Source organism: Aquirufa novilacunae (assembly GCF_045310505.1).
GTDB classification, from domain to species: domain Bacteria; phylum Bacteroidota; class Bacteroidia; order Cytophagales; family Spirosomataceae; genus Aquirufa; species Aquirufa novilacunae.
The window spans coordinates 228,408-284,380 of sequence record NZ_JBEWZG010000002.1 but is presented as its reverse complement, the minus strand read 5'-3'; the positions used below and the strand labels follow the sequence as shown (position 1 = coordinate 284,380).

Genomic DNA, 55,973 nt, shown 5'->3' with positions numbered 1-55,973 from the left:
AGCTCGCCACGAACTCATTTAATTCCTTTTGATCGGCTTTCGAAAGCGGTTTAGATCCATACAAAACCTCATACTTCGCTTCGCGAACCGGAGTAGCCGGCGCCTGCGGCGCCGCCGCCGTTTCCTTTTTCGTCTGAGAATACCCCATGAACGAAATCAAACACAATAACAGAACTCTTTTCATAGACACAAAACTAACGTTTCTTTTTATTGGACGCGGCACCCGGACGGAATTTTGCATTCTTACCTGGGCGGTTATTGCGGACAATCGGCTTAGGACCCTGAACGGCTCCGCCTTTCGGACCAGCCTTCGTCACAGCCTTTTTCTGAGGCACTTTTTTACCCGCGGCCTTGGCCTTAATAACCCATTTCTTATCGTGGAACGCCCCTTTAAAGTCTGGATCCTCGCGTTTGCGCTGATCATCGACCGCGCGTAACATATCTTGTTGCTCTAAAAACGGCGTTTCTTCGATCTTGATTCCCTCTGGCAATTGCTCAATTTCAATCTTCTGCTGAATAATATCTTCGATCTTCGCCCAGTGATAACTCTCCGCTAAGGTGATAAAAGTGATAGACTCCCCTATCTCTTCCGCCCGACCCGTACGACCGATTCTATGTACATAATCTTCGTAAATCAACGGGACGTCGAAGTTAACCACGTGGGAAACTTTGGGGATATCGATACCGCGAGCCGCCACATCCGTCGTCACCAAAACGCGCACATTTCCTTCGCGGAATTGCGCCATTGCGTTAATACGGGTGTTCTGGCCTTTGTTCGAGTGAATCACCCGAACCTGGTCTTTAGGTAATGATTTCAACAACCACTTTTCTACGTCGTTTGCCGCATCTTTTGAACGACAAAATACCATAACCCTATGAAAATCAGGATTTTGCATAAAGTAGGCAAGGGCGTGTAATTTCGTTAATAAGTTCGGCGCCTCGTAAACTGATTGCGTCACCTGACTCGCCGGCGTAGCCTGCGGGGTGATTTCAATCTTCATCGGGAACTCCAAAAACTCATGCGACAGGTTCTCTACCTTCTCTGGGAAAGTCGCGGAAAACAAGCCATTCATTCGCTTTTTATAAGGAATCTTCTCCAAAATCTGACGAATCTGCGGCATAAAGCCCATATCCATCATCTTATCTGCTTCATCTAAAATTAAGAATTTCAATTCCTTCACCACGATCACATCCTTACGGTATAATTCGAGGAACCGACCCGGTGTAGAAACGAGGATGTCGACGCCTTCCTCGAGGGCTTGGATTTGCGGCTTTGGCCCTAATCCACCATATAAAGCAAGAATTCGCAAGTCCGTAAACTGCGCTAAACCGATCATCACGGTGTGAATCTGCATGACTAACTCCCGCGTAGGCGCTAAAATCAAGGCCCGCGGATTCTTCCCCTGGGCATACTTGCAACGCATTAAAATAGGAAGCGCATAGGCCGCGGTTTTACCCGTACCCGTCTGCGCGATGCCTAGTAAATCGTGGCCCTGCAATAATAAGGGAATCGCCTTCTCTTGAATGGGCGTCGGTTTCGTGTAACCCACCGCTGTGCAAGCGCGTTGTAGCTGTGGATTTAATCCCAAACTTAAAAATTCATCCATTGGATTCGGCATTGTTAATGATTTACAAAGGTAGGGAAAATATAATTCTTACCTTTGAAACAAAATTATTGTTGTTTTGGCTCGAATTAAGGCATTTCTATTGAATCTAGGCCTATTGGTCGCCCTCTCCTTTGCCACAGGGAGCCTGTCTTCGCTATTTTTAGCCGGCCTCGACTGGATTCAACACCACGGATCCTATTTATACGCCTTACCTATTTTAGGTTTAGTCTTCCAAAGCTTCCCCTTTCCCGCCTACCTCATCATCCCCGCTACTTGGCTCAGTCATTTAGCTGGAGCTTCAGTCGGTCGAGAAGGAGTAGCGGTAGCAATGGGGAGAATACTCGGGGAGAAAATTCCTGAATCTCCGGATTTCTCGAAAGACCTTTTTTCAAAAGCCGGAATGGCAGCTGGCTTCGCTTCGATTTTTGGGACACCACTCGCCGGCGCCTTCTTTGCACTCGAAGTAGGAGTAGTGGGCAAAATTAATTTTCGCCACCTACCTGCCTGCCTTTTAGCTGCATTATTTGCGAATTACGTCAGTCTCCACGTGTACGGCACAAAACATCTTTCTTTCCCTGCCATTTTTTTGCCTTCATTTTCAGGTGAATTTTATGCGAAATTAGCGCTTATGGGCCTATTTTTAGCACTAATTGCCTTCCTATATAAGCGCTCAGAATCGTTTATAATTTCTGCGTTCGACAAATTACCCGTACAAGGTCCGCTAAAAGGGATTCTCGCAGGTTTGATTTTGTTCGGAGTCCTAAGCATCCCAGTGTTTCACGAAAGCACCGGACTCGGATCTGAATTTTTATTGAGACCGTTCGAGGAGGTCGCTCCCGACTTCGCCTTATGGAAATTACTCGCCACGAACCTAAGTTTAGGTTTAGGATTTAAAGGGGGAGAAGCGACACCATTATTTTTGATCGGCTCTCATGCCGCATCCGGATTTGCTTCTTGGTTCGGATTACCTATAGGACTTGCGGCAGCCATCGGCTTCGTGAGTTTGTATGGAGGTCTTGCCAAAACTCCATTAGCTGCTACCTTCCTAGGCATGGAACTTTTCGGTTCCTCTGCCTGGTTTTGCTATTTATTTATCACCCTGATCGTCTTATTCGGCTCAGGAAAAAAAGGAATATTCTCGAATCAAACCTGGGCAGATTATCTGCCAAAACCATTTTACTAATGTTTACAAAAGCCTTCGAACACTACGAATCCTTCCGAGAAAATCGCCTAAACAAGCGCCGCTTTTCAGCCGCTTTATGGCAGGAATTAATGACCGAATGGTCCTCTTTTTTCGACGTTCGTGAACTCGGAAAAACGGAAGAGGGCAGACCCATCCACGAGGTAAAATGGGGAGAAGGTCCTATACAAGTCATCGCTTGGTCCCAAATGCACGGCGACGAGGCCACAGCTACTCTAGCTTTAGCCGATATTTTTCGTTTATTATCTTTATATGAGAGTTTAGCTACTGAATTGAAGCAAAAATTGCATCAGAAAATCACTTTGCGCATCATTCCTCGTTTAAATGCAGATGGTGCGGAAAGATGGCAACGCGAAACGGCTCTAGGCATCGATATGAACCGCGATGCAACGAAACAAAACTCGGTTGAGGCACAGATTTTATCCGCCTGGGCAGACGAAATCAAACCTTCTTTTGCCTTTAATCTACACGACCAAAACCGTTTATATTCTGTAGGAAATAGCCCAGAGCAAACTCACATTGCCTTCCTAGCAACCACAGGAGATGACGAAGGAACCTGGACGCCTTCACGTCTGCGCGCCGGCCAAATCTGCAACCGCATGCTGTCACAAATCCAGCCTATTATACCCGGAAAAATAGCAAAATGGACGGACGAATACGAATCCCGTGCTTTTGGCGATACCTTCTCGTCTTGCGGTTACGGACTTGTTTTATTGGAGTCTGGTGGGGCAGGATGGGACTTAGAAAAACATGCCTTACGTAAATTAAATGCCTGTCTTTTAATCGATGCCTTTTGTGCTATCGCAGACGGAAGCTATGCATCTGAATCCATTGCAAACTACGAGGCGCTTCCTACGAACGAAAGAGCCATTGTTGATATCAAAATAACCGACGCACCATTGAGCTCAAGCGTCCGTGCAGACGTCTTATTCAACCTAGTTGAAACGCCGATGACCGACGGTAATATCCACTACTCCTGGGTAGTAGAAAACATCGGCGACATGTCACCTTTCTATGGATTAACAGAAATCAACGGGAAAGACTTACATTTGTCACCTGATTCGAGCATTGCCTTGGGCGAGAATTACACCGAATTAGTCCTGTTAAAAGACGGAAAACCAAGTTTCAAATTATCCGATTACACGCATAAAATACAATCCTAAATGACATCTTTACCTGTAATAATTATTGGAGTTAATCCTTTTGGCCTAGAAGTAGCCCACATCTTTGAGAAAAATGACGTCGTAGTCTATGGATTTTTAGATGATGATCCAAAGAAAAAGGACACCAGCATCGGTGAAATTCCCGTCTTAGGAACAGCGGACGATGAGTCTTATTTCAAATTAATTGGTAAAAACTGCGGCGTTTTTGTTGCCCTGGAAAACCCTATTGAGCGGAAGAAAATGATCGAATTGATCTTAGAGGAACGCGAAGTGAAACCCATAAATGCGATCCACCCATCCGCTAATATCGCCGATGTGAAGAGCCTTTCTTACGGTGTATTCATCGGTAGCGGTGCACAGATTTTACCTGAAACGAAACTAGGTGATCACGTGATTATTGGCTCGGGATCCATCATCGAAACAGGAGCACAAATCAATGATTTCGCGTCTATCGGCGCAGGTTCAGTAGTAGGTAAAGAAGCGATTATCGAGAACAATGCCTACGTAGGTATTCACTCAACAATCGTAGGAAGTGTGAAGGTAGGTAAGAGCGCAACGGTAGGAGCGGGCAGTGTAGTTATTGAGAATGTCGCAGCTTCAAAACGTGTATTCGGAAACCCAGCAAAGCCGCTATAATTTGACAATATTCTCTGGCGCAACTAGATCTAAAAAGTGAAAACGTAGGTAGAGTTGCGCCACTACAATGACATCTTCTAGGCAATACTCATTGATCCTAGCTAATCCATTTTCTTTATAAAATACGCGGTTCACCTGGTCGCCTGAAAGGTCGGCTTTGGCCCCTGAAATACCCATCAATTCCGCTAACAATTCCAGCGAAGTATAGGATCTTCGATCGCCAAACTTCCACATCTCCATCGTATCCTGGTGGATAATTTCCCATGGTTTCTTCCCCTGCAATTGCAAAGATTTCGGAATCTCTAGCCCATTAATTAACATCCTTCTGCACAAATAAGGGAAGTCAAATTCCTTCCCATTGTGTGCCACGAGGGTCAATTCTCTCGACTTATACGTCTTATTTACAAAAGAAATGAACTCCGTGAGAAGCGTTTTTTCGTCTGCATGCGCGATGGTCTTCACTTTTAAAGCCATCTCACCCTGCTTATTCACGAACAAAAAGCCCATTCCCACCACAATAATCTTCCCAAATTCCGCAAACAAAGGAGCCTTTTCAAAATACATCTCTTCTAGGCTGATATTAGCTGGATTTACCAAATTCTTCGCCTTTTTTAGCCAAAATTCTTTCATCTTATCCGAAAGAAGGGAAAAATCGGATACTCCAGACGAAGTTTCGATGTCTATGAACAGAGTATTCTTGAAGTTCTTTAATGTATCCATCTATATGCGTTCCACGTGGAACTCAAATTATTATGCATTTAATGTTTCGCGTGAAACATCTACTAATTTCATTTTAAATAAGTCAACTAAGTGGCCTTTAACCACGTCTGAAACCGACTGAAAATCCATTTCCTGGCCTAATTCCTGTTGCAATGACGTTACACCTCGTGTCGCAATTCCGCAAGGAACGATGTGCGAGAAATAACTTAGGTCAGTATTTACGTTCAACGCAAACCCGTGCATGCTAATCCAACGTGACGCCTTTACGCCCATTGCACAAATCTTTCGGGTATCCTCTTGTGTAGGATTAATCCACACGCCGGTCAAACCTTCAATGCGCCCAGCGACTAAACCATAACCCTCACAGGTCTTAATAATCGCTTCCTCCAGCATCCGTAGATACAAGTGAATATCGGTGTAGAAATTCTCTAAGTCCAAAATAGGGTAGCCTACTAATTGCCCAGGCCCATGGTAAGTAATGTCTCCGCCGCGATTTGTCTTAAAATAGGTCGCACCTATGGTAGACAAAAACGACTCTTGTAATAACAAATGTGACTCGTCACCGCTCTTACCCAGGGTATACACATGTGGGTGCTGGCAGAATAAAAGGAAGTTTTCTGTGACCTCTTTTCTGTCGTCAGAAAGACCCCGGTTCGCTAACTTAACTGACGCTATGCGATTTAATAAAGTCTCCTGTAGATCCCAAGCTTGCTTGTATTCTACCAGATTTAAATCAACAAATTGGACTTCTTTATTCTGATTCATTCTTTATCAATTACCTGATAGCATCCGCAGAAACACGCCGCTACCTTTAGTAAAAAACAAAGATACAAGAATGGCAAAACATATGACACAAGGAAAACTAGGCGAGCAGTTAAGTGTAGACTATTTACTAAAAAACGCCTACACCATCGAGGCGAGAAACTACCGCTATAAAAGGGCAGAAGTAGACATCGTTGCTAAGAAAGGGGATCTTCTCATCTTTATTGAAGTAAAATCCCTGCGGAGAAATACACACGGACACCCAGAACAAAAAATCACAAAAAATAAAATAAGGCTTTTAAGTAGGGCCGCCTGTGCTTACCAATACCAACATAAATGGCACCAAGAGATTCGTTTTGACAGCATTTCGGTGAATTTTTATCCACAAGCCTTCAAAATAGAGCATTTCGAGGATGCTTTTTCGTAAATTCGCGCTTTAATAGCGCGCACATGATTCATTTTTGTACAGAAGACATAACATTCTCCTTAAAAGAGAAGTTAAAACACAAAGCCTGGTTAAACGAGGTGGCGAAACAGGAAGGGAAAAAGATCCTAGAATTGACTTACGTTTTTTGTTCAGATGAGTACTTATTACAGATTAACCAAGAGTACTTAAATCACGATACGCTGACTGATATTGTTACGTTTGATAACTCCGAAGATCCGAAGAAAATCGAAGGCGACATCTTTATCTCCATCGAAAGAGTTAGAGAAAATGGGAACAAATTAGGGACTTCGGAAACGGAATTAGAACGTGTAATGGTGCACGGATTATTACACCTGCTCGGTTACAAAGACAAGAAGAAAGAGGACAAAGCATTGATGACCCAGAAGGAAGATTTTTACATTAAACAGTACTAAATGTTTCACGTGAAACATGCAATGATATGCTAAATTCATACGATGTAATTGTGGTGGGAGCGGGACACGCCGGATGTGAAGCAGCTTATGCGGCAGCACAAATGGGATCACGTGTTTTGTTAGTGACCATGAATATGCAGACGATTGCCCAGATGTCCTGCAACCCAGCGATGGGTGGCGTGGCTAAAGGTCAAATCGTAAGAGAGATCGATGCATTAGGCGGAATGTCTGGGATCATTTCGGATAAGACCATGATTCAATTCCGGATGCTAAACCGATCAAAAGGTCCGGCGATGTGGTCGCCACGTTGTCAATCGGATCGTATGCGTTTTGCAGAGGAATGGAGAAATGCGCTGGAAGGAAATTTGAATGTAGATTTTTGGCAAGATTCTGTTCAACAATTAATCGTTGAAAAAGGCGAAGTAAAAGGGGTTATCACCCGTATGGGCATGACTTTTACAGCACGAGCTGTGGTACTAACAAATGGTACTTTCTTAAATGGATTGATCCATATAGGGGAGAAGAATTTTGGGGGGGGTCGTATGGCTGAACCGATGGCCATCGGCTTAACAGAACAATTAATTCAACTAGGTTTCGAATCCGGTAGAATGAAGACGGGAACTCCGCCGCGTGTCGACGGAAGAAGCTTAGACTTCGCCGCAATGGAAGAACAAAAGGGGGATGAAAATCCAAGCTCTTTTTCATACTTAACTGAAACGCCACTAACGGAGCAGCGCTCTTGCTGGATTACACACACAAACACAAAGGTGCACGAAGTCTTGCGAAAGGGTTTCGATCGTTCACCTATGTTCGCTGGAAGAATTAAAGGTTTAGGCCCACGTTACTGTCCCTCCGTAGAAGATAAGATCAACCGCTTTGCAGATAAAGATTCACACCAAATTTTCGTAGAACCGGAAGGGTGGAGCACAGTGGAAATTTATGTCAACGGATTTTCAACATCGCTTCCTGAGGACATCCAATTCGAGGCGATTCGCTTAATCCCTGGATTTGAAAAAGCGAAGATGTTCCGCCCGGGTTATGCCATCGAATACGATTATTTCCCGCCTACCCAATTGACTTCGACATTGGAAACAAAGCGGGTAAGCGGACTATTCTTCGCCGGCCAAATCAATGGGACAACTGGCTACGAAGAAGCGGCATGCCAAGGTTTAATCGCCGGCATTAATGCCCACCAAAAAACACACGAATTAGATCCGTTTACTTTGTCTCGATCAGATGCCTATATCGGCGTGTTGATCGACGATTTAATCAACAAGGGAACGGACGAACCGTATCGCATGTTCACGTCGCGTGCTGAGTTCAGAACTTTGCTTAGACAAGACAATGCGGATGAACGCTTAACTGCAAAAGGATATCAATTAGGATTAGCAACTGAAAAACGATGGAATAGATTTCAAGAGAAGAAGGCGCAAGTCGCGGCTTTGACAGAAGAAATCAAAAACACGAAAGTGAAACCGACAGAAGTGAACGACTGGCTAGAGCAGGAGGGAAGCGCTTCGTTGAAAGAGGGTGCGCCTATCGTGAACTTACTGAGAAGATCGGATTTGTCTTTCGATAGAATTGCGACACACCCAAGCATCGAGCCTATCGTGAGAAACTATTCACAGGAAGTGCGCGAGCAGGTAGAGATTTTAGTGAAATACGAAAGCTATATCGAAAAGGAAAGATTGATGGTGGACAAAATGCGCTCGATGGAAGACTTATGCATTCCGGCGAATTTTGACTACGATAAAATCAAAACGTTGTCAACTGAATCACGCATAAAATTGAAATCGATTTTACCTCAGACTATCGGTCAGGCAAGTCGCATTTCGGGCGTCTCAGCTTCTGACATTTCCATCTTACTTTTATTCATGGGACGCTAATGGAAAATATACAAAACTGCCCCGTTTGCGGATCTCCGAATTCGACCTTAAAATTTAAGGCAAAAGATTATACCGTATCTAACGAGCAATTCCATATCGTTAGCTGTGATGCTTGTTCTTTGGTCTACACAAACCCGAGGCCAGTCGCGAACGAAGCTGGACCTTACTACCATGCGAGTGCCTACATTTCCCATAGTGATACGAATGAGGGAATTGTTAATAAGTTATACCATGCGGTTCGCAAGTTCACACTTCAATCAAAATTGAATTGGATTGCGCCGGACAAAAAAGCCAACAAAGAATTACTAGATATCGGTTGCGGTAACGGGCATTTTCTAGCTGCCGCTAAAGAGAAAGGCTGGAACATCAATGGCTTGGAATTAGACCCAGAAACGGCGGCTAGAGCGGCTAAATTAACGGGGCTTAGTATCGCGCCCTCTTTAGCAGAAATCGCCCCAGAAAAACAATTTCAAGTAATCACTTTGTGGCACGTTTTGGAACACGTCTACGAATTAGATGAGTATTTTAACTTCTTCAAAAGTCGACTGAATAAAGACGGGAAACTTTTATTAGCCTTGCCTAACCCGGCGAGTTTTGATGCAGGTTATTTCGAAGAATACTGGGCTGCCTACGATGTTCCACGACACATCTACCACTTCACACCAGCCACTATTACAGCACTAGCTGCAAAGTATGGTTTTAAATTACAGAAAAGCCGCGGGCTTATTTTCGATAGCTTTTACATTTCTTTGTTAAGCAACGAATACAAAACAGGTAATAAACGCCTACTTCATTCGTTTTTAATTGGATTCATTTCTAACCTACGAGCGATGCTGGGCAAACCGAATTATTCAAGTAATCTATATACATTTGAACATGCGTAATTACCTGAAATTCAGTCTTTTATTTATATTCCTAGGCATAGGAATCAGCTTGGTTTTTCTGCAAAGCTGTGCCCAAATGGCTTCACCACCGGGTGGAAAAAAAGATACGTTAGCGCCAGTGGTGATCAACTCGATTCCGCTAAATAAGAGCAAGAATTTCAAAGGCAAAAAGATTGAATTAACCTTCAATGAATACGTGACCGTAAAAGGCCTGAACCAAGAGCTGTTAATCACACCTTCGATTGGAAACTACGAAACGCGCATTCGTCCTACGGGGCTAACGTTGGTATTAGACAGCGCATTAAAAGACAATACGACCTATACTTTTAACTTTAGAAATGCGGTAGAAGATGTCGCAGAGCGAAATAAAGGGAGAAACATTAAACTGGTTTTCAGCACCTCGAATAACATCGATTCCTTGAAGATTCAAGGGAAAGTAAAACACCTGCTGACGAATAAAAAGGCTGATAATATCACGGTAGGCTTATACCCCTACAATGACAGCTTGCGTATCGATAAGGCGAAACCTTATTATTTCGTGAGAACAGATACCTCGGGAACCTATACTTTGGAGAACTTGGCAGCCGGAAAATACTACATGGCGGCCTTTGATGACGCGAATAATAACTTACTGTATAATTCCGCAAAAGAATCAGTAGACTTTATCCCCGAGGCTTTCATCGACCTACAGAAAAACGAAACCCGAGATTTCAAAATCGCTCTGCAGAACCAGGATCCCTTGAAATTAATGAAAACTACGACGACCGCGAAAACGGTTTTATACGAGTTTTCACGGGGTATAAAATCGGCTAATCTGCGCTTTTCATCTGAGGAAAAACCGCTCTATCAAATTGAAAATGACCGCAACCTGCGTATTTACGTAGGTGGTTTAAATAAAGCGGACACCTTGCGAATTGAAGCAGCGCTCGAAGATTCCGTGGGCAGAAGTACTGATTTTAAACTAAAGGCTAAATTCAGAGAATTGGCTAAGAAGGAAAAGGCAACAAACGTTCCTTTGGGCTTCGATATATTCCCAAAAGCGGGTTCTCTCATCGTTTCGACCGATTCCATCCTAATTATTTTCCCTAAACCCGTCTTACAATGGGTGTCTAAAAAGGTCCATATTTTAACGGAAAACGACGACGACTTAACTTTTCCGGACGAAGCGTTTAGTTGGAATAAGTTCCAGAACATTTTAACCATCAAAAGCGCTTTCTTACCGAAGCGGGAGAAATTCACACTAGCGCTAGATAAAATCGCTTTCGTGGGTCCTGAGGCTGATTCTACGAATGAATATAAGCAGGTAATCAAGCGATTAGATCCAGAGGAAACAGGTATAATAGAAGGAGGTATTCGCAAACCTGGGCATTATATCTACCAATTATTGAGAGGAGAAAAGCTAGAAAAGGCCTACGAGCAGAAGTCTACCGGAATTTGCTCTTTCCAAAACGTGGAACCAGGCATCTATACACTGCGGGTAATCGTGGATGAAAATGAGAATGGTCAATGGGATATAGGCGATTTTAAGACCAAGAAAAAGTCAGAGGCTATCTATTACTTTGAAAATAAGATCAAATTAAAGGCAAATTTCCAATTAAGCGACTTGTGGATAAACACCCCCTAGCACTGTGGATAAGTGCCCTTTTTATCCACATTCTATCCACAATTTGTGTGCATAACTGTGTATAACTTTTGAGCTCACCTCACCTATGTGGATAAGTCCGAGGTTATCCACAAGTTGTTAGACACTTATCCACAATGGTATATTGGCTTTTGATTTTCCAAAACGTAGTCATATCAAGTACTTACAAACACGATTTTGACTTATCCACTTATCCACAGAGAACAACAAGAAGAAACAAAAAAGAGATTTAAAAATTCTTTTCTTTTTTTAATTTATGTGTGTGGATAACTTGTGGATAAGTAATTTAGATGCAAAAAGAACTTTATTTAATACTATTTGGCTAAATTGCTTTCTCAAAATCCTTCCTTTTATGGTTCATCAACAATTCACACGCGTATTTGATTTATTACAAGCTTATGCCAGCTTCAAGAAAGAAGACCTATTTAATCTGAAGAGAGATGGCGAATGGAAGAAGTATTCGGTAGACGAAACTTTGGAGACCATTCAAACATTGGCTTTGGGGTTATTAGAGCTTAAAATTAAGCCAGGTGAAAAAGTAGCCATCATTTCAGGGAATCGTCCCGCATGGAACTTTGTTGATTTTGCCGTTCAAATGATTGGTGGTGTGACCGTTCCCATGTATCCTACGATTACAATTGAAGATTACGACTATATTTTTAAAGATGCTGAAGTGAAGTTTGTCTTCTGTGAAAATGAAGAATTGTACTTGAAAGTAAAGGCAGCATCGAAAGACAATAAGAAGATTAAGGGCATTTATACGTTTGATCCGGTGGCGGATGTGGAACGTTGGACGGCGGTGAAGGATTTAGGGGAAGGAAAAGATCCAGCTAAATTGAAGCCTTTGATGGATGCGGTGCAGCCGAGTGATTTATTGACTTTGATTTATACCTCTGGAACGACGGGTCGTCCGAAAGGCGTGATGTTAACGCACCACAATATTGTGAGTAATGTGAAATCCTTAGTGCGCGGAAATTTCTTTGATTTGTTGCCCTCAGATCGTGCGTTAAGTTTCTTGCCGCTGTGCCACATTTATGAGCGCACGGACATTTATATGTACATGTACTATGGCGTTTCGGTCTATTATGCGGAGAGCATGGAGACCATCGCGGATAATATTAGAGAGGTGAAGCCGGCGATGTTTGCGACGGTGCCACGTTTATTGGAGAAAGTATATGATAAGATTTTGGCCAAAGGAAATGAGCTTACCGGCATAAAACGTGCACTTTTCTTTGGCGCATTGGATTTTGGTTTAAAATACGATCCGATGGAGAAGTTGGGATTCATCGATTCATTAAAATTAAGCTTCTACCGCAAAGTGATTTTTAGTAAATGGAAAGAAGCATTGGGTGGAAATGTTCGTTTGATCGCATCAGGTTCCGCTGCTTTACAACCTCGTCTTTCCCGCGTTTTTTGGGCGGCCGGCATTCCGGTTTCGGAAGGCTATGGATTAACCGAAACCTCTCCGGTGATTTCGGTTTCACGTGTGAAGCCAGTTGATTTCAAAGTAGGTTGCGTGGGATCGCTAGTTGATTCGATTGAATTGAAGATTGCGGAGGACGGAGAAATTTGTGTGAAGGGAGATTCAGTGATGGTGGGTTATTATAGAAATCCGGAGGCTACGGCTGAGGCGATTGATAAGGACGGTTGGTTCCACACCGGTGACATCGGGATGATGGTAGACGGGAAGTATTTGAAGATTACGGATCGCAAGAAAGAGATCTTCAAAACCTCAGGCGGTAAATACGTTGCACCACAATTAGTGGAAAATAAGTTAAAAGAATCGGCCTTTATTGAGCAATGCATGGTGGTGGGCGAAGGCCAAAAGTTCCCATCGGCGCTGATTATCCCCGAGTTTAATGCCTTGCAAGTTTGGGCAGATCAACAAGGAATTAAGGCCAAAGGTCCAGAGGCACTAATTACAAACAAGGAGATCATCGCTAAAATAGAAGAAGAAGTTTTAGACACGATGGGTTCTGTCGCGAAATACGAACAGGTGAAAAAATTCGTTCTATTGCCACGCTTATTCACCGTAGCGGACGGAGAAATCACCCCTACGTTGAAATTAAAACGCAAGTCAATTTACGCGAAACACGAGAAGGCCATTTTAGCCTTGTATGAATAAATTGCGTTAGGCCCGTTTTTTGCGTAATTTTGACTTCTTAATGAATCGTATGTCGACAGGAAAAAAGGTAGCTCTCATTACGGGCGTAACAGGACAAGATGGCGCTTATTTAGCGGAATTTCTTTTAAATAAAGGATACATTGTACACGGAATCAAGCGCAGAAGCTCTTTGATTAACACGGATCGCATTGATCATTTGTACCAAGATCCGCACGTGGATTCCGCCTCTTTTATCTTGCACTATGGCGATTTAAGTGATTCGACGAACATCATTCGCATCATTCAAGAAGTACAACCGGACGAAATTTACAACCTTGGGGCGATGTCCCACGTGAAAGTTTCTTTCGACGAACCAGAATATACGGCGCAGGTAGACGGTATTGGAACCTTGCGTATTTTAGAGGCTATCCGCTTGCTTGGTTTGGTGAAAAAGACCAAAGTATACCAAGCGTCCACTTCGGAACTTTACGGCCTCGTACAGGAAGTTCCGCAATCTGAAACAACCCCTTTTTATCCCCGCTCACCTTACGCCGTCGCTAAATTATACGGCTACTGGATCACGGTGAATTACCGCGAAGCCTACGGGATGTTTGCCGTAAACGGTATTTTATTTAACCACGAATCCCCGCTTCGCGGTGAGACTTTCGTGACGCGTAAAATCACGAGAGGTGTGGCACAGATAGCTTTAGGGCAAGAGAAAAAGATCCACCTAGGTAACCTGGACGCAAAACGCGACTGGGGCCACGCGAAAGATTATATTGAGGCGATGTGGCTGATTTTACAACAAGATACGCCAGAAGATTATGTGATCGCGACTGGAATTACGACGACGGTGCGCGAATTTATCCGCATGTCGTTTGCTGAATTAGGTATCGAAGTGGCGTTCTCAGGCGAAGGCGTGAACGAAAAAGGAACCGTGGTTTCTTGCTCGAATCCAGCCTATCAAGTGCCGGAGGGACAAGAAGTCATCGCCATCGACCCGCGCTATTTCCGTCCGACAGAGGTAGAATTACTAATAGGTGATCCTACGAAGGCCAAAGAAAAACTAGGCTGGACCCTTAAATACGATTTAGCCGCGCTAGTAAAAGACATGGTTCAGGCGGACGTAAAATTATTCTCGACGAAATAAGATGAGTACACGGATTGCCATTATAGGCTTAGGATATGTGGGTTTTCCGCTGGCGGTGGAGTTTGGCAAGAAAATTCCTACGCTCGGTTTCGACATCGACACCAGCCGCATTGCGGAATTAAACACCGGTTTTGATCGCACGCAGGAAGTAAAGCCGGAGCAATTAAAAGCATCGGTTTCTTTGAGCTTTTCATCGAACGCGGCTGATTTAGCAGCCTGCAATACTTTTATAGTAACAGTTCCCACTCCCATTGATCACTTCAAAAAACCGGACTTAAGTCCCCTTTTGAAGGCTTCGGAAATGATTGGAAAAGCCTTGAAAAAAGGGGATTTAGTCATTTACGAATCCACGGTTTATCCGGGTTGTACGGAGGAAGATTGTGTTCCTGTTTTGGAGAAATTCTCTGGACTAAAATTCAACGAAGACTTCTTCTGTGGCTACTCGCCAGAACGAATTAATCCAGGCGACAAGGTAAATACGTTGACCAAAATCAAGAAAGTTACCTCCGGCTCCACACCTGAAATCGCCGAAAAAGTCGACCAATTATACCGTTCTATCATCACCGCCGGCACGCACAAAGCGCCTTCGATGAAAGTGGCGGAAGCTAGCAAAGCCATCGAAAACGCCCAACGCGACGTCAATATCTCCTTCGTAAACGAGCTAGCCTTGATCTTCGATCGCATGGGCATCGACACGACGGAAGTGTTAGAAGCGGCCGGAACGAAGTGGAACTTCCTGAATTTCAAACCCGGCTTAGTGGGCGGCCATTGCATCGGAGTGGACCCCTATTATTTATTGCACAAGTCCGAAAGCTTAGGCTATTACCCACAGGTGATCCTTTCTGGTCGCCGTGTGAACGATAACATGGGTATTTTCGTAGCGAATAAATTGGTCAAATTGTTGATTAATAAAGGCCAAAAAATAGGCGGCGCCAAAACCCTCATGCTTGGCATCACCTTCAAAGAAAACTGCCCGGACATCCGCAACTCACGCGTCGTGGATATCTACAAAGAACTCGTTGATTTTGGGATGGACGTAGACGTCTACGACCCATGGGCAAATGCCGCCGAAGTGAAACACGAACACGGCATCGACCTAGTTACAAAACTAGCTGATCAATACCAGGCGATTGTTTTGACCGTAGCCCACAACGAATTCTTAGACCTCCCTTTCGCCTCTTTGCGCGCCGAAAACGGGGTCATCTTCGATATCAAATCCATTCTCTCAAAAGACCTGGCTGACGCCCGATTATAAGCATGGCTTGGTACGCGATTTACACGAAATCCAGAATGGAGAAGAAAGTCTCCTTGCGCCTTCATGAGCTTGGCATCGAAGCCTATTGCCCTACTACGAAGCGCAAAAAACAATGGTCTGACCGCAAAAAATGGGTCGAAGAAGTCCTCTTCCGCTCCTACGTCTTCGTTAACATCGACCTCGAAAAGCAAAGTGGCCTCGTCCGCCGCACCTTCGGAGTCGTTAACTTCGTCTACTGGCTCCACAAACCCGCCGTCATCCAAGACGACGAAATCCTAGCCATCAAACAATTCTTATCTGACCACCTCGAAGTCGAAACCATCGGCACCACCGCAAAGATCGGCGACTACATCACCATCGAATCTGGCCCACTAACCGGCCAAACCGCGAAGATCGTCGGGCTGAAGAATAAGCACGAGGTGAGGCTTAAGATTGAGAGTCTTGGGTTTGAACTTGTTGCGGCATTAGCAGATAAATAGTTTTAAAGAATAAAGCACAGATTTAAAGCATAAAGCACAAAGAATAAAGATGGTTCAAAATTGGCAAAGCCAATTTTGATGGTTTCAGAGGTAAAAAACATTTCAAAAACGTATACCCAAAGGGTATGCCTACTTTATTCTTTGTGCTCTATTCTTTATGCTTTATTAAGAGTTTTCAACGTCGCCGTCAGTATTTTCAACAACTCTTCTAGATCTTTTAAGCCGGCATTTCCGTCTGCTTCATTGATTATTTGCGAGCGCATTAGGAGTCTTATCCAGTAATGTGTTTCCCGCGCTTCTTTATAAGAAAGAGAGATTTTGTATTTGAAATCATTGCGCGAAAAACCTCCCATGGCTTCTTCTAAATTAGCACCAATGGAGGTTGAACATCGTAACAATTGTTTTCCTAATACGAATTCTTTGTTCTCATAAATCAGTTTACGACATAGCGCGACCATTTTTAAGGAGAATTCAAAAGACTTAGTAAGGGCTGGATTTTCTGTCATCATAGTGGTTATTTGATGACAAGGTTAGGTAAATTATTTAAGCGAAACTAACAGCTTATTGATATTATTAAAGCATAAAGAATCGTTTTAAAGCACAAAGCACAAAGAATAAAGCATAAAGAATAATGGTTGTATCAAAATAGGGCTTCGCCCATTTTGATGGTTTCAGCGATAAAAGACATTTCAAATACGTATAACCAAAGGTTATTCCACCTCTATTCTCTATTCTTTATGCTCTATGCTTTAATTTGGGATTACCCGAAGAAAAGATAGCTCACAAAAATGGCTGTCAGGATCCCCACCAAATCAGCCGCCAAGCCCGCCCACAACGTGTAGCGAATATTGCGCACTTGAACGGAGCCGTAGTAAAGGGCGATGACGAAAAGTACGGTTTCTGCGGAGCCCTGGAAGACGCAAGATAGGCGGCCAGCGAAGGAGTCTGGGCCGAAGGTTTTCATCGTGTCGATCATCATGGCGCGGGAACCGCTACCTGAGACTGGGTGTAAAAGGGCGGTAGGCATCGCGTCTGTGAATCGGTTGTCGATGCCGAAGCTGTTAACGGCGAATTTCATACCGTCTACGATGAAATCTAAAACACCGGAATTACGAAGGCAAGAAATGGCTACGAGCATTCCTACGAGGTAGGGAATGATGCGGACGGAGGTTTCGAAGCCACCTTTGGCGCCTTCGACGAAGGTTCCGAAAATATCTACTTTCTTATAAAAGGCCGCGGCGATGAAGGAGAAAATGAGGGCGAAAAGGATGCCGTTGCTGAAGAGTTTGGACTGGATGTCGATTTGCTCTTTTGGGAGGCTGCTGAAGTACCATAATATACCCGCTAAAATGGCGGTGATGCTGAAAAGCCAGCCAAAAAGAACCGGGTCGAAAAGACGAATTTTTTGCTTGATCGAGACGAAGATTAAACCCGTTATGGTAGCTGCATAGGTGGCCATTAGGCAGGGAATAAAGACGTCAGAGGCATCTTGTGCGCCATAAATGGCACGCTGTGCCATAATGGAAAGAGGTATTAAAACGGGTCCGGCGCTGTGGAGCACGAGGAACATGATTTGGGCGTTTGAGGCGGTTTCTTTTTCTGGATTGATGTCCTGCAAACCTTGCATTGCTTTTAGGCCAAAAGGTGTCGCTGCATTGTCTAGACCTAACAGGTTCGCGGAGAAGTTCATGATCATTTGGCCGTGAACGGGGTGGTCTTTTGGTACTTCTGGGAAAAGACGCGAGAAGAAGGGTTGAATTTTGCGGGCTAAAAAGTGGATCGCGCCAGCCTTCTCCCCTACTTGTAAGATGCCCATGAAGAAGGCCATCACCCCGGTTAGCGGAAGTGCGACTTTCATGACCGCGACTTCGGCGGAGTCAAACATGCCGTCTACTAGGACTTTAAAGATGTCGGCGTTGCCGAAGAAAATGAATTGAATGAGGGCGACGACGAATGCGACACCGAAGAACAAAAACCAAATCCAATTTAAAGCCATAGGTTAACAGAGGTAAAAAACGATTAAATTTAGGGAAAATTCCGTCAAAATGAAGAGACATTTCGCTAAAGCAGGAATTATCCTACTACTTAGCCTATCACTAAAAGCACAAAAAACGACTTGCGCTGCCGAGCTTTCCATGCAAAAGCAGGGCCTTCAAGAGGTCACCGCACAGGTTCCGGGCGTGTTAGTGGAATTAAAATATGCGACAACTGATAATTTTATGGGCAAGGACGTGTACGGTTGTTTGACGCACGCGTATTTGCAAAAAGAGACGGTGGCGATGCTGAAGAAGGCGCAGGAGAATTTGGAAAAAGCGCATCCTGGTTATCATTTGTTGATTTATGATGCGGCGAGACCGCTTTCGAAGCAGTGGGAACTTTGGAATACATTAACCCAGTTTACGCCTGAAAAGCGTCGTACGTATGTGGCTGATCCGAAAGAGCATTCGATTCATAATTATGGAAGCGCGATCGATTTAACAGTGGCGGATGAGAAAGGAAAGCCGCTGGAGATGGGGACGAAATATGATTTTTTTGGCGAAATGGCCTATCCGAAAGAGGAAGCGAGGCTGTTAAAAGCAGGGAAATTATCGGCTAAGGCTTTGGCAAATCGCCTCATCCTACGTAAAGCGATGACCCAGGCCGGTTTTATGCCCATCGAATATGAGTGGTGGCATTTTAATGCGTTCTCCCGAAAAGTGGCCAAAGAAAAATTTCAAGTAATACCTTAAACGGCGATTTTATCCTGAACCCTTGCCGTTTATCCTAAAATCAGGAGGGGCTTTCCGGGGAATGTTTACCTTTGCATACATTATTTTATTGTCGACCTATGTACTTAAAAATAGTTAGTCTTACCTCCCTACTTTTCGTTAGCGGAATGCAGGTGAATGCTCAGAGCGCTTCGGCGATTCAGGCAAACGCAAATACGGTGCAGCTATCGCTTACAAAGGCGGTGGAAATCGCGTTGCAACATAACCTAAACGTGAAGTCGTACGAGGTGAGTTTGCGCAATGCACAATTGCAATTTCAGCAGTCTAAGAACAACGCGCTGCCTAATTTAAGTGCGAATATTAATCAGTCGGCGAGTTTTGGCCGGAGTATTAACCCCTTCACGAACGGTTACGATTCGCGAAATATCAATTATAATAACTTAGGTTTAAACGCGGGAATGCTTCTTTTTAATGGGGGCCAAATCCGTAACACGGTTCTGCAGAACGATTATAACTTAAAGGCATCGCAAGAAGATTTAGCATCCATCAAGGAAAATATTTCGCTTCAAGTCGTGCTTTCGTATTTAGCCATTCTGAATTCAGAGGATCAATTAAGCATTGCAAAGACGCAAACAGAGATCACAAAATTACAGATCACACGCACCGAAAAATTAGTGAATGCGGGCTCTTTAGCCCCATCCAACCTATTGGATTTGAAGGCGCAATTAGCGAGTGAAGAGTCGAATGTGGTGAATTTCCAGAGTTCTTTGGACCTAAATAAACTGACTTTACTTCAATTGTTGAATGATTCGAGCATCTCGGCGATCGAATTACAGCGCATTCAGGTTCCTGCGCCTAGTTCAAGTGGCTATGATACGGGAATTGAGGATTTATATGCCAAAGCCCTAGCCATTCAACCCCTCGTTAAAGCGGCTGACTTGCGCGTTCAGAGTGCATTAAAAGGCATTTCGGTTGCGAAAGCAGGGACACTACCTACCCTATCATTTAGCGCGAGCATGTCGGCTAACCAGTCGAATGCGTTAACGATGGGTTATTTTGATCAGCTAAATAACACCCAAAACAAGGTGCTTTCCTTAGGCTTAAACATTCCTATCTTTACGCGTTTTGCAGCTAAAACAAGAATTGCTCAAGCAGGTTTACAACGTGAGAACGCGTCTATAGAAGCAGCAAAAGCACGCCAAAACTTGCGCCAAAACATCGAGCAAGCTTACGTGAACTTAAATAACGCAGCGATGAAATACGAGGCAGGCCTTTCACAGGTATCTGCTTTAGAAGAATCCTTCCGCGCGGCTGAGAGCCGTTTCGGAGCTGGAACCATCGACTTCGTGAGTTATAACTTACAAAAAACGAATTTAGATAAAGCGCGCTTGAGCTTGATTCAATCGAAATATGACTTCGTGTTTAGAACGAAGATTTTAGATTTTTATCAGGGGAAAGCGCTCACATTTTAAAAGCGAAGCTTTTGAAATGTGAAGTCGTCCTACGGACTTAGTCGCGACTATGTCGCCTAGTCAAAGAGTCTAAAAGTGACCCATTGACTAAGTCACGAAGTCGACTAAGTTGCGAAGCAACGACTAAGTCCGCAGGACGACTAAGCGACGCAGTCGCGACAAAAAGAATGAATTTTAAACAATAAATAAAGTCACAGAGACTAAGACGAAGTCTACTAAATTGCGTAGCAATGACTAAGCCGCAGCGCGGCGACTAGTTTGCGAAGCAATGACTAAGTCCGAAGGACGACTTAGCGACGCAGTCGCGACTAAGTCACGAAGTGACGACTAACGAGCGGCGAAGCCGCGACTATAATTATGGCAACAAACAACAACAGTAAGCGGACTTGGATGATCATCGGAGGCGCGGTGGTATTAATTTTTGGTGGATTATTTCTAGCCAAAAAAATGGAGTGGATCGGCAAGGTCGAGCCTACGGAAGTAGAATTCGCGAAGGCATCTCGTTCGACGATCATTGAAAAGGTTTCCGCGTCTGGAAAGATCCAACCAGAGGTAGAGGTGAAATTATCACCGGATGTTTCTGGGGAAATTGTTTCCTTGAACGTGGCGGAAGGCGATTCAGTGGTAGCTGGTCAGGAATTATTAAAGATTCGTCCAGATAACTACGTATCTCTTTTAGCACGAGCGGAAGCGCAAATGAATGCGACGAAAGCAAACATGGAGCAAAGCAAGGCGGTATTAGCCCAAAGCGAAGCACGTCTTTCGAAAGCGAAAATCGACTACGATCGTAACGCGAAATTGCACAAGGACAAGGTGATTTCTGATGCGGATTTTGACCAATTTGTCTCGGCTTATACCGTAGCTAAACAAGATTTAGAAGCAGCAAAAGCAAATGTGAACGCAGCTAACTATAACGTGAAATCGTCTCAGGCGACTTTGAAAGAAGCGAAAACAAACTTAACGAAAACGACGATTTATGCACCTCAAAGCGGTATCATCTCGAAGTTGAACGTTGAATTAGGTGAGCGTGTCGTAGGAACTTCGCAGATGGCGGGTACTGAAATGTTGCGTATCGCGAACCTGAATAAAATGGAAGTACGCGTGAATGTAAACGAAAATGACATCACACGTGTGAGCATCGGTGATACGGTGTTAATTGATGTGGATGCCTTCTCTTCTAGCGAGCGCAAGTTCAAGGGGGTTGTTTATGAGATTGCGAGTTCAGCGAATTCAAGTGGAACGGCTTCTGCAGTTTCAAATGATGCGGTGACGGAATTTGAAGTAAAGATTCGCGTTCTGCGTTCTTCTTATGCAGACTTGATCAAGGGTAAATTATCGTATCCATTAAAGCCGGGAATGACGGCGTCTGTGGAGATTTTGACAAACAGAAAGGACAATACCTTAACGGTTCCCTTATCGTCTGTGACAACGCGCGAAATAGGTGCAGTAGCAGAGGGTGAGAAGAAAGAAGAGGATGGAACGAATTCGACGAATGCGAATGATGCTTTGGAGGCCAAAAAACGCAAAGAAAACACCAAAGAAGTCGTTTTCGTCATGGAAAAAGGCAAAGCGAAGATGATCCAAGTGAAAACAGGCATCTCTGATTTCGAAAACATCGAAATCGTATCTGGCTTGAAAGACGGTCAAGAGATCATCGCAGGTCCATACGCGACAGTAGCTAAGAAGTTGAAAGAAGGAGACTTAGTAAAGAAAAAGGATCCGAAAGCAGCAGAAAAGGCCGCTGACAAGAAATAAATTGAAAAAAAACAGGGGGCTATCTTGCATTTAATGATTTAGCCCCCTATTTTTGCAGTCCCAATAGGAACAAAATTCCTTCTTAGCTCAGTTGGTTAGAGCACATGACTGTTAATCATGGGGTCCCTGGTTCGAGCCCAGGAGAGGGAGCAATAATGATAAAAAGGTTATACTTTTATAGTGTAACCTTTTTTATGTTTTATGGATAAGCTAGTTCAATTCCTTAAAAAGTACCGAAATGAAGTTATTGTGGGCGTACTTGTATTTCTCTTCTTGATTTTCAGAGATGTAATTAAGTCCTTCATTTAAAATTGCGGGAGGTTATGCCCTTGATTTTCTGATATTCTCGAAAATTAATAATCAATGCAAATGACATATAAGGCACTATTTCTAAGTCCAATGATACCTTCAACGAATCTTACAGAAACAGCAAATTTCTTTAGAGATACATTAGATTTTTCAATTGATTTGGACAACGAAGTTTATGTAGTATGTCAGAAAGACAATCTAACTATTCATCTTTTAAGAGCAGGACAAGAAATTGGAGAAATGGAATTGTTCTTGGAAGTTGACAATGTTGATACTTTGTGGTCTACAATCAAAGACAAGTTGATGGGTTTAAAATATAAAGAGCCCTTTAATCAAGAATATGGTATGCGTGAAATTCACATATGCATTCCACATACAAACGCTCTTTTATTCATTGGACAAAAAATACACTAATTTTTGAATCTCGATTCGAAATTAAACCACCTGCAAATTTGCACGAAGTTCAACCCTTTAATTTCTTAATAGTAAAAAACTCAATCATCGCATGATAGTTGCATCTTTCGTCGAAAAGGGGAGCAAGAGTGCACAAGGCGACAGAAATGTCGCCTTTTTTGTTGTCCATCAGTGAGTTAGGCGTGCTGCATCTTTTGATTTTTCTTTAATTAACTTTATGACAAATCTCTCTCTTTTGTGATAAAGACAATAGCGCCATCTTCTCCAATTCTGAAAAAGTATATTGAATGCTTCTATATTTTTGAAGGAAAGTCTAAAACCTCATTCAGTTATGTAGCATTTCCCCATTTCAATACAGGACTTTCATTTTTCAAGGGAGCATCTATTCATAGACAAAATTGGTCTCTTCAAATTTCGGAGAACACCGATGTGGGAATACACATTGAAATACTTGGAAAATACACTACACCCGTATTTGTTGAATACAAAGGACAATTAAAGGAAATTTCTATTGTATTCAAACCACTAGGATTGAATCGATTTTTCAAGGATAATTATCTTTCAATGGCACCTAAATTTTCCCAAGAATTAAAGAATGATGTCTGGCGACATTTGGGAGAAAGTTTATTTTCAAGTGACGATGATATTAGTATAATCGAGTCATTTTTGCTTTCTCAATTTTGGGACAATCAAGAAGTATCCAATATTGAAAATTCGTTGACATTATTAGAAAATAGTAATGAGCAAATTTCTATTTCTGATATTGCAATCAAGGTGGGACTAAATCTAAAAACTTTTCAAAGACATTTCCAAAAACATATGGGTTGTAGTCCTGTGGATTATCGTAGAATTTGTAGATTTAGAAGCTCATTGACCAACAAATTGAATAATACACAATTAAAGAATTTGACAGAAATAACCTATGAAGAAGGTTATTATGACCAGTCTTATTTAATTAAGGAGTTTCGAAAAATTACAAATCACAACCCTAAAGACTTTTTTAAGTCAGCAAGTAAAGTGGATGGAGATAAAATTATTTGGGAAATTAAGTAGTGTCTTAAAAGTACAATTCTTATCAAATATTGACTTTTAATTTTGGGATAAATTAAACGACATCTCAATGAAAACATCATTTAACAAATTCCTCTACATTGGTTTTTTACTTTTAGGATTATTTCAAGCATTTTTTTCTAAAGATTATATGCAAGCAGCGTCGTCTCTTGGTATTGGACTGGCATTTGACCCATTCAATCCAGAACAAAAATGGAATGACAGACCAACTTGGCAAAAGGCTGTTTTGATAATTCACCTTGGGTTGGTTGCTGCTATGTTTGGCTTTGGAATTGGAAAATTTGACAAATAGTTAATTATATCTAATTATGAATTGGTGGATATATTTATGTTTTACATTATGTTTTTTATTTTTTATATAGTTTTCTTCATTCGATAGAATCCATTGTTTGAAAACATAATTTTATGACGTGATATTTCGATAAAGCCTTGTCTTTCATATAATTTTTTAGCTTTAGGGTTATCAAAAGCAACATCTAACCATAATGAATTAATGGATTGCTTAATTGAATATTCCTCAACATAATTCATCAATTTAGTCCCAATACCTTCACCTCGTGAAGATGAATCAACAGAAATGTTTTGTATATAAATTCCATCAATTGCTGATTTATCATTGATTGATTTTAAAAAAAGAGATTTAAACCAAAGTACGATAAGCTCTCTAGTGGAGAACACCTTAGTGAATGCTTGATTTTCTAATTTTTTATCTAAATTCTTGGGAGCATAAAACAGAAGTAATCCTTTGATTTCGTCTTCGCTACTTTTGTAAACCAGGACATTTTGAAATGAAAACACATTATCTGTTCTCTCAACAAGGTCTTTAATTTTTGGAATGGCAACTGTTCTTTCTCCAAAAATAAAAGGGATTATATTGTCTGTTTCAAATATAAGTCGGGCAATCTCGAATGTATTATCTGATGAATTTGCAAAATTTATGACAGTGTTCATAGTTTAATTAGTTAACTAATTTATCGATAGGCTATTCCATATATTTACGGGTACGATTTCCTTATAGGTTAGTAATTTTTCTTTTATCAAGGCAGCTTTCTCTGAGTTTCCTAGTTCTTCATAGTGCTTGAACTCAAAATAATATCCCCAAAACTGGACAATAGGTTCAGTATCAGATTGAATTAAACATAACTTTTCTGTAGAAAGATTTTTATAATGATTATCTATCAATAACTGGCTAGTGGTTTCAATATAAGATTGTTCAATTTCACCAGTTTTACCTTTGTCATATAAACGTTGCATCCTTTTCCTATCAGTGAAAAAATTGCCCGATTTTTCAGGAATAGTGGTAGCAAAAAATAACCCAGTTGAAATAATTCCTATGATGCCAAAACTTGAATTAAATAAGGTATTCGAATATATAAATAGGGTGATAAACAATAGGCCGAACACCAAAGAAAAAATAGGTCCTGCAATTAAAATCAATGCAAACTGCTCTTTTAGTTTATTCGTAATTTGTATAGGAGAAGATGCAGCAACCCCACCAAAATATTGTAATTCTTTATTAAGGTAAAATTTTATCTTATCATCTTGTCTTTTAATACCTAAGAAGGCAACTACAAAAAGCTGAAGTTTAAAACCTTGAATTAAACCTGCAACCAAATGCCCTAGTTCGTGTAAGAAAATGGCAAGAAAGGGGCAAATAATTACGGATATAAAAAAGATAACGGATTCTGAGTTAGTGGTCGGGAATAACTTATAGATAATATCTTTTGGGATCAGATAATATGCACTAAGCATTATCCCTACCCCCATTACCATCCCAATCAAACTTTCCTTAAATATTTTTTTATTCATATACCTTATGAAATTTGTAATCAAAAATAAAAGGCATTTAATTATTGACCATAAACGAATACATAAATGGTTAAATAGAAGGTTTAATGTGTTTTATTGAACCCTCTACCTGCAAATTTTCACGAAGTTCAACCTTTTAATTTTCTAATATTCACATACTCAATCATCGCATTATAGCTGCATCTTTCGTTGAAAAGGGGAGCAAGCTGGAAAGTCACTAGAAATAGTGACTTTTTTGTTTATAATCGATCTCTATTTCGTCTATTCATCGATTTTTGTGGTTCAAGCTCAGTAGAAGATTTAGTATATTTTTCACGATTTTTGTTGAGGGGTTTACTGGTGAATTTCGTTTTGTGCCAAGAATGTACCAAGAGCTCCAATTAGTCAATAAATACTAAATCGCTTTTCTTCAATTCTAGTTAGGCTATTAAATAAAAGCACCATTGATCTGTGTGGGGGAAAGAGAGGTCTTTTAATACTTTTTAACAGAAACAATTATTCGTGGTTGAAATTTTGAATTAATTTGATATTTCAAAAATCAAAAAATGGGAAAAACTTTATTCATCCTTTTATTTTTTATAATAAAAGTCCAGGGGCAAATCGATATGAAGCCAGAAGCTCAGATTTCATTTGCAAAAGAAAAGAAACCGCATAGCTATTATGTCAAACAAGGGGAGCTTTGGTGGGATGAAGTTGTTAAAAGCCCCAAATCTGAAAATAATTGGTTTAATTATTACCGGGCTTGTCGCAATGCTCAAGGAACAAATGATTGGAAGGATGATTTTTTAAAAGAGTCAAATTCGATGCGGCTTGGAAGTGAAATTGTTAAGTTAATGGAGTTACATATTCCAGATACGTTTACTTATAATTATGTAAAAGGATCAACGAGTGGAGTTGATCCTGCAGCGGGCAAATATTTATTAAAGGCGTATAATATTAATCCCGACTTTGAGGGCATTGATTCGGATGTAATAACGTATGCTGTCAGTTCGTTTGATTTTTCACTGAGAGAAAAAGTAAACAACTATTGGTTTAAAAAAAATGACATTTCTATTGCCCAACTGTCATATGCTTATAATGTTTTATCGTCAGTTGGCGAAAATGGGATATTATTAACTGAACATGATAATGATACTTATCCTATTTGGATGCTACAGGATGTTTTCGGTTTTCGTAAAGATGTTCTGGTCATAAATATTGATTTTTTACTGCTGGAGAGTTTCAGAGAAGTTAATTTCAAACAATTGCATATCCCTAAAATCGATCTTGTCTCCACTAATATTAACGAATATGGCCTTAATTGGAAGTCAGTAATGAATCATTTGTTGCTTAATTACAATCATGTTAGACCTTTGCATGTAGCCTTGACTGTAAATCCGAAATTATATGAAAATCATAACGAACAATTATTTTTAATTGGCCTAACCAAGAAATTTTCAAGAAAACAAATTCCAACTAGTGTATTAAATGGACATCTTGTCTCGAATGTATTTTTATTTGATTACTTAAGAATAGATTTGACAGGCAAAATGATGAATCATCAAGTTAATGCACCCAATGAGAATTATCTAAAACTTCTAGAGGATGTTTGCCGGTATTTTCGCAAAAACAAGCGACTACAAGAAATGAATAGAGTAAAGGAATTATTGAATTTAATAGGCTCCAGTACAAGCAAAACAGCTGTAAAGTCAAAAACTAAGAACACTTTTCGATAAAAAAGGTTTATGCTTGAATAATATTTGGAGCTTAGTGGAAGTAGAAAACTGACTGTTTAAAAATCTAGATTATACCGAAATAATTTTACGTAATTAATTTTTATACCCCATTGATAAACCTGTATCACCTTTTACTTTAAGTTTTAAGGACACTTCTTCATTATTGTTATTCTCAATTCTCAATGAGGTATTTTTGTCTACATTCACCTTTACACTTGATGAAGGTTTTAAGTTTATGGGGGAATGTCGCCCCCCGTCAATTGGATACTGCCAAATTTGTAATTCTACATTTGAAGTGTTTGTAACATTGATATAGAATTTACCATGTACGTTATTGCCTAATATAAATACATCATTTGCCTTGATAAATGTGGTGGAGTTAAGCGATTTAAATGGAAGGCAGGACATTAAATTAAATGCCAAAATAAAAAGGAATGGATATAATATTCTCATGGATTACAATTGATTAATCAATGTAGGAAATTATTTACAATTTTAATCCTGAAAATTCAGGATCGTCATATGCTCAAAATTTGAATTTTAATTGCATTTTTTGTTAAAAGGCCATTTGTGGTTCGAGCTCGGTAGAGCCGTAAATTAGTTTAGGTTCAATCCCAATGCCAGCCCTAACCAAGGCTTTTGATTATAAATCCATTGACTTGAATTTTTGTCTAGCAAATTATCAAATCCGTAGGCCACTCCAACGGTAAAATTGTTAATAGCAATAATGCCGGCGATGCCTTTGGAAAAAGTAATACCCTGGTATTCATAAGGGATTAATCCTTGACTAACATCGCTGTTAATCACCGAATTACCCAAACCCACAAAACCCCCAATGGAAAAGCCATAGTGGTCGATTTTCCGCTTGAATCGGTTGGTAGGAGTTTTCTCAAAATTTACCTGAAAGTAATCTTTTCGCTTACCTACATACAAGGCCGCATTAATTTCACTTGTTAATTGTGCGGGTATTCCAGATTGACTTACCCGATACTTAACAGGTATGGCAAGTACATCTAAATCAAAAGTTGATTTTTGGAAGGCAAAATTACTGGGTTGTGAAGTGGTGCTTAGGGGGAGAGAATTTAATTGTTTCCCGCCGTTTTCAGAAAATACGAACAGTGTATCGTTTTGAGTTTCAATAAACACGTTCTCTTGATTTGTTTGGTAGACCCCATCCTGTAAACCAAATTTCGGGGTATTTCGAATGACACCACAACTTCCAAGAAGAAAAATGAAGGAGATATAAACGAGTAAGCGCATATTTGAGTAGATTTCGAAAGCAAGTTAAAAATTTTAAAAATGGCAATTACTCTGTTTGAAAATATAGCACATAATTTAATTTGGGTTGACGTTACCGCCCCTACATCAAATGAATTATCGGAACTAAGCAAAACCTATGATTTAAACCATTTTGCTTTATCTGCGTGTTTACAGCCAGACCATTTGCCTAAGCACGAGGATATAGAAGGGACTCATTTTATTATTACCAGGGTATTAATGCCGATTCGCAGTAGTAAGGCCGTTTCTATACAATCCATTTCCACTAAAATAGCTTTTTTCTACAGACCGGGAGTATTAATTACGATCCATCGAATTCCACATGATTTCATCGAGGATGTTCGAGTGCGTTTTTTCGATAAAGGACAATTTAAATTAGTGGAGTCGATTGTTGCGAAATTGTTGTGGCACATCTTACACTCCTACGAATTGCCCGCGGTAGGGCTTTCATCAGAATTAGATGAATTTGAGAATAGGGTTTTTTCACAAAACCTTACCCCTCAAATGTTGTCAGAATTATATCAGATCAAACGTAAAGCCTTGATGAGTAAGAAACTCTTATTATTCAGTCAAGAGGCAATAAGTTCTGTCAAATTACCATCAACAAAATCAGACGACTTACAAGATTCGCGAGACCTACACGTAAAGCTCCTAAACATTTATGACCAAATTCACGAAGATGTGTCCAATTTGGTGAATTTTTACCTCTCCATTTCGGCACAGAAAACGAATGATGTCATCAAAGTATTAACCATCTTTTCCGTGTTTTTTATGCCCCTTACCTTTGTGGTTGGAATTTACGGTATGAATTTTGAGTATATGCCAGAGTTGAAAATGCGTTATGGTTATCCTATACTTCTAGGCATTATGGTACTTTTAAGTGTCGGAATTTATTTGTGGTTTAGGAAGAAAAGGTGGTTATAAAGTAAACCAATGTATATCTATTTGATTAAACTATTGAAATGGCCTATTCTGAATACCAAGCGGACCGCATTAGAGAACGATTAAAAGGAATCTCCTATTCTGAAAAGAGAATGATGGGAGGACTCATTTTTATGGTTCGAGACGCCATGTGTGTGGGCTTGGATTTTGATAAAAAAGCAAATGAAGATAGATTGATGGTTCGTGTTGGGAAATTGCAATATGAGCATTTGTTGAACTACCAAGGAAGCGTTGCCATGAATTTTACAGGCCGCGAAATGCGTGGATTTTTATTTATCAATGCTTCTTTTTTTGATCAAGAAGATCAATTGGATTTTTGGATACAAAAAGGATTAGAATTCAACCAATTATTAACACAAGAATAATACAAATACGATATGAAAAAAATGACTTGCAAACAGCTCGGCGGAGCTTGTGATGTTGAATTTGTAGGAGAGTCCTTTGATGAAATTGCCACCCAAAGTAAAAAACATGGGATGGAAATGTTTCAAATTGGGCATCAGGCCCATATAGAAGCCATGAATGAGATGCAAAAGATGATGAAAGAGCCATCTGATTTTGCTAAATGGTTTGAAAGTAAAAAGGAGGAATTTAATAAGCTAAACAATATTTAACCCTTCAATTTCCTGATAGTCACATACACAATCATCGCATTATAGTTGCATCTTTCGTCGAAAAGGGGAGCGAGAGTGCAAAAGGCGACAGAAATGTCGCCTTTTTTGTTGTCTATTAGTGAGTTAGGTGTGCTGCATCTTTATATATTTACTCAATGAAAAAACTTTTAATCATCGGCTTTATCCTTATTGCTTTTCAAACATCCGCTCAATCAAATTCTGATAAAGATAAAATGAAACAAGTTGAAAACAACTTAATTCCTTTTGTCCCAGTTAAAGACTTTAAAGGCTGGAATATATTGGATAGAATGAAATACTATGGTGTTCCTGGAGTAAGTATTGCGGTTATCAAAGACTATAAAATCGATTGGGCAAAAGGATACGGATTCGCCGATACCATTCAAAAAATACCTGTTACAACAGAAACCATGTTTTCGGCAGGCTCAATCAGCAAGTTTTTAATGGCAATTACTGCATTAAAAATGGTTGAGAATGGTCAAATGGAATTAGATAGGCCGATTAACAACTACCTAACTTCTTGGAAAATTGCGGAAAATGAGTTCACGCAAAAGACACCTGTTACCTTAAGAATGTTACTTAGCCATTCTAGTGGTACATCACAATCATCCTATTTTGGATTTACTCCAAATGAACCCTTACCAAGCATTGTTGAAATTTTAAGTGGTGCAAAAATAGCCGGGACGCGTGGTGTGGTTGTAAATAGTGAACCGAATAAAGAGTTTCGTTATTCTGGAGGAGGGAGTATGATTGCCCAAATGGCGTTAATGGATGTTTCAAAACTAAGTTTTGCCAATCTGACTAAAGAGGCTCTTTTTGATAAACTAGGAATGGCTAATTCTACTTTTGAGCAACCTGTGCCCTTGAAATATAAGAAACAAAGCGCTTGGGCCTATTCCAATGCGTCTTGGTTTAAAGGGATGCCTTATGTGTATCCACAACAAGCAGCTGCAGGACTTTATACTACTCCAACAGACCTCGCAAAAATCTTTATAGATGTTCAGAAATCTTATTTGGGCAAAGGTAAAATTTTGGGACAATCAATGACAAAGCAAATGCTTACTCCTCAAAAGATTGTTTCTGATGGAGCATATAAAGAAAATATCGGTATAGGTCCTTTTTTAATTCAAAGAACGGATAACAAAAACCCAAATGGCGTTTATTTTGAGTTTACAGGAGTGAATGCAGGATTTTTAGCTTATGGTATTGCAAGTGTAACAGGAGGAAATGGGGTAGTTATTATGCTTAATTCTGGAGACGATGTGAATGGCTTAGGTAAAGAAATTAGACGGGCTATTGCTAAGGTTTATAATTGGAATAACTTTTTACCGGAGGAAATCGAACCTATGAAATTAGGAGACCAAGCACTAAATAAATTGTCAGGTAGGTATAGAATGGGAACTGATGAAGTTCTTTATCTACGGAAAGAGAATGATTATTTAGTTGAAAATATCAATGAAGGAAACAATATTTATTGCTTTCCAATTTCTAAAGACACTATCGTTTTTACAGACTATAATATTAAAGCGGGCTTTAAATTTAACCAAAATGGGGAAGTCGTCTCGTTACAAAACGTATATCAAGAAAAGCCCATGCTTAAAATGAGAGATGACGAATTCTCTCCGAGTGAATATTTGAAAATGAAGAACTATGTAGAGGCTAAAAAGGCTTATTCTGCAATGAAAATGAATGAATACCAAATTACCTATTTGGCCTATGACCTCATGAATAAAAAGGCGTTGGATTTAGAAGCTGTTAAAACGATTTTAGATATTGCCCTTGACCAACACCCCAATTCATCTATTGTTTATAGTCGTTTGGGTGATTATTATTTAAAATTAAAAGACAAACAGAATGCGATTAAAAATTACACGAGGGCTATTGGAATTGACCCGAGTGATGAAAACAGCAAAGAAATTTTGAAGAAACTAATCCTTTAATTTCATTATAGTCACATACTCATACATCGCATTATAGCCGCATCTTTCGTCGAAAAGGGGAGCAAAAGTGCACAAGGCGACAGAAATGTCGCCTTTTTTGTTGTCCGTCAGTGAGTTAGGTGTACTGCATCTTTTGATTTTTGATGGAATTTATTTTTCTTACGCTACAAAAAATTAAATTTAATTGTAATGAAGAAATTATTAGTCATTGGGGTATTATTCCTATCTCAAACTCTTTTTGCACAGCACCCTTTAACAAAGGATATGACGGCAAAGTTTGAATTGAATTCAAAATCAAATAATACAAAATATACTTTAGAGGTTTCTCTTCCAGAAACCTACACTCCGAGTAAGAAGTATCCCGTTTATTACATCTTAGATGGGTATTATGCAGCTGGGATTGCACACGGAGCACATCGAACGCTGATGTTTGAAAAGCTTATTGAGGATGTAATTGTGGTAACGATTACTGGTCCTGAAAAAACGACAAGTGAGTGGTTAATAAATAGATGGTCGGATTATACATTTTCAGCTGATACATTGAATGATGTTGGTGCGGCAAAAATTTTCAATTTACCTGCAGGTAGCCTTCATTCAGGTAAGGGATACCAGTTTTTAGAATCATTAACCAAAGAAATCTTCCCTTTGATTGAAACAAAATACAGTTTTAATGGGCAACGTGGAATTTCAGGTCATTCTTTAGGCGGACAATATGTTGCCTATCTTATGTTTAACTCGGCGATTTTATTTAATCGTTTTGGAATAAACAGCTCTTCCCAACGCCTTTGGTTAAATAATGAAATTATAAGAGTTGAGAGCAAGTATGCAGAAACACATAAAGAGTTTAACGGAAGGGTATTTCTGTCCTTTGGAGGTTTAGAACCTAAAAATGCCATAGAAGATTTAAGATATTTTGACAATCAATTGATAAGTCATTATAAAAATATCGAAACAAAATTTGTGGAATTTCCTGAAGAAACACACGCATCTGTAATGTCCGCAATGTTAAGTCGATGTATGCTTTATTTGTATAAAAAGTAACTACTTGTAAATTTTCAAAAAGCTAATATTTCAATTTCCTAATAGTCACATACTCAATCATCGCATTATAGCTGCATCTTTCGTCGAAAAGGGGAGCAAATAAAAAAGAAAAAGGGTTATACTTTGATAGTATGACCCTTTTTTATTATTTGCTCGACAAAAAAGGAATAAATTTTCTATTTACTAAGATTTTAAATTATAAAATGCAGACAATTTTAGGAGCTAATGGGCAAATTGCTGAAGAATTAGCAAAAGAACTAAATCAGAATTACACAACTGATATTCGATTAGTAAGTAGAAGTCCAAAAAAGGTAAACGAAACGGATAATTTATTTCCTGCTAATTTGATGAATGAGATTGAAACAAGTGATGCATTAAAAGGTAGCACAATTGCCTATTTGACTGTTGGACTTCCTATGAATTCTTTAATGTGGGAGGAACAGTTTCCTGTAATGATGAAAAATGTAATTGCGGCATGTAAAAAACATCACTGCAAGCTAGTGTTTTTTGATAATACATATATGTATCCTAAAACAAGTGAATCTCAGACAGAAGAAACAAATTTTGAACCAACAGGAGTAAAATCAACCGTAAGAGCTGAAATTGCCAATATGTTATTATCTGAAATGCGAAAAGGTCAAATAGAAGCAGTTATCTGTAGGGCTCCAGAGTTTTATGGTCCAGGGAAAACGCAGAGCATTACGAATACTTTAATATTTGATAGAATTATTAAGAATAAAAAAATTAACGTGCCAATAAGTGATAATACCTTAAGAACATTGATTTGGACACCAGATGCAAGTCGCGCAATGGCACTGATTGGAAATACACCAAATTGCTATGGACAAACTTGGCATCTCCCTTGCGATGACAATCGAATTACTTATAAAGATTTAATATCATTTGCTTCAGTTGAGCTTCGTAGAAAGCTAAATTATGCTGTAACAAGTTTGTGGATTTTCAAGGTGCTTAGTTTATTTAATAAACAAATAGAGGAATTACTTGAATTATTACCTCGTTATCAAGTAGATAATATTTTTAAATCTGATAAGTTTAAAAAACGATTTCCGGATTTTACATATACTTCATATCAAGAAGGCATTCGTAAAATTTTAAAAACAAGCAATGAAAAATAATATTCTAATAGTTGTAACCAGTGTCTCTTGTTATAAAAATACGCAATTAAAAACGGGTTTATGGTTGAGCGAAATAACACATTTTTACAGCCAATTTAAGGAACAAGGTTGTGACATTACAATTGCAAGTCCTCAAGGGGGAGATACACCCGTAGATCCTGAAAGCCTGAATACATTGTTTATGGACAGCGTTTCAAAAAAATGTTGGCAGGATGAAACTTTTAGAAAGTTGTTACAAAATACAAAATGTTTAAAAGATGTTTCTGGCAATCATTTTGATGTTGTTTACTTGACTGGCGGTCACGGTACAATGTACGATTTCCCATATAATGAAAATTTACAAAACATTATAAAAGTGCATTATGAAAAGGGTAAAATCATTGCTGCAATTTGTCACGGAGTATGCGGCTTGTTAAATGTAAAACTCTCTAACAGTAAAAACTTAATTAGTGGTAAAAAAATAACCGGGTTCAATTGGTTTGAAGAAAGTCTAGCAAGAAGAAAAAAGGTTGTGCCCTTTAACCTTGAAAATGAAATAAAGAAAAGAACAAATTATTATAAGAAAGCGGTTCTCCCAATGACTTCATTAGTAGTTGTTGATGAAAATTTAATTACTGGCCAAAATCCTTTCAGTTCTAAGGAGATTGCAAATATTATTTTTAAAGAAGTGAAGAATTTAAATTCCAAATAGTTGCAAAAGTTATAATAGTATTATAGCTGCATCTTTCGTCGAAAAGGGGAGCAAGAGTGCACAAGACGACAGAAATGTCGCCTTTTTTGTTTAGAAATATGCTGAGTCAGTCGCTTATAATTTTGACTCTATTTCCTTAGCTAAGTGGGAATTACCCCACTTGGCAACTTCAATTAAAACAGGCATCAAACTCAATCCCGCCTTTGTTAACTTGTATTCTACTCTCGGAGGTTTTTCGTCAAACTCAATTCGATCGATTAATCCTAAAGTTTCTAGGTCATTAAGTTCCTTTGAAAGAACCTTATTCGATATCGCGGGTATTAACTGATTTAGTTTACCAAAGCGGATAGTTTTATCCCCGATACAATTCAAGACAATGGGTTTCCATTTACCACCAATGATTGACATGGTACGAGTTACTGGACACTGAAAGGGATTGTCTATAAAACGCATTTTCTAGTTACTTAGAGGTTACTACTAATTGAATAATGGTTACAAATATATACCACAATTAGGTAGCTTTGATGAAAAATAGATAAATATGAGAAAAGTATTGATAGTAGGGCTAACGATTATGTTAGTTACGTTTTCTTCTTTTGCACAACGCAAGGAAGTTATTTATGTGAATGCTAATTCGGGTGAAGATGGTGCGGCTGGCTCACAAGCTGCTCCTTTGAAGACATTGACGGAGGCAGCTAAACGTGTCAATAAATTAGTGGGTAAAGGAAGTATAAAAGTGCTTTTATCCGAGGGTACCTATGGGCTTGCAGAAACCGCAGCATTTAACCCCGTTCAGTGGAAGTTTTCAAATCAAGATCGCTTAGAAATTCGAGCTGAAATATTACCAGATAGTTCCGTATGGGAACCTAATAAAATGCCAATTATAGTCTCAACGATGCCATTTAAAATAGAACGCGATGACAAAAAAATAATTACTGGCGGTTCAAACTATGGTATATTAATTGAAAACAGTCATACCACAATTCAAGGACTTCGTATTTTAGGTGAACCTGTTCATGAGAAACCAAGAGCCGGTGTACTTGTTAGAAATTATCCAATTGTTTGGGAAGGGAAGAACTTAAGTGATTTGCGTGTTACGCAATGTTTGTTTTTGGGAAATCAATTCGCTTTACCTAATCACTTAGGAATTCTTGCAAATGGTAAACAACTGGAAGTAGACCATTGTGTATTTTACGGTGTGAAAGACGCAGTCGTAATGTGGAATTCGCCTGCAGAGCAATCAAGTATGCACCATAATTTAGTTTTGAATAGTTACGGGGCAGCTGTTTGGACATGGTCTACAACACCGGACTTCAAATTTTATAATAATGTTTTAAGTGGAATAAATGTCTTTTGGGTGCTTGAGAAAGAAGCAAAAAATTCCTATCAGATTCAGAATTCTTTGCTTGTTGGATATAATGAATTGGTTAATCAAGGCGGTGGCCCACAAGATTTTGGCACACCTTCTGACCCGAAAAAATTGGTCTATAAGTCTGACTTTGTGGTTCAAAAATCAGGCGGTTTAGCCATTGAGGAAGATCAAACTAGTCGTTTTTATTTACAATTAAAACCAGGAACTTTGGGTACCAGCTACGGCGCAGGGTTATTTTATAAATCATCTCATGAAAAATAAGGTTTTTAGTGCATTCATGATATTGTTGGCTTTACCAAACTATGCCCAACAATTCACCTGGGAAAATCAAGAATACAAAGCCATTAATTCAGTAGCTAAAGTTGTTGAAATGGATGGAGCAAAGGTATTAGAAGTCACTAGAGACTTGGTGAAATCTCCGTTTGATATCAATAACATAGAGAATTCGGTAGATGGGCCCACATTTGTTAAGTTAGCGAATACCGACATCGAAAATGGAACTATCGAAGTGAAGATGTTGAGTAAGATTCAGTCTGATTCACCGTTTCCTCAAGCTCGTGGATTTATCGGCTTGGCCTACCGAATTGACGAAGCAAATACGATGTTTGAAAATATATATTTGCGTCCAAGTAACGGTCGTGCAGATGATCAACTTCGCAGAAACCATACCATACAGTATTTTGCGTACCCTGGTTATACCTTTAGTCGTTTACGCAAAGAGTCAAATGGCTTATATGAAACGTATGCAGATATTGGTTTAAATGAATGGATAGATGTCCGGATTGAATTTTATAAGGAGAAAGTAGCTTTGTATATCAATAACCAAAAGTCACCTAATTTCATCGTTAACAAAATGTTAGGGAAATCTACCCACGGAAGTATTGGTTTGTGGGTAGAAGTGGGAACAATCGGTTACTTCAAAGATTTGAAAGTGACAAAGAATTAAATAAAAAAGGGGCTATTTAACAGCCCCTTTTTTTATTTACTCGAAAAGTAATTCAATACAATCTCGTTGAATTCTTTAGGGTTTGTAGTGTAATAACCGTGACCCGCGTTTGGAATAACTTTTAGTTCTGAATGCGGAATGGTCTTTAAGAAATAATCGAAAAGATGTTGGTTATTGAATGTCCCTTTTTCTGCCATTAAGGCCAAAGTAGGCACCTGAATCGTAGGTAATATATCGCGCCAATCATTTCCCAAATGTTCCGTTAATAATTTTCCCATCATTAACTCACGCGTGTTTTTAGGAGCCTGTTGTTGGCTTTTAGGCTGGCGCCAAGCCGTCCACAATTCTTTGTCCGTCGCACTTCCGGTATACATTTCCTTCTCTTGTGTTGTCCATGATGGATCGGTAATTAGGCAAGGGGCTTCGTCGCCGAGGATGTATTTGATGACCTGTTTTTGGCCAAATAAAGAAAAATAATTCCACGCCACCGTGTTTCCCATCGAATGTGCTAGTAGATAGAAAGGGCCAATTTTTGCATCAGTAATCATCTCCTGGGCATCCTTTGCAAAGCGATCGATGTGTACGCCATAGTTTGGATCCTCTGAAAGTCCGTGCCAACGGTAGTCCAAGCAATACACTTGAAATTGCTTGCCTATCACTTCTAAATTAGGTTCAAAATTAGCGGAGCTCTGAGTATAGCCAGGAAAAATAACCAACGGTTTTCCCGTTCCCGTGACCGTGTAATGTAATTTCACGCCATCTGAAGTGGTGAAATAGTGATCCGTTTTTTGAGCAAAAAGGCTGCTTGCCAACAAGCTGAAGAATAATAGATAATTTTTCATGTGTTAGATTTTTTCGATAATGACCGCATAGCCCATTCCCACGCCTACACACATGGCAGCTAATGCATATTTTTTGTTCTGTTTTTCTAAACCGTGTAGGGCGGTTTGAATGATACGTGTACCCGACATACCTAGGGGGTGACCTAGTGCGATGGCACCACCTTGTGGGTTGATGCGTGCATCGTCATCTGACAAGCCCAGGCCTCGCGTAACCGCTAAACATTGTGCCGCAAAGGCTTCGTTAAATTCAAAAATATCGATGTCTGCCAGCGTCAATCCCGCCTTTTCCAAAGCCTTCTTACTCGCATTTACCGGCCCGATCCCCATGATGCGAGGTTCTACTCCTACCACGGCGGAAGAAACGATTCGTCCTTTGGGTACAAATCCGTATTTTTTGACAGCTGCTTCAGAAGCAAGTAACATAGCTGCCGCGCCATCATTGATTCCAGAGGCATTTCCTGCAGTAACCGTGCCGCCTGTTTTGCGGAAGGCAGGTTTTAGGCTTGCTAATTTCTCCAGGTTAGAGTTTCCTTTGATGAACTCATCCTGGTCGAAAATACTGACGTTTCCTTTTTTATCTGTCGAGGTAACGGGAACAATTTCGGCTGCGAAATATCCCGCTTGCTGTGCAGCGAAAGCTTTTTGTTGAGAGCGAAAAGCAAATAAATCTTGGTCTTCGCGGGAGATTGAGAAGAGGTCTACTAAGTTTTCGGCGGTTTCACCCATCGCGTCGATGCCGTAAAGCTCCTTCATTTTGGGATTAACAAAACGCCAGCCGAACGAGGAATCGAACATTTGAGCATCATTGCCAAAAGGCTTTGTTGTTTTTGCAATTACCCAAGGGCTACGCGTCATGTGTTCAACACCGCCCGCGATAAAAACATCGCCGTCTCCGGCTTTAATCGCACGGTTCGCATGAATCACCGCCGACATGCCAGAGGAACATAATCGGTTCACCGTTTCACCCGGAACTGTGTGTGGAATACCTGCTAATAACAAGGCCATTCGGGCCACGTTGCGGTTATCTTCGCCGGCTTGGTTATGGCAGCCTAAGATAACATCGTCGATGCTAGCGGGATCGAGTTGTGGGTTTCGTTCTAAAATAGCACGTAACGGTATGGCTGCTAAATCATCCGCTCGTGTGGCTGATAAACCGCCTCCTAAACTGCCTATGGCTGTTCGGACGGAATCAATGATGTAGGTGTGTTGTGACATCGTTTTTTCAATTAATGTATGTGACCTCCCCCGTTTACATCCAAGGTAAGCCCAGTAATGTAAGCGGATAAATCGCTCGCTAGGAATAGACAAGCATTCGCAATATCAAGTGGTTTTCCAGCTCTTCGCAACGGAATTCCCGCTACGACTTGCTGAAATTGTTCATCATTTACATTGCCATCTAACATCCCCGTTTCGGTCATAGATGGACAAATGGCATTTGCTCGGATTCCTTGTGGGCCAAATTCCCGTGCAATCGCTTTCGTTAAACTTAATACGCCACCTTTCGAAGCAGCATAATGCGCTCCACCTACTAATCCACCACCCCGTTGTGCCGCAACGGAGGCTAGGTTGACGATGCGTCCTGATTTTTGTTTTGCAAAATGTGTTAGGGCGCTTTGGCAGGTATGAAACGTACCTTTTAAATTCACATCAATCATAAAAGCCAAATCCTGGCTCGGAATATCGAGCATTCCCTCTGAACGAACGACACCTGCACAGTTGATCAGACTATCGATACTCCCAAAATGAGCCACCACCTGTTCCATTGCCTGATCACAAGCCGCTGGATCTACGATGTTGCATGGAATGCAAATGAGCGGAACTGGATGACCAGCGGATTCAGCTAAAGCCGAGGCTAATTCTTCTTGTGTTGATTCGTTTACCGCTACATCCAAGATGGCGATTTTTGCGCCGTGACTGGCGAATAATTCGGCCGTTGCATAGCCGATGCTGCGCCGATTTGCGGCACCCACGATCACGCAAACGTGGTCAATCAATAAACGGAAATCGTTATTTTTCATAGCTTAAAGCTGCTTTTGAGTTGATTAATTGGGTTATTTCGGTAGGAGTATATCCGAGTTCCCTTAAAATGGCTTGGGTGTCATGGCCTTTGGGTTGGGCAAAGGAATTCACCGGCGCGTAGTGTCCATTGTGTTTAATCGACGATCGGATGACCACCGTTTTTCCTTCTACAGGATGTATTTCAGTACGCATTAATTGCACTTGCGTTAAATGCGGATCTTCTATGAGCGTATCAATGGTATGACAAGGCATCGCAGGAATGTCGACAGCCCTTAATGCAAGCAGCCATTCCTCGGTAGTTTTGCTTAGTAAAGGAGCACCGCGCACCTCAAACCATTCGCTCACAAACTCGGCCCGACTGGCTACGGTTTGAAAACGCGGATCCGTTAAAAGGGCTACGCGTTCTGTGGCCTTTAAAAATGCCGTGACTTGCGGATCTGTATTGATGGTGAAGGAAATATAGCCGTCTTTGGTTTTGACAGGTTGGTTATGTGGGCTTAGTAAGCGCAAATCTCCTACAGGTCCCACAGCTGGATCGAAACTTTTTTGGGCCAAATGTTCTTGCAACACAAAGGTCGCCATCGTTTCAAACATGGGCACCTCTACAAAAGCCCCCTTACCTGTTTTGTAACGGTCGATAATCGCAGCCATAATCGCGCCGGAGGTAATTTCTCCTACAACATGGTCGCAAATCAACATGGGCACATAGGCCGGTTTCCCGTCACGCAATTGGGATAAACCTGCAATGCCGGAAACACCTTGCAAGACACTGTCGTAGGTAGGTAAACCCGCATAGGGCCCTTCCGTGCCATAGCCAGTAATGAGACAATAGATCTTTTCGGGATGTTTGGATTGAATGGCCTTTGGTCCTAAGCCTAAACGTTCTAGCGCATCGGGGCGCATATTCGCAATGATGACATCACACCAATCAATCAGTTTATCTGTGATGGATTGAGCCTGTGGGCTTTTTAAGTCCAGGCACAAATTGCGCTTGCCTCGGTTTAAATGCAAGTAAGTTCCGGAATGTTCCCCGGATGGAGACTTGCCTCCTAAACCTCGCATTAAATCGCCAATTGGATGTTCGATTTTGATGACCTCTGCTCCGTATTGGCTCAAGCGCCAAGTGGCAACGGGGCCTACAACCACCGAGGTCATATCCAGTATTTTTATTCCTTTTAGTGCTTCAAACATGGCATTATCCGTTTACGCGGGCTTCGATAGAAACGGCCAAAGCGTGATGTGCATTACAAATCTTTACCTCCCAGTTTTGCGCGTCCACCGGATTTGCTAACAGGGTAAGTTCATCGTCACAGAAGAGTGGCGCGCTATGTTTCGCTTGAAACCCAACTAGCTGTAACCCGCATTGCGTGCGTAAAAACTCCGTGACATATAAGGAGGCAAGTCCTCCGTTGACCAATAAATTCGGATAGCCTTCTACCGCTTGTGTATACGTACGATCGAGGTGGATTTTGTGGGAATTAAAGCCCAAGGCAGAGTATTGAAATAATTGTAATTCGTCCGGTGTCAACGATTTTTTCGCTTGTGCTTTTTGACTTATTGGCGTGCCTGTAGGAAGTACGGGCTTACCTTGACTAGCTTCTAACAAGATGAAGGTTTGAACTTCGTTAAGCAAAAGTTCGGATTGCTGATTACGTAACTCGTGCTGAATTTTGACAAAAGCCATACGACCCGCCTGACTTTCTTTTTCTGCAATGGAAGCCACAAAACTGGTGCGTTCCAGCGTCTCACCGATGCGAATATCTCCCAAGAACTCAACTGTCCGTCCTCCTAATACTAAACGTGGTAGCCCTAAATTGGGGATGGGAACCCCAAAACCAGGAAAACCATCGGAACGGATTTCAGATCGAGGAACATTTCCCGATAAAAGGAAAAAATGCCAGCCTCGTGGCAATAAATCGCCCTTTTTGAAATCAGATGGTGCCAAGTCAAGCATGGAAGCAACTTTCCTTACGGCGGAAAGGCTGCATACTTCTTCTGAGATGATTCGTTCGTTATGTTCCATATAAGGCACGTTGAGCACGATTTTAAAATAATCTTCCCCAAATTTAAACTATATTTTTTATATATAAAATTCTAATTTTATATTTGCAAAAAACAAAAATGTAATTCCTATGAAATTTAAATACCACCACATGAATTTGTGCACGGAGAATGTAGCACGAACATCGGAGTTTTATCAGTCAGTTTTCAACTTATCTCGTCTTCAGGATGAGGAGCATAATTTAGTGGGCGAGGATACAGAAGATCGCTTTGACGGGGTTGTTGATTTTTTAACAGACGGCGAAGTAGAATTTCATATCACGAAAAAGGATGTAAATTTAGGCTTTGAAATGAAGCACTTTATTAACCCTTTAGAGCGCGGTCACTTTTGTTTTCGCACGGATGATATCGAAGGCTTCAAGAAAAGATTAGAAGAAAAAGAGATCCCCTATGCTGATTATGGCAAGTGGGCTCTAGCCGGCTGGTATCAAATATTTTTTCATGATCCCGATGGCAACATTATTGAAGTCCACCAAATCGGAATGTAAACTCCATGAAAAACGAAGTAAGTGAGAAAAGTAGTAGCGGTTATTCTGCGCCCGCTTTAGACAAAGGGCTCGATATTTTAGAGCTTTTGTCTAAGAGTGAGTCGGGTTTAAGCCAACAAGAAATTGCGGGAAGTCTGGGTCGGAATTTGAACGAAATCTACCGGATGTTGACCTGTTTAGTGGCGCGAAATTATATTTCGAATCAATCGAACAAGTACGCACTTACTTCGAAATTATTTCAATTATCACATTTTCATCCGCCCACCTATCGCTTGTTAAGTGAATCCCTTCCAGTGATGGAAAAACTATCTGCGGACACACTTTTTCCGTGTGATTTGCGGGTATATAATACGGGAGTCCAAACTGTTATCGCCGCCATTCAACCTCCCAACGGGGTCGGATTTATGACGCGGGTAGGAGCCGAATTGAAAGTGGGGCCTTCCGCCTCTGGCTATGTTTTAGTGGCTTTGCAAGACCCGGCCATTCGGACAATGCGGATGGAGGAAAGTTTAGCAGATGAGTCCCCAGAGCGCATTAAAAACTTTAAAAAGGAAATAGAAAAAGTCTTGAAGCAAGGATATGCCTCGATTAAAAGCAATCAGTATGCAGGCTTGCAAGCGATTTCCTATCCTATTTTTGATCAACACGCTAACGCGATTGCTGCGCTGACGGTTCCTATGCTTGCTCGCATCGATGATGAAGCGCAAATGGGAATCGACGCTGTGCGGGAGAAACTTGCGGAGGCATCACTTTTGATTTCGAACCGAATATCGCTAAACCTCTAAATCATGAAAAACCTGCCCAAAGTACTTTATGCGCTCAGTTTGCTTTTGCTTCTGGCGTTTTTTTATCAAGGACTTGGGTCTGCAGGTTTTTTAAATTCGGGCGAATTTCTGTTGGGCGCACTTTTTAGTTTAGTGCTGGTCGGTTTTATAGATCGACGTTTGAAACAGCATGTTTTTACGCTGTGTCTGGTGGGGGCAGTGGTTTTGGGGATATTTTATCCACAGTATTTCATCCACCTGGGTGATTTCAAGTTCTCTTCTTTGATTGTTCCATTGATCCAGTTGATCATGTTTACCATGGGAACTGAGATGAGTGTGAAGGATTTTGAGGGGGTTTTAAAAATGCCAAAAGCCGTGATTATCGGCCTAATCAGCCATTTCACCATCATGCCCTTGGTCGCAGTTACACTTGCCACTACCTTTGGATTTCCATCTGAAATAGCAGCTGGGATCATCCTCATTGGATCCGTTCCGAGTGGTGTTACTTCGAATGTATTGGCTTTTATTGCGAAAGCCAATGTGCCCTTATCCATAACGATCGGTACGATTTCGACGTTGATGGCGCCGGTCATGACCCCTTTGCTCATGAAATTATTGGCTGGAAAATATGTCGAAGTTGACTTCTTAAAGATGATGCTTCACGTGGGCGAAATGATCATTTTACCCATCATTTTGGGTCTCGTATTGAATAGCCTTTTTAAGGCAAAATTGCAGGTGTTGAAGAAAATTATGCCTACCATTTCGATGGTTGGCGTCTTTATGATGCTTGTTGTCATTGTTTCATCTGGCCGCGACGCCTTATTGAAAATAGGACCTTTTTTGTTTTTAGCGTCCATGATTCACCATTCCATCGGCTATTTATTGGGCTATTGGAGTGGCCGATTAGCGGGCTTAAGCGAGCAAACCTGCAGAACTATTTCTTTAGAAGTGGGCTTGCAAAATGGAGGCTTGTCTTCCGGTATTGCCCTACAAATGGGAAAAATTGCCACCGTTGGCCTGGCTTCAGCCATCTCTGTGCCTTGGATGACTATTTCAGGGTCATTGCTTGCGAATTGGTGGCGCAACCGCCCTACAGATTCACCTTCAAAAGCAGCTTAATATGACTAAGGAAATACGCCACATCACGGTAATCGGTGCCGGAAATATGGGTCATCAAATTGCTATTTCGGCTGCGATAGCTGGTTTTCAAGTGATTTGTACTGACCAAAATCCAGACGCCTTGCAGCGCGCTCGCGACTTTGCCGATACCTATTTAGCTGGGCGAATAAGTAAAGGGCGCATGAGCGAGCAGGAGGTGACTAAAACGAAGGCGGGATTGCGTTTTGAAACGTCTTTAGCTGCAGCCGTACAGCAGGCCGATTTAATTATCGAAGCCATCATCGAAAAATTAGAGGTTAAAAGGGCCTTGTTTAGTGAATTAGACACCCTTTGTCCGCCACGTACCATTTTAGCTACCAACAGTTCCTATATCGTCAGTTCCCAAATCGCTTCGGCTACGAATCGCCCGGATAAGGTCGTCAACATGCACTTTTTCAATCCGGCGCTGGTGATGAACTTAGTGGAGATTGTGAAAGGACCACACGTATCCGCGGAAACGGTAGAGCTTTTAGAAGCGGTTTCAATCCAAATGGGAAAGACGCCTATTGTTCTTCAAAAAGAGATTTACGGTTTTGTGGTTAATCGTATGTTACAAGCCACCCGAAAGGAAGCATTAAATCTTTTAGATTCAGGCGTTGCTTCGGTAGAAGATATCGATCAGGCGGTCATGAAAGGCTTGGGCTACCCGATGGGACCGTTCCAATTGTTGGATTTGACTGGGATCGACCTGGCCTATCATGTGGGCATGGAAAAATACCAATCTTCTGGAAATGAAGCAGATAAACCTTCACCTACGATTGTGGAGAAATTCGAGAAAGGGGAGTGGGGCAAGAAAGTGGGTAAGGGATTTTATATTTATTAAACAGATCACATATTTTAATGTCTGGGACCCTAATTCTAATCCAGGAGAGGGGGTAAGCTGATCAAAAATGATCGGCTTTTTTGTTGTCAGTCAGGGAGTTCATCTTTATTAAAGACTTCGATTTTCTTTGGTCAATAAATAAATGAAATTAACTTAGGGTTGTTTATTGTACGAGAATTAACCTTGGAATTAATCAAAATGGAAATATTCAGAGACCTTTTGGCACAAAATATTCTTTCTTGTAGTTTTTCATTGAATAGGGTAAGCAGCGAGAATATTTCGAAATCTTTAAATGAAAATACCTCATCTGTTGGGTTCATTTATCGGCATATTGGAGAGACCATGCTTATGTTTGGTTATTTTTTTGGTAAACCTAGTGAGGTTCAAAATACTACCCTTGGTAAGCAGGATGAGGGACAGGGGAATGATTTTGAGGAAAGCAAAAAGCTAATTGATGAAGGATTTAAAATGCTGGAAGAGATTATAGAAACAACTCCTATTTCGGGGTGGTCAGATATAATAGAAACCCCTTTTTTCGGGGCAGTCACAAAAGCGAGGTTGTTTTCCCATATTCTATACCATAACTCCTATCATGCAGGACAAATAGGCCTTGCGTTAAAAAGAGGATTATAATTTATTATGAAATCACTACTACCCAATTTCAAAAGAACCTTCTTGATCGTAGGTTACACATTTTTAGTTTTACCCATTAGTCTATTCTCTAAAGGATTAATGCAAAGTATGGCGCAATTTGAAGTGCCTGATTTGATTTTGAAATCAGCCCATTATTACGATGCCATGCTTTGGGTGTATGTTCATATGATGGTAATAGGCCTACTTATATTGATTGTCGGTTATTCAGTTAATGATTTGAATAAACAAAAGTGGATAGCAGGCTTACTTTTTATCGTGACAGGATTCTATTTTTATCTGGATTTTCGCAGTGCTGACTGGGCTTTTGGCAATGCGCTTTATAAAGGAGAATCATCTATAATTCCAGCTATTATAGGCCTAATAGTTAATCTACTTTTCTTTCAATTAACCCTACGTCTTTTCTTGAATAGTCGATCAAGAAATTGATGATGGAGATAAGTCCTTCTTGTAAAATGGCAGGAATTGCCACCTACTTAATCATCGAATTATTTCTTCATCATTTGTAAAGCCTTCTCTTTAGGCACTCCGAATACTTTGCCTTCTGAAGCATCCTTCAAGAAACGGTCTATGTAATTTTGACTCAGGGCGGAATTGTCCTTGTACTTCACGCGCAATTCAGCTAATTGTTTGTGTAAGGTCTTTTTGATTGCTGAATAGGCCGGGTCATGGTATACATTTTTTAACTCCATGGGGTCTTTTTCCCGATCAATAAGTTCCCAAACATCCTCTTTAAAATAGTAATGGATGAGCTTGTATTTTTTAGTAATCACGGCATAATGGCGATTAACCATGTGTTCCGCCGGGTATTCATAGTAATGATAATATACCGCATCTCTTTCCCAAGGCTGGTTCTTTAACAAAGGGAGCAAACTTTGGCCCTGCATGTCTGCTGGAGCCTGAATTCCCGCTGCCTCTAAAAAGGTTTGTGCAAAGTCCAGGTTTTGGACCAAAGCATCCGATTTTTGACCCGCTTTAACTTGATTAGGCCAAGATACCAGCAAAGGAGTCTTGAATGATTCATCATAAATAAAGCGTTTATCAAACCAACCATGTTCACCTAAGTAAAATCCTTGGTCAGACGTGTAAACTAACAATGTGTTTTCTAATAAATGATTTGCTTCTAAATAGTCTAAAAGGCGACCCACATTTTCATCGACAGCCTTAATGGTGCCTAAATAGTCTTGCATGTAGCGTTGGTATTTCCAGCGCATTTTATCTTGATCCGTCATGCGCGGATACGCCTTACTGAATTCCGCATTGATTAGGTCATAAACGGCATTGAAATGCGTTTTTTGGGAAGGGTTTAATCGACCCATTTCAGCCTCAAAACGTCTTTTGTCAAAACCTATTTCTGGAATATGTAGTGAATCCATCGTTTTAGGATAGATCTTGTTATCTCCTGACCAGGACATATGTTTTAAGATATTCATTTCCGCCTCTTTGACAGCGCCTGTCCGGCCAGTATAATCATCAAATAACGTAGGTGGTTCAGGGAAGGCAGTAGAAGTCATTTCCTTCAAATGCCGTTCAGCCATTAACCAGGAACGGTGGGGCGCTTTGTGCAAATACATGAGCATAAAAGGTTTTGCGGGATCGCGCTCCTTTTGTAACCAATCTAATGTCATGTCTGTGATAATATCTGTTACATAGCCCGTAACGTTAATTTTCCCTTCTTTTTTTGTGATAAAATCAGGGTTATAATAGTTTCCCTGATCTGGTAATATTTTAAATTGATCAAATCCTTTCGGGCTATTTCCAAAATGAAGTTTCCCAAACATCGCCGTTTGATATCCTCCTTTTTGAAGCAGTTGCGGAAAGGTAACATTGCTTGTATCAAAGCTAAAATGATTATCCACTTTCCCATTTAGGTGGGAATGTTTCCCTGTTAAAATAGTGGCTCTACTAGGAGCACAAATGGAATTTGTTACACTAGCATTCGTAAATAATACGCCATTTTTAGCGATTTTATCAATATTAGGAGTTGATATAAGCCTCTTGTCATAAGCTGAAATGGCCTGATAGGCATGGTCATCTGACATGATGAAGATGATATTGGGACGACTTGGCTGTTTGGCCTGACTAAAGAGAATAGTCGAAGTCAACAAAAGGAATCCTAACAAAAAGTAAAATATAGTCTTCTTCATGTGATCAATAGGTTTTGCTTAAACAGATTAAATTTATATAAATTTGTTGGCATTCGTAATGTATAAGATATAAATGAAGTGTTTGCTCATTTTCTTTTTGCCCTGCTTTCTCTTGCTTGGCCAGCAAAAGGTACCTAATTGTCATGTCCCTATGCCTAGTCGATACAAAGTGCAGCCTGGCTCTAAGCAAAAAAAGACGATCTCTTCTTACCTTGGTATGAAACGAATTCCCGCCGGCTCTTTTATGATGGGGTCCCACGATAATCAAGGAAGGGCGGATGAGTATCCATTACACCCTGTTCAGTTAAAAGGATTTTACATGGATGAAACGGAAGTCACAAATGCTGATTTTGCCAAATTTGTGCAGGCAACGAACTATATCACAACGGCAGAAAAATCGATTGATTGGGAGGAACTGTCGAAACAAGTGCCCGTAGGCACACCCAGGCCTCCTGATTCCTTACTTGCCCCCAGTTCCTTGGTTTTTGTGCCTACGACAGGTCCCGTTAACCTGAATGATTATTCCCAATGGTGGGAATTTAGGCGAGGGGCTGATTGGAAACATCCTCAAGGACCCGAATCAAGTATCCAAGGAAAGGACCATCACCCGGTGGTACATGTTTCCTATGATGATGCCTTGGCCTACGCAAATTGGGCAGGGAAGCGACTACCCACGGAAGCAGAATGGGAATGGGCTAGTAGAGGAGGGTTAAAAAATGAGCGCTATCCCTGGGGCTCGGCATCTGTCAATGTTGCCCCTTTTAAAGCCAATAGTTTTCAGGGAAATTTCCCTCAGGAGGATCTCGCCTTAGATGGTTATAAGTCAACAACGGCACCGGTAAAGTCCTTTCAACCGAATGGATATGGACTCTACGACATGGCTGGAAATGTGTGGGAATGGTGTGCAGATTGGTATCGATCTGATTATTACAAGCAAAGTCCTCGCCTAAATCCCAAAGGCCCATCAAAAAGTTATGACCCCGATGAACCTCAAGTTCCCAAACGCGTCATGCGAGGAGGATCATTCCTGTGTAATGATAGCTATTGTGCTAGTTACCGAAATGCTGCCAGAATGAAATCAAGCCCAGACTCTGGCTTGCAGCATACGGGATTTAGATGTGTGAAAGATTAATTATCAATATAAATTTATTGTTTATCAATAAATTTACGCTATTTTTGCCTTGTTATCACGAGGTAAAACACACACAAAATGTTCAAAAAAGGCTCTACTCTCCTGCTTAAGGCCACTTTACTAGTTATGGCCCTTATCGTTTTAGCGATGGCTATTTTTGCTTTCCCTAGTTTATACACAGGATTAAATGCGGATTTCCCCATGGCAAATAAGGCCATATTGGTTATCATCACGGTACTTTATGCGGTGACTCTACCCTATTTTTTTGTTTTATGGCAATCCTGGAAATTGTTAACCTTGATAGATCAAAATTTAGGATTCTCCGCATTTTCTATCCACGCCTTTCGGAACATTAAACTAGCCTCTCTGGTAGGAGGCATTCTTTTGATGGTCGGTTTCGTCCCTTTTTTGTTTCCCATTGCTGAGGCAGATGATGCTCCAGGTTTGATCATTTATGGTTTTTTTGTGGCTTGTATTCCTTTTGTGGTGTCCGTTTTTGCGGCTATCCTAGAGATGCTTTTTCAGAATGCGCTCCAGATGAAAAACGAAAACGACTTAACGATTTAAATTATGGCCATAATTATCAATCTAGATGTCATGATGGCAAAACGAAAAATGTCATTAAATGAACTCTCTGAAAAAGTAGGGCTTACCCTTTCGAACTTGTCCATATTGAAGACGGGAAAAGCCAAAGCAATTCGATTCAGTACTTTAGAGGCCATATGTGAAGCCTTAGCATGTCAACCGGCCGATATTTTGGAATATAAAAAATAGCAGATGAAAACTAAAAACTGGCGTATTTTTTCGCCCTTATTGTTGTTGTTAATACCCTTAGTAGGTATGTTGATTTCTGACGAGGTTAATTGGAGCCTCTTTGACTTTATGATCATGGGGATGCTAATTCTATCTTTGAGTTTCGGGATCAAACAACTATTACAAGCCACTATTAAATACAAGTATAAAGCACTTTTCATCGCTTTATTTTTGCTAGTATTTATGCTTGTATGGGTTGAGCTTGCTGTGGGTATTTTCGGATCTCCTATGGCTGGAAATTAATTTTTTAGGGATAAGTTAAGGAACGAATTTTTCCACTAAAAAGTTAACGACTTCTACCGCAATCAAAATAATAACTACCCATTCTAAAAAGATACTGTTTCGGTATTGAAGAATGTCCTTAAATAGTTCTAGGTTTTCCTTCACAATACTGAGTTCTTCTGAAACACTGCGAGCACGATCTTGTAAATCGAGGTGTCTTTTTAATTCAATATGTAATTTGTCTAAACGTTCATTGTCCCACGTTTCTTCTGGGGAGTCGAAAATGTAGAGATTTTGGGCAATTAAATTTTTAAGCAAAAGGGTTTTTCCAATGTACTTTTTCAAGTTAGTACCCGTGATTGAAAGCTTTCCTTTTCTTTCCAAAATTTGGGTGTGTTGATTCGTGTCTTCAAGCAATTGTGTCGTCAATTCTGCGTAATAATCCAACGTAACGGATTGAGAGATGTATAACATGACCATTCGGATGACGTCTGAATTTGCATTCTTGATCTGTATTTTATTATGGCTAATTTTATTTTCTATCCCGCCGGTTTCTATCAAATGCTCTTCATAAATATTGGTCTCCACCCGGTTTCTACAAGTAGCCTGAATTTGTAATTTGATTTCTTCAAACTCTTCTTCACTTAAATTTAGATGGGATACAACGCCATATCGTAAAACATATAAATAGGTGTTTTCTCTTATTTGGAAAAATAACTCGTCATTGTCCGCATGGATTACCTCCCCTAAAGAGACTAATCTTAGCCTTTTTATGTCTATATAATCAGCAAGTTGGTAGGATTTTACCTTCATGAAGTGTGCATTAATGAATTGAATTTTGGGATAATAGTTCAATTTAACGAAATTAAAGAGTATTTTCAATTTGCAGCCTAATGCCTTCTTAACTGTTTACTATATTTACTTCATGACAAAAATAATTTTATTCTGCATTTCCATGCTGGCGATGGGTAGCCTAAGAGCCCAATCATTTCAAATAAAGGATTTATCAAGTTCTGTAGGTAGCTGGGAAGGGAAATTAACCTACTTGGATTATTCTTCAGGAAAGCCATTTACCATGTTAGCGAATATAAAAATTAGTTTAACAGCGGACAATAAAGGCTATATAATGGCCTATGAATACTCGAAGGAACCTCACGCGAATTCGATTGATACAATCGTAATTAATGGCTACTTTTTTGGCAAAGATAAAATCGTCGGATTCAAACAACATTCACCTACAGGATTTACCCTGGTGACGGAAGTGGAAGGAGAAGACGGGAATGAGAATAGAAAGGCGATTTTAAGACATCAATATCAGCTTGATAAGAACTCTTTCACAATTACTAAAGAGGTGAAATTTCAAGGCACGGATAACTGGATAAAAAGGAATGAATATCTATTAACGAGGGCAGAAATTAAACCAGAAATTAGCTTCTTAAACGACAGCAAGGAAGTCTTCCACCTTTCTCTCATCATTTACACGCCAGACGGGAAAATTCAAACACGGGTAAGTGACCTGGCGCCTGACCAAATCAAAACGTATTCGTTACCGGTAGCTACCGAAATTTTCATCGCGGATGGAAAGCAAGAGGCTTTTGCGATGAAGGGTAATGACATTAAAGCGACAGGAGTTAAACCTTATTTGGTCCTCAAAGAATCGGATGCAAAAAGAGTGATCAATACAAGTTCTATAGCGCAAATGACGGCGAAAATGTACCGTATTGCCAAAATAAAAGTAGACGGCAATCAGCTAGAAAAATACAAGTCTGCACTCCAGGAGCAGATGGATGCGGCGATTAAATTAGAGCCAGGTGTCTTATCCTACACGGCGGTTTCTGATAAAAAGGATCCCTCGGTCATCACCATTTTCGAAGTGTATGCAAGCCCAGAGGCTTATCAGGCACATACCTCAGCGCCCCACTTTAAGAAATACAAAGAGACCGTGAAGGACATGGTTTTGTCCCTAGAATTAATCGATACGGAATTAGTGGTTAGGTCGGAGAAGGCTGATTATTGATTTTTGTAAATCGCGCTAAAATATGAACGACTTCTATCAGCTACCTAAATTTTCGCAATGGATTACCTCCCTTCTATTCCTTTTACTAGGCTTGTTTTTAGCGATTTTTATTATTGAACAAGGTAGCGAGAACCCGCTTATTTATGCGGCGTTTATCCTCTACGTACCCATTAGTCAATTTCTGTATACACCATTATTTAAGCTGACAGGTGGTTATACGTACTATTCTCCTATGCTCTTGGGGTATATGGTGAACGAGCAACAAATCGATCTGCACAGCGGGACGAGCTTTGATTATTTATTTGTCTTTCAAAATCAGAATGCAGGTGTTTCACTTAGAAATAAACTGTTGATGTATCATTGCGAGGGTTTGTTGAATATTATTTCCCAAATAGAAAATAAACGTATTCCTGAATCTGTTCAAATCGTAGGTACATCGTATTTTTTCAATGAAAGAACCTTGCAAAAATTAGGTTTCCAAATCGAAAAAGCCTCCTTATTTTATCGCGCAAATCTATTCATCAATTTCATTGATTTGTTTTGGATGTACTCTGTATCGCATGGAAAAGTTTCATTCCCCGCATTATGGGATGCGAAAAAAGCGCGCACGCAAGGTGCCACGCTTCTTGCACACAAGATGTCATTAGAGTTGCTTTATGCAAGACTAAAATCAAATTAGTTTATTCACCTCTAACCAGTGCATAAAGGCATCAAACCATTTATTGCTGGTGCGATTCGGATTGCCTAGACCAAAACCGTGACCACCGTTTTGGTATAAGTGAAACTCCACCGGTCTTTTCGCTTTAAACCACGAGTCGATTACCCCAAATTGGGAGTTAAACAAAAAGTCATCCGAGGCAATCACATTAAACATAGGCGGTGCATCAGCTGGCACTTTTACGGGCCCCATGCCACCATAAATAGGTCCGATAAACGCGAGCTTCATCGTTTTAGAGTGTAGCGTTGCATGCATCGTTAATCCCGCTCCTGCAGAGAATCCAATCATACCGATTCGCTTCGTATCTAGGCCCCAAGTTGCGGCGTTTTTAACAATCATCGCATAGGCAGCTTCTGCATCTTCTAATTGATTAGAGAGATCCATTTGGGCCATAGGATTGGTATTTTCTGTCTTTGAAGTTGCCGGAGCTGGAGCAGGACGAGGGCGGTTCATCCACGCGGTGAAGTCTTCTAATTTTTCTGCGGTTGGGAATAGTCTGTATTTTAGGACGAAAGCGGTGATTCCTTTTTTGGCCAAAGCCTCAGCGACTTCCCAGCCCTCATTTCCCATGGAAAGCCAGCGGTATCCACCTCCAGGTGCGACGATGACAACCGTTCCATTTGCCTTTCCTTTTTCTGGGAAAAATGGAGTTAAAGTTGCTTTTGAAATATTTCTGGCCATCGGATCTCCCCATTGTTTGAACCAGGTTTCTGACGCTGGTTGGTCTTTCACAGAGCCGGTGTTTAAGGGAATGGCATTCGGTTCTTTAGGCGCTTCTAGCGGATAAATAGTGCCGTCTTGAGCAGATGCTGTCCAAGCAAGGCAGGAAAGCAGGAGGATGTATACTTTTTTCATGGTGTTTTAATAGGTTTTAGTCTGGTAAGTATACTATAAATTTTTCACTTTCTGTTCCTGACTTGGAGGGGGACTATGTGCTTAGTTTTGGAGAAATTCAAGGCATTAAAAAATAAATAATTCGTATAATTGCCTTGTGGAAGGCAAAATGTCGTCTCAATGACGTCTCCTTGTCCACAATTTCAAAACATAAACAATCATATTTGCACATGGATTTTGGTGCCAGATTGAAAGAGCTTAGAACCAGTTTGAACTATTCTCAAAAGGAACTTTCAGAACAAACGGGTTTGACGCTTCGGACCATTCAACGAATCGAAAACAACGAAGTAAAACCGAGTATATTCGTTAAAGATGTTAGGGGAAGCGTTGAAAACCGACTTGTCAGAATTTAGCAAATCAACTGAAACCAAACCCTACGAATTTAATTTCACCATTAAAATCACAGATATGAATCAGTTAATTAACGACTTAAAAACACTTGTTCGCAACAACTGGAAAACGATTCTTTGGATTGTCTTAGTTGTATTTTTTATTTCTAACTATAATGACATCAAATCAGGCATTTTAGATGGCTGGAATGATGCAAAATAAATCGTTCTGCAGATGAAAAACTCTCCTATCAACCGCATTCTTTATGTTGGCTTTTTGCTTTTGGGCCTTTATCAGGCGCTCATTTCAAAAGACTTTACGCAAGGTGCGGCTTCTTTAGGAATTGGCTTAGCTTTTGATCCATTTAATCAAGAGCAGCCGTGGAACGAAAGGCCTAGCTGGCAAAAGTTGACACTCATTGTTCACTTGTCGTTGGTTTTCGGACTTGTTTTTATTGAGATTTTTGAATGGGCTAGGGGGTAACCTCCACCATCCACTCCACCCCATATTTATCGCGGAAAGTGCCTAAATGAGACCCCCAGGGGCCTTCATCCATTGGCATTTCTACCGTACCTCCAGCAGAAAGTCCATCAAATAAAGCGGTGGCTTCTTCTAGCGAATTTGCGCTGAGGATAATCTTGCTACGGTTTTCTTCTTCGCTCACGACACCCATAAAATTAGGGACGTCGCTGCCGGACAAATAACCTCCTCCGGCTATTGGCAACCGAATCAACATTATTTTTTCCCATTCTTCTTCCGGGAAAGAAAAGTCGGGATTATTTAATTCCTTGAAGCGCATAAGACGCGAAAACGAACCGCCTAAAACGGAGCGATAAAATTCAAAAGCCTCTTCGGTGTTGCCGTTGAAATGGATGTGGGGGTTGATAGATGCCATAATTATAAATTTAATATCTTTTTTTCTTTTAATGCATAATCCACCGCCCGCGCCGTCAATGCCATGTAGGTCAGTGATGGATTCTGCGTAGAAGTAGATGTCATGCAAGAGCCATCGGTTACGAATACATTTTTGCAGTGGTGCAATTGATTGAAGGCGTTTAGCATGGAGGTTTTAGGATCCCTTCCCATGCGCACTCCACCCATCTCATGGTTCTCGTTTCCAGGCAGACGTTTCGTATCGATAGGCTGAATATGGTGGAAGCCTGCTGCGGAGTACATTTCGGTGAATTGTTGATGGAAATCTTTCAACATTTTCTCATCGTTTTCGTCGTAGCCAATGGACACGCGAAGTTGTGGAATACCGTATTTGTCCTTTTTTTGTGCGTCTAAGCGGACCGTCGATTGAGCCTTCGGAA

Annotated in this window: 64 protein-coding genes and 1 tRNA gene (2 of these 65 cut by a window edge); 44 read left to right on the top strand and 21 right to left on the bottom strand. The window is 40.6% G+C overall.

What is annotated here, in order from left to right; all coding sequences use genetic code 11:
• Positions 1–184, bottom strand: partial view of a tetratricopeptide repeat protein gene (locus V7S74_RS06530; protein ID WP_406777971.1) — the 5' end (the start) only. 527 nt of this gene lie to the left of the window's left edge; 184 of the gene's 711 nt are visible here — the first part of the coding sequence; the start codon lies at positions 182–184; its stop codon lies beyond the left edge, outside the window.
• A 10-nt stretch (positions 185–194) separates the two neighbouring features.
• Positions 195–1,619 (bottom strand): DEAD/DEAH box helicase, encoded by a 1,425-nt coding sequence (locus V7S74_RS06525; protein ID WP_463672921.1) that lies wholly within the window; start codon positions 1,617–1,619, stop codon positions 195–197.
• A 64-nt stretch (positions 1,620–1,683) separates the two neighbouring features.
• On the opposite strand from V7S74_RS06525, the gene V7S74_RS06520 reads away from it, so the two are divergent.
• From V7S74_RS06520 to V7S74_RS06510, 3 genes are read left to right on the top strand one after another with little or no spacing between them, the layout of a single operon-like run.
• Positions 1,684–2,790, top strand: a complete 1,107-nt coding sequence (locus V7S74_RS06520) for a chloride channel protein (RefSeq protein ID WP_406777969.1) — start codon at positions 1,684–1,686, stop codon at positions 2,788–2,790.
• The gene (locus V7S74_RS06515) at positions 2,790–3,971 is read left to right on the top strand and encodes a M14 family zinc carboxypeptidase (protein WP_406777968.1); all 1,182 of its coding nucleotides are present in this window, start codon (positions 2,790–2,792) and stop codon (positions 3,969–3,971) included. The genes V7S74_RS06520 and V7S74_RS06515 overlap by 1 nt, the downstream gene beginning before the upstream one ends.
• Positions 3,972–4,607, top strand: coding sequence for a PglD-related sugar-binding protein (locus V7S74_RS06510; protein ID WP_406777967.1), 636 nt, complete (start codon positions 3,972–3,974; stop codon positions 4,605–4,607).
• Here V7S74_RS06510 and V7S74_RS06505 read toward each other — a convergent pair.
• Complete coding sequence (locus V7S74_RS06505) at positions 4,602–5,327, bottom strand: 3'-5' exonuclease (protein WP_406777966.1); 726 nt, start codon at positions 5,325–5,327, stop codon at positions 4,602–4,604. The two genes, V7S74_RS06510 and V7S74_RS06505, sit on opposite strands and share 6 nt — an antisense overlap.
• A gap of 30 nt (positions 5,328–5,357) precedes the next feature.
• Positions 5,358–6,092, bottom strand: coding sequence for a lipoyl(octanoyl) transferase LipB (lipB, locus tag V7S74_RS06500; protein WP_406777965.1), 735 nt, complete (start codon positions 6,090–6,092; stop codon positions 5,358–5,360).
• Between the two features lie 70 nt (positions 6,093–6,162).
• Here lipB and V7S74_RS06495 point away from each other — a divergent pair, with 70 nt between their 5' ends.
• From V7S74_RS06495 to V7S74_RS06455, 9 genes are all read left to right on the top strand, one after another.
• On the top strand, positions 6,163–6,516 hold the full coding sequence (locus V7S74_RS06495) for a YraN family protein (RefSeq protein WP_406777964.1): 354 nt from the start codon (positions 6,163–6,165) through the stop codon (positions 6,514–6,516).
• Between the two features lie 23 nt (positions 6,517–6,539).
• A complete protein-coding gene (ybeY, locus tag V7S74_RS06490) occupies positions 6,540–6,950 on the top strand; it encodes an rRNA maturation RNase YbeY (RefSeq protein WP_406777963.1) in 411 nt (136 codons plus the stop codon).
• A gap of 26 nt (positions 6,951–6,976) precedes the next feature.
• Positions 6,977–8,836, top strand: coding sequence for a tRNA uridine-5-carboxymethylaminomethyl(34) synthesis enzyme MnmG (mnmG, locus tag V7S74_RS06485; protein ID WP_406777962.1), 1,860 nt, complete (start codon positions 6,977–6,979; stop codon positions 8,834–8,836).
• Positions 8,836–9,720, top strand: a complete 885-nt coding sequence (locus V7S74_RS06480; RefSeq protein WP_406777961.1) for a class I SAM-dependent methyltransferase — start codon at positions 8,836–8,838, stop codon at positions 9,718–9,720. Before mnmG ends, V7S74_RS06480 begins: the two co-directional genes overlap by 1 nt.
• 76 nt (positions 9,721–9,796) lie before the next feature.
• The gene (locus V7S74_RS06475) at positions 9,797–11,344 is read left to right on the top strand and encodes an Ig-like domain-containing domain (protein WP_406777960.1); all 1,548 of its coding nucleotides are present in this window, start codon (positions 9,797–9,799) and stop codon (positions 11,342–11,344) included.
• A 370-nt stretch (positions 11,345–11,714) separates the two neighbouring features.
• Positions 11,715–13,487: an AMP-dependent synthetase/ligase gene (locus tag V7S74_RS06470; protein WP_406777959.1), complete on the top strand. Its 1,773-nt coding sequence runs from the start codon at positions 11,715–11,717 to the stop codon at positions 13,485–13,487.
• A 49-nt stretch (positions 13,488–13,536) separates the two neighbouring features.
• Positions 13,537–14,616 (top strand): GDP-mannose 4,6-dehydratase, encoded by a 1,080-nt coding sequence (gene gmd, locus V7S74_RS06465; RefSeq protein ID WP_406777958.1) that lies wholly within the window; start codon positions 13,537–13,539, stop codon positions 14,614–14,616.
• Between the two features lies 1 nt (position 14,617).
• Positions 14,618–15,871: a nucleotide sugar dehydrogenase gene (locus V7S74_RS06460; RefSeq protein ID WP_406777957.1), complete on the top strand. Its 1,254-nt coding sequence runs from the start codon at positions 14,618–14,620 to the stop codon at positions 15,869–15,871.
• Between the two features lie 2 nt (positions 15,872–15,873).
• Positions 15,874–16,350 (top strand): UpxY family transcription antiterminator, encoded by a 477-nt coding sequence (locus tag V7S74_RS06455; RefSeq protein WP_406777956.1) that lies wholly within the window; start codon positions 15,874–15,876, stop codon positions 16,348–16,350.
• Positions 16,351–16,505: 155 nt separating this feature from the next.
• Here V7S74_RS06455 and V7S74_RS06450 read toward each other — a convergent pair whose 3' ends face one another.
• A complete protein-coding gene (locus V7S74_RS06450; protein ID WP_406777955.1) occupies positions 16,506–16,859 on the bottom strand; it encodes a four helix bundle protein in 354 nt (117 codons plus the stop codon).
• Positions 16,860–17,110: 251 nt separating this feature from the next.
• Positions 17,111–18,346, bottom strand: coding sequence for a nucleoside recognition domain-containing protein (locus tag V7S74_RS06445; RefSeq protein WP_406777954.1), 1,236 nt, complete (start codon positions 18,344–18,346; stop codon positions 17,111–17,113).
• 49 nt (positions 18,347–18,395) lie between these two features.
• On the opposite strand from V7S74_RS06445, the gene V7S74_RS06440 reads away from it, so the two are divergent.
• The 7 genes from V7S74_RS06440 to V7S74_RS06410 all read left to right on the top strand — a co-directional run bounded on the left by V7S74_RS06440 (position 18,396) and on the right by V7S74_RS06410 (position 24,371).
• Complete coding sequence (locus V7S74_RS06440; RefSeq protein WP_406777953.1) at positions 18,396–19,079, top strand: M15 family metallopeptidase; 684 nt, start codon at positions 18,396–18,398, stop codon at positions 19,077–19,079.
• A gap of 98 nt (positions 19,080–19,177) precedes the next feature.
• A complete protein-coding gene (locus tag V7S74_RS06435) occupies positions 19,178–20,530 on the top strand; it encodes a TolC family protein (RefSeq protein ID WP_406777952.1) in 1,353 nt (450 codons plus the stop codon).
• A gap of 357 nt (positions 20,531–20,887) precedes the next feature.
• Entirely contained in the window at positions 20,888–22,285 is a 1,398-nt protein-coding gene (locus tag V7S74_RS06430) for an efflux RND transporter periplasmic adaptor subunit (RefSeq protein ID WP_406777951.1), read from the top strand.
• A gap of 76 nt (positions 22,286–22,361) precedes the next feature.
• Positions 22,362–22,435, top strand: a tRNA-Asn gene (locus tag V7S74_RS06425).
• Positions 22,436–22,654: 219 nt separating this feature from the next.
• Entirely contained in the window at positions 22,655–23,008 is a 354-nt protein-coding gene (locus V7S74_RS06420) for a VOC family protein (protein WP_406777950.1), read from the top strand.
• A 237-nt stretch (positions 23,009–23,245) separates the two neighbouring features.
• Entirely contained in the window at positions 23,246–24,061 is an 816-nt protein-coding gene (locus V7S74_RS06415; RefSeq protein WP_406777949.1) for a helix-turn-helix domain-containing protein, read from the top strand.
• 67 nt (positions 24,062–24,128) lie between these two features.
• Positions 24,129–24,371, top strand: coding sequence for a hypothetical protein (locus V7S74_RS06410; protein ID WP_406777948.1), 243 nt, complete (start codon positions 24,129–24,131; stop codon positions 24,369–24,371).
• A gap of 62 nt (positions 24,372–24,433) precedes the next feature.
• Here the strand turns inward: V7S74_RS06410 and V7S74_RS06405 are convergent, their stop codons facing one another.
• On the bottom strand, positions 24,434–25,030 hold the full coding sequence (locus V7S74_RS06405) for a GNAT family N-acetyltransferase (RefSeq protein ID WP_406777947.1): 597 nt from the start codon (positions 25,028–25,030) through the stop codon (positions 24,434–24,436).
• A gap of 15 nt (positions 25,031–25,045) precedes the next feature.
• Positions 25,046–25,888 carry a M50 family metallopeptidase gene (locus tag V7S74_RS06400; protein ID WP_406777946.1) on the bottom strand — a complete coding sequence of 281 codons (843 nt, stop codon included), beginning with the start codon at positions 25,886–25,888 and terminating at the stop codon, positions 25,046–25,048.
• 545 nt (positions 25,889–26,433) lie between these two features.
• Here V7S74_RS06400 and V7S74_RS06395 point away from each other — a divergent pair.
• Positions 26,434–27,603, top strand: coding sequence for a hypothetical protein (locus V7S74_RS06395; protein ID WP_406777945.1), 1,170 nt, complete (start codon positions 26,434–26,436; stop codon positions 27,601–27,603).
• 93 nt (positions 27,604–27,696) lie between these two features.
• On the opposite strand, the gene V7S74_RS06390 is transcribed toward V7S74_RS06395, so the two are convergent.
• Both V7S74_RS06390 and V7S74_RS06385 read right to left on the bottom strand, forming a co-directional pair.
• A complete protein-coding gene (locus V7S74_RS06390; protein WP_406777944.1) occupies positions 27,697–28,056 on the bottom strand; it encodes a hypothetical protein in 360 nt (119 codons plus the stop codon).
• Positions 28,057–28,200: 144 nt separating this feature from the next.
• The gene (locus V7S74_RS06385) at positions 28,201–28,863 is read right to left on the bottom strand and encodes a hypothetical protein (RefSeq protein ID WP_406777943.1); all 663 of its coding nucleotides are present in this window, start codon (positions 28,861–28,863) and stop codon (positions 28,201–28,203) included.
• 39 nt (positions 28,864–28,902) lie between these two features.
• On the opposite strand from V7S74_RS06385, the gene V7S74_RS06380 reads away from it, so the two are divergent.
• From V7S74_RS06380 to V7S74_RS06350, 7 genes are all read left to right on the top strand, one after another.
• Positions 28,903–29,805, top strand: a complete 903-nt coding sequence (locus V7S74_RS06380; protein ID WP_406777942.1) for a CorA family divalent cation transporter — start codon at positions 28,903–28,905, stop codon at positions 29,803–29,805.
• A 38-nt stretch (positions 29,806–29,843) separates the two neighbouring features.
• A complete protein-coding gene (locus tag V7S74_RS06375) occupies positions 29,844–30,188 on the top strand; it encodes a TfoX/Sxy family protein (protein WP_406777941.1) in 345 nt (114 codons plus the stop codon).
• A 12-nt stretch (positions 30,189–30,200) separates the two neighbouring features.
• Entirely contained in the window at positions 30,201–30,437 is a 237-nt protein-coding gene (locus V7S74_RS06370; RefSeq protein WP_406777940.1) for a DUF1059 domain-containing protein, read from the top strand.
• 155 nt (positions 30,438–30,592) lie between these two features.
• Positions 30,593–32,395, top strand: a complete 1,803-nt coding sequence (locus V7S74_RS06365; protein WP_406777939.1) for a serine hydrolase — start codon at positions 30,593–30,595, stop codon at positions 32,393–32,395.
• Between the two features lie 189 nt (positions 32,396–32,584).
• Positions 32,585–33,436: an alpha/beta hydrolase gene (locus tag V7S74_RS06360; RefSeq protein ID WP_406777938.1), complete on the top strand. Its 852-nt coding sequence runs from the start codon at positions 32,585–32,587 to the stop codon at positions 33,434–33,436.
• A 203-nt stretch (positions 33,437–33,639) separates the two neighbouring features.
• On the top strand, positions 33,640–34,572 hold the full coding sequence (locus tag V7S74_RS06355) for an NAD-dependent epimerase/dehydratase family protein (protein ID WP_406777937.1): 933 nt from the start codon (positions 33,640–33,642) through the stop codon (positions 34,570–34,572).
• Positions 34,562–35,263, top strand: a complete 702-nt coding sequence (locus V7S74_RS06350; protein WP_406777936.1) for a type 1 glutamine amidotransferase domain-containing protein — start codon at positions 34,562–34,564, stop codon at positions 35,261–35,263. The genes V7S74_RS06355 and V7S74_RS06350 overlap by 11 nt, the downstream gene beginning before the upstream one ends.
• 114 nt (positions 35,264–35,377) lie before the next feature.
• On the opposite strand, the gene V7S74_RS06345 is transcribed toward V7S74_RS06350, so the two are convergent.
• On the bottom strand, positions 35,378–35,716 hold the full coding sequence (locus V7S74_RS06345) for a winged helix-turn-helix transcriptional regulator (protein ID WP_406777935.1): 339 nt from the start codon (positions 35,714–35,716) through the stop codon (positions 35,378–35,380).
• Between the two features lie 88 nt (positions 35,717–35,804).
• Between V7S74_RS06345 and V7S74_RS06340 the strand changes: the two genes are divergently transcribed.
• The gene (locus V7S74_RS06340; RefSeq protein ID WP_406777934.1) at positions 35,805–36,896 is read left to right on the top strand and encodes a right-handed parallel beta-helix repeat-containing protein; all 1,092 of its coding nucleotides are present in this window, start codon (positions 35,805–35,807) and stop codon (positions 36,894–36,896) included.
• The gene (locus V7S74_RS06335) at positions 36,886–37,581 is read left to right on the top strand and encodes a hypothetical protein (protein WP_406777933.1); all 696 of its coding nucleotides are present in this window, start codon (positions 36,886–36,888) and stop codon (positions 37,579–37,581) included. Before V7S74_RS06340 ends, V7S74_RS06335 begins: the two co-directional genes overlap by 11 nt.
• A 32-nt stretch (positions 37,582–37,613) precedes the next feature.
• Here the strand turns inward: V7S74_RS06335 and V7S74_RS06330 are convergent, their stop codons facing one another.
• From V7S74_RS06330 to V7S74_RS06310, 5 genes are read right to left on the bottom strand one after another with little or no spacing between them, the layout of a single operon-like run.
• Positions 37,614–38,423, bottom strand: coding sequence for an alpha/beta fold hydrolase (locus V7S74_RS06330; RefSeq protein WP_406777932.1), 810 nt, complete (start codon positions 38,421–38,423; stop codon positions 37,614–37,616).
• A gap of 3 nt (positions 38,424–38,426) precedes the next feature.
• Positions 38,427–39,638: a 3-oxoadipyl-CoA thiolase gene (gene pcaF, locus V7S74_RS06325; protein ID WP_406777931.1), complete on the bottom strand. Its 1,212-nt coding sequence runs from the start codon at positions 39,636–39,638 to the stop codon at positions 38,427–38,429.
• Positions 39,639–39,649: 11 nt separating this feature from the next.
• Positions 39,650–40,441 (bottom strand): SDR family NAD(P)-dependent oxidoreductase, encoded by a 792-nt coding sequence (locus V7S74_RS06320; RefSeq protein ID WP_406777930.1) that lies wholly within the window; start codon positions 40,439–40,441, stop codon positions 39,650–39,652.
• Positions 40,431–41,633 carry a CaiB/BaiF CoA transferase family protein gene (locus V7S74_RS06315; RefSeq protein ID WP_406777929.1) on the bottom strand — a complete coding sequence of 401 codons (1,203 nt, stop codon included), beginning with the start codon at positions 41,631–41,633 and terminating at the stop codon, positions 40,431–40,433. The genes V7S74_RS06320 and V7S74_RS06315 overlap by 11 nt, the downstream gene beginning before the upstream one ends.
• A 4-nt stretch (positions 41,634–41,637) precedes the next feature.
• Entirely contained in the window at positions 41,638–42,465 is an 828-nt protein-coding gene (locus tag V7S74_RS06310) for an HTD2 family dehydratase (RefSeq protein WP_406777928.1), read from the bottom strand.
• Between the two features lie 109 nt (positions 42,466–42,574).
• Here V7S74_RS06310 and V7S74_RS06305 point away from each other — a divergent pair, with 109 nt between their 5' ends.
• The 6 genes from V7S74_RS06305 to V7S74_RS06280 all read left to right on the top strand — a co-directional run bounded on the left by V7S74_RS06305 (position 42,575) and on the right by V7S74_RS06280 (position 46,816).
• The gene (locus V7S74_RS06305) at positions 42,575–42,991 is read left to right on the top strand and encodes a VOC family protein (RefSeq protein ID WP_406777927.1); all 417 of its coding nucleotides are present in this window, start codon (positions 42,575–42,577) and stop codon (positions 42,989–42,991) included.
• Between the two features lie 5 nt (positions 42,992–42,996).
• Positions 42,997–43,776, top strand: a complete 780-nt coding sequence (locus V7S74_RS06300) for an IclR family transcriptional regulator (protein WP_406777926.1) — start codon at positions 42,997–42,999, stop codon at positions 43,774–43,776.
• A gap of 3 nt (positions 43,777–43,779) precedes the next feature.
• Positions 43,780–44,874 carry a bile acid:sodium symporter family protein gene (locus tag V7S74_RS06295; protein ID WP_406777925.1) on the top strand — a complete coding sequence of 365 codons (1,095 nt, stop codon included), beginning with the start codon at positions 43,780–43,782 and terminating at the stop codon, positions 44,872–44,874.
• A 1-nt stretch (position 44,875) separates the two neighbouring features.
• The gene (locus V7S74_RS06290) at positions 44,876–45,736 is read left to right on the top strand and encodes a 3-hydroxyacyl-CoA dehydrogenase family protein (protein WP_406777924.1); all 861 of its coding nucleotides are present in this window, start codon (positions 44,876–44,878) and stop codon (positions 45,734–45,736) included.
• Between the two features lie 183 nt (positions 45,737–45,919).
• Positions 45,920–46,369 (top strand): DinB family protein, encoded by a 450-nt coding sequence (locus V7S74_RS06285; RefSeq protein ID WP_406777923.1) that lies wholly within the window; start codon positions 45,920–45,922, stop codon positions 46,367–46,369.
• A 6-nt stretch (positions 46,370–46,375) separates the two neighbouring features.
• On the top strand, positions 46,376–46,816 hold the full coding sequence (locus V7S74_RS06280) for a hypothetical protein (RefSeq protein ID WP_406777922.1): 441 nt from the start codon (positions 46,376–46,378) through the stop codon (positions 46,814–46,816).
• Positions 46,817–46,875: 59 nt separating this feature from the next.
• Here the strand turns inward: V7S74_RS06280 and V7S74_RS06275 are convergent, their stop codons facing one another.
• Positions 46,876–48,534, bottom strand: coding sequence for a sulfatase family protein (locus V7S74_RS06275; protein WP_406777921.1), 1,659 nt, complete (start codon positions 48,532–48,534; stop codon positions 46,876–46,878).
• Positions 48,535–48,751: 217 nt separating this feature from the next.
• On the opposite strand from V7S74_RS06275, the gene V7S74_RS06270 reads away from it, so the two are divergent.
• The 4 genes from V7S74_RS06270 (at position 48,752) to V7S74_RS06255 (ending at position 50,722) form a co-directional block, all read left to right on the top strand.
• Complete coding sequence (locus tag V7S74_RS06270) at positions 48,752–49,666, top strand: formylglycine-generating enzyme family protein (protein ID WP_406777920.1); 915 nt, start codon at positions 48,752–48,754, stop codon at positions 49,664–49,666.
• A 78-nt stretch (positions 49,667–49,744) separates the two neighbouring features.
• Positions 49,745–50,233: a DUF2975 domain-containing protein gene (locus tag V7S74_RS06265; protein WP_406777919.1), complete on the top strand. Its 489-nt coding sequence runs from the start codon at positions 49,745–49,747 to the stop codon at positions 50,231–50,233.
• 3 nt (positions 50,234–50,236) lie between these two features.
• The gene (locus V7S74_RS06260) at positions 50,237–50,440 is read left to right on the top strand and encodes a helix-turn-helix domain-containing protein (RefSeq protein WP_406777918.1); all 204 of its coding nucleotides are present in this window, start codon (positions 50,237–50,239) and stop codon (positions 50,438–50,440) included.
• A 3-nt stretch (positions 50,441–50,443) separates the two neighbouring features.
• Positions 50,444–50,722, top strand: a complete 279-nt coding sequence (locus tag V7S74_RS06255) for a hypothetical protein (protein WP_406777917.1) — start codon at positions 50,444–50,446, stop codon at positions 50,720–50,722.
• A gap of 15 nt (positions 50,723–50,737) precedes the next feature.
• On the opposite strand, the gene V7S74_RS06250 is transcribed toward V7S74_RS06255, so the two are convergent.
• Positions 50,738–51,556: an RMD1 family protein gene (locus tag V7S74_RS06250; RefSeq protein ID WP_406777916.1), complete on the bottom strand. Its 819-nt coding sequence runs from the start codon at positions 51,554–51,556 to the stop codon at positions 50,738–50,740.
• A gap of 70 nt (positions 51,557–51,626) precedes the next feature.
• On the opposite strand from V7S74_RS06250, the gene V7S74_RS06245 reads away from it, so the two are divergent.
• Both V7S74_RS06245 and V7S74_RS06240 read left to right on the top strand, forming a co-directional pair.
• Positions 51,627–52,718 (top strand): putative quinol monooxygenase, encoded by a 1,092-nt coding sequence (locus tag V7S74_RS06245; protein ID WP_406777915.1) that lies wholly within the window; start codon positions 51,627–51,629, stop codon positions 52,716–52,718.
• A gap of 22 nt (positions 52,719–52,740) precedes the next feature.
• A complete protein-coding gene (locus tag V7S74_RS06240) occupies positions 52,741–53,397 on the top strand; it encodes a hypothetical protein (RefSeq protein WP_406777914.1) in 657 nt (218 codons plus the stop codon).
• On the opposite strand, the gene V7S74_RS06235 is transcribed toward V7S74_RS06240, so the two are convergent.
• Positions 53,389–54,291, bottom strand: coding sequence for an alpha/beta hydrolase (locus V7S74_RS06235; RefSeq protein ID WP_406777913.1), 903 nt, complete (start codon positions 54,289–54,291; stop codon positions 53,389–53,391). The genes V7S74_RS06240 and V7S74_RS06235 overlap by 9 nt on opposite strands.
• 209 nt (positions 54,292–54,500) lie before the next feature.
• On the opposite strand from V7S74_RS06235, the gene V7S74_RS06230 reads away from it, so the two are divergent.
• Genes V7S74_RS06230 through V7S74_RS06220 form a run of 3 tightly spaced genes read left to right on the top strand, consistent with a single transcriptional unit; the run spans position 54,501 to position 55,143 of the window.
• A complete protein-coding gene (locus V7S74_RS06230; protein WP_406777912.1) occupies positions 54,501–54,683 on the top strand; it encodes a helix-turn-helix domain-containing protein in 183 nt (60 codons plus the stop codon).
• The gene (locus V7S74_RS06225; protein WP_406778257.1) at positions 54,643–54,882 is read left to right on the top strand and encodes a hypothetical protein; all 240 of its coding nucleotides are present in this window, start codon (positions 54,643–54,645) and stop codon (positions 54,880–54,882) included. Before V7S74_RS06230 ends, V7S74_RS06225 begins: the two co-directional genes overlap by 41 nt.
• A gap of 12 nt (positions 54,883–54,894) precedes the next feature.
• Positions 54,895–55,143, top strand: a complete 249-nt coding sequence (locus V7S74_RS06220; RefSeq protein ID WP_406777911.1) for a hypothetical protein — start codon at positions 54,895–54,897, stop codon at positions 55,141–55,143.
• Here V7S74_RS06220 and V7S74_RS06215 read toward each other — a convergent pair.
• Both V7S74_RS06215 and V7S74_RS06210 read right to left on the bottom strand, forming a co-directional pair.
• On the bottom strand, positions 55,133–55,555 hold the full coding sequence (locus V7S74_RS06215) for a VOC family protein (RefSeq protein WP_406777910.1): 423 nt from the start codon (positions 55,553–55,555) through the stop codon (positions 55,133–55,135). The two genes, V7S74_RS06220 and V7S74_RS06215, sit on opposite strands and share 11 nt — an antisense overlap.
• A gap of 2 nt (positions 55,556–55,557) precedes the next feature.
• On the bottom strand, positions 55,558–55,973 hold the end of the coding sequence (locus V7S74_RS06210; protein WP_406777909.1) for a GMC oxidoreductase. It continues 1,282 nt past the right edge of the window; only the last 416 of its 1,698 coding nucleotides appear in the window; its start codon lies beyond the right edge, outside the window; its stop codon occupies positions 55,558–55,560.

Bases quoted from the DNA above. Each gene is read 5' to 3' on its own strand.
- V7S74_RS06525 (WP_463672921.1), bottom strand. From the start codon at position 1,619: ATGCCGAATCCAATGGATGAATTTTTAAGTTTGGGATTAAATCCACAG.
- V7S74_RS06515 (WP_406777968.1), top strand. From the start codon at position 2,790: ATGTTTACAAAAGCCTTCGAACACTACGAATCCTTCCGAGAAAATCGC.
- V7S74_RS06510 (WP_406777967.1), top strand. From the start codon at position 3,972: ATGACATCTTTACCTGTAATAATTATTGGAGTTAATCCTTTTGGCCTA.
- V7S74_RS06505 (WP_406777966.1), bottom strand. From the start codon at position 5,327: ATGGATACATTAAAGAACTTCAAGAATACTCTGTTCATAGACATCGAA.
- lipB (WP_406777965.1), bottom strand. From the start codon at position 6,092: ATGAATCAGAATAAAGAAGTCCAATTTGTTGATTTAAATCTGGTAGAA.
- V7S74_RS06495 (WP_406777964.1), top strand. From the start codon at position 6,163: ATGGCAAAACATATGACACAAGGAAAACTAGGCGAGCAGTTAAGTGTA.
- ybeY (WP_406777963.1), top strand. From the start codon at position 6,540: ATGATTCATTTTTGTACAGAAGACATAACATTCTCCTTAAAAGAGAAG.
- mnmG (WP_406777962.1), top strand. From the start codon at position 6,977: ATGCTAAATTCATACGATGTAATTGTGGTGGGAGCGGGACACGCCGGA.
- V7S74_RS06480 (WP_406777961.1), top strand. From the start codon at position 8,836: ATGGAAAATATACAAAACTGCCCCGTTTGCGGATCTCCGAATTCGACC.
- V7S74_RS06475 (WP_406777960.1), top strand. From the start codon at position 9,797: ATGGCTTCACCACCGGGTGGAAAAAAAGATACGTTAGCGCCAGTGGTG.
- V7S74_RS06470 (WP_406777959.1), top strand. From the start codon at position 11,715: ATGGTTCATCAACAATTCACACGCGTATTTGATTTATTACAAGCTTAT.
- gmd (WP_406777958.1), top strand. From the start codon at position 13,537: ATGTCGACAGGAAAAAAGGTAGCTCTCATTACGGGCGTAACAGGACAA.
- V7S74_RS06460 (WP_406777957.1), top strand. From the start codon at position 14,618: ATGAGTACACGGATTGCCATTATAGGCTTAGGATATGTGGGTTTTCCG.
- V7S74_RS06455 (WP_406777956.1), top strand. From the start codon at position 15,874: ATGGCTTGGTACGCGATTTACACGAAATCCAGAATGGAGAAGAAAGTC.
- V7S74_RS06450 (WP_406777955.1), bottom strand. From the start codon at position 16,859: ATGATGACAGAAAATCCAGCCCTTACTAAGTCTTTTGAATTCTCCTTA.
- V7S74_RS06445 (WP_406777954.1), bottom strand. From the start codon at position 18,346: ATGGCTTTAAATTGGATTTGGTTTTTGTTCTTCGGTGTCGCATTCGTC.
- V7S74_RS06440 (WP_406777953.1), top strand. From the start codon at position 18,396: ATGAAGAGACATTTCGCTAAAGCAGGAATTATCCTACTACTTAGCCTA.
- V7S74_RS06435 (WP_406777952.1), top strand. From the start codon at position 19,178: ATGTACTTAAAAATAGTTAGTCTTACCTCCCTACTTTTCGTTAGCGGA.
- V7S74_RS06430 (WP_406777951.1), top strand. From the start codon at position 20,888: ATGGCAACAAACAACAACAGTAAGCGGACTTGGATGATCATCGGAGGC.
- V7S74_RS06420 (WP_406777950.1), top strand. From the start codon at position 22,655: ATGACATATAAGGCACTATTTCTAAGTCCAATGATACCTTCAACGAAT.
- V7S74_RS06410 (WP_406777948.1), top strand. From the start codon at position 24,129: ATGAAAACATCATTTAACAAATTCCTCTACATTGGTTTTTTACTTTTA.
- V7S74_RS06405 (WP_406777947.1), bottom strand. From the start codon at position 25,030: ATGAACACTGTCATAAATTTTGCAAATTCATCAGATAATACATTCGAG.
- V7S74_RS06400 (WP_406777946.1), bottom strand. From the start codon at position 25,888: ATGAATAAAAAAATATTTAAGGAAAGTTTGATTGGGATGGTAATGGGG.
- V7S74_RS06395 (WP_406777945.1), top strand. From the start codon at position 26,434: ATGGGAAAAACTTTATTCATCCTTTTATTTTTTATAATAAAAGTCCAG.
- V7S74_RS06390 (WP_406777944.1), bottom strand. From the start codon at position 28,056: ATGAGAATATTATATCCATTCCTTTTTATTTTGGCATTTAATTTAATG.
- V7S74_RS06385 (WP_406777943.1), bottom strand. From the start codon at position 28,863: ATGCGCTTACTCGTTTATATCTCCTTCATTTTTCTTCTTGGAAGTTGT.
- V7S74_RS06380 (WP_406777942.1), top strand. From the start codon at position 28,903: ATGGCAATTACTCTGTTTGAAAATATAGCACATAATTTAATTTGGGTT.
- V7S74_RS06375 (WP_406777941.1), top strand. From the start codon at position 29,844: ATGGCCTATTCTGAATACCAAGCGGACCGCATTAGAGAACGATTAAAA.
- V7S74_RS06370 (WP_406777940.1), top strand. From the start codon at position 30,201: ATGAAAAAAATGACTTGCAAACAGCTCGGCGGAGCTTGTGATGTTGAA.
- V7S74_RS06365 (WP_406777939.1), top strand. From the start codon at position 30,593: ATGAAAAAACTTTTAATCATCGGCTTTATCCTTATTGCTTTTCAAACA.
- V7S74_RS06360 (WP_406777938.1), top strand. From the start codon at position 32,585: ATGAAGAAATTATTAGTCATTGGGGTATTATTCCTATCTCAAACTCTT.
- V7S74_RS06355 (WP_406777937.1), top strand. From the start codon at position 33,640: ATGCAGACAATTTTAGGAGCTAATGGGCAAATTGCTGAAGAATTAGCA.
- V7S74_RS06350 (WP_406777936.1), top strand. From the start codon at position 34,562: ATGAAAAATAATATTCTAATAGTTGTAACCAGTGTCTCTTGTTATAAA.
- V7S74_RS06345 (WP_406777935.1), bottom strand. From the start codon at position 35,716: ATGCGTTTTATAGACAATCCCTTTCAGTGTCCAGTAACTCGTACCATG.
- V7S74_RS06340 (WP_406777934.1), top strand. From the start codon at position 35,805: ATGAGAAAAGTATTGATAGTAGGGCTAACGATTATGTTAGTTACGTTT.
- V7S74_RS06335 (WP_406777933.1), top strand. From the start codon at position 36,886: ATGAAAAATAAGGTTTTTAGTGCATTCATGATATTGTTGGCTTTACCA.
- V7S74_RS06330 (WP_406777932.1), bottom strand. From the start codon at position 38,423: ATGAAAAATTATCTATTATTCTTCAGCTTGTTGGCAAGCAGCCTTTTT.
- pcaF (WP_406777931.1), bottom strand. From the start codon at position 39,638: ATGTCACAACACACCTACATCATTGATTCCGTCCGAACAGCCATAGGC.
- V7S74_RS06320 (WP_406777930.1), bottom strand. From the start codon at position 40,441: ATGAAAAATAACGATTTCCGTTTATTGATTGACCACGTTTGCGTGATC.
- V7S74_RS06315 (WP_406777929.1), bottom strand. From the start codon at position 41,633: ATGTTTGAAGCACTAAAAGGAATAAAAATACTGGATATGACCTCGGTG.
- V7S74_RS06310 (WP_406777928.1), bottom strand. From the start codon at position 42,465: ATGGAACATAACGAACGAATCATCTCAGAAGAAGTATGCAGCCTTTCC.
- V7S74_RS06305 (WP_406777927.1), top strand. From the start codon at position 42,575: ATGAAATTTAAATACCACCACATGAATTTGTGCACGGAGAATGTAGCA.
- V7S74_RS06300 (WP_406777926.1), top strand. From the start codon at position 42,997: ATGAAAAACGAAGTAAGTGAGAAAAGTAGTAGCGGTTATTCTGCGCCC.
- V7S74_RS06295 (WP_406777925.1), top strand. From the start codon at position 43,780: ATGAAAAACCTGCCCAAAGTACTTTATGCGCTCAGTTTGCTTTTGCTT.
- V7S74_RS06290 (WP_406777924.1), top strand. From the start codon at position 44,876: ATGACTAAGGAAATACGCCACATCACGGTAATCGGTGCCGGAAATATG.
- V7S74_RS06280 (WP_406777922.1), top strand. From the start codon at position 46,376: ATGAAATCACTACTACCCAATTTCAAAAGAACCTTCTTGATCGTAGGT.
- V7S74_RS06275 (WP_406777921.1), bottom strand. From the start codon at position 48,534: ATGAAGAAGACTATATTTTACTTTTTGTTAGGATTCCTTTTGTTGACT.
- V7S74_RS06270 (WP_406777920.1), top strand. From the start codon at position 48,752: ATGAAACGAATTCCCGCCGGCTCTTTTATGATGGGGTCCCACGATAAT.
- V7S74_RS06265 (WP_406777919.1), top strand. From the start codon at position 49,745: ATGTTCAAAAAAGGCTCTACTCTCCTGCTTAAGGCCACTTTACTAGTT.
- V7S74_RS06260 (WP_406777918.1), top strand. From the start codon at position 50,237: ATGGCCATAATTATCAATCTAGATGTCATGATGGCAAAACGAAAAATG.
- V7S74_RS06255 (WP_406777917.1), top strand. From the start codon at position 50,444: ATGAAAACTAAAAACTGGCGTATTTTTTCGCCCTTATTGTTGTTGTTA.
- V7S74_RS06245 (WP_406777915.1), top strand. From the start codon at position 51,627: ATGACAAAAATAATTTTATTCTGCATTTCCATGCTGGCGATGGGTAGC.
- V7S74_RS06240 (WP_406777914.1), top strand. From the start codon at position 52,741: ATGAACGACTTCTATCAGCTACCTAAATTTTCGCAATGGATTACCTCC.
- V7S74_RS06235 (WP_406777913.1), bottom strand. From the start codon at position 54,291: ATGAAAAAAGTATACATCCTCCTGCTTTCCTGCCTTGCTTGGACAGCA.
- V7S74_RS06230 (WP_406777912.1), top strand. From the start codon at position 54,501: ATGGATTTTGGTGCCAGATTGAAAGAGCTTAGAACCAGTTTGAACTAT.
- V7S74_RS06225 (WP_406778257.1), top strand. From the start codon at position 54,643: ATGTTAGGGGAAGCGTTGAAAACCGACTTGTCAGAATTTAGCAAATCA.
- V7S74_RS06220 (WP_406777911.1), top strand. From the start codon at position 54,895: ATGAAAAACTCTCCTATCAACCGCATTCTTTATGTTGGCTTTTTGCTT.
- V7S74_RS06215 (WP_406777910.1), bottom strand. From the start codon at position 55,555: ATGGCATCTATCAACCCCCACATCCATTTCAACGGCAACACCGAAGAG.